The sequence below is a fragment of the Rhizobacter sp. P5_C2 genome (genome assembly GCF_054049715.1).
This window is the reverse complement of sequence record NZ_JBFULV010000014.1, coordinates 1-55,558: the sequence shown is the minus strand read 5'-3', so window position 1 is coordinate 55,558 and position 55,558 is coordinate 1. Positions and strand designations below refer to the sequence as shown.

Genomic DNA, 55,558 nt, shown 5'->3' with positions numbered 1-55,558 from the left:
GCCCCGACACGCTGCGCTTCGGCGCATCGAGCCTGCTGGCGGTGCTGCTGTCGGCGATCGACGGTGGCCCGGTGGCCGCGCCTGCCAGCGGGTACTGATGACGGCCGTGCTGCCCCAGGACATCATCCGCCGCAAGCGCGACGGCCTCGTGCTGGGCGATGCCGAACTGCGTGCCTTTGCGCAAGGCATCGCGGACGAGCGCATCGGCGAGGCGCAGATCGCCGCGTTCGCGATGGCGGTCTGCTGGCGCGGCATGGACACGGCCGAGGCGGTGTCGCTGACGCTCGCGATGCGCGACACCGGCAGCGTGCTCGACTGGCGCAGCGAATCGCTGCCCGGCCCGGTGCTCGACAAGCACTCCACCGGCGGCATCGGCGACACCGTGTCGCTGATGCTCGGCCCGATGCTCGCGGCCTGCGGCGGCTTCGTGCCGATGGTTTCGGGCCGCGGGCTCGGCCACACCGGCGGCACGCTCGACAAGCTGGAGGCGATTCCCGGCTACCGCGCGAGCGTGTCGGTGGAGCAGCTGCGCCGTGTCGTGCGCGAGGCCGGCGTCGCGATCGTCGGGGCGGGCGACGCGCTGGCGCCGGCCGACCGCCGCCTCTACGCGGTGCGCGACGTGACGGCCACCGTCGAATCGGTGCCGCTGATCACCGCATCGATCCTGTCGAAGAAGCTGGCCGCGGGTCTGGGCGCGCTGGTGCTGGACGTGAAGTTCGGCAACGGCGCCTTCATGCAGGACATCGAGCGCGCACGCGAACTGGCGCGCAGCCTCGTCGAGGTCGGCTGCGGCGCCGGGCTGCCGACGCAGGCGCTGCTGACCGACATGAACCAGGCGCTCGCGCCGGCCGCCGGCAATGCGCTGGAGGTTCGGGTGGCGCTGGACTACCTGCGCGGCCTGGCGCGGCCGGCGCGGCTGCACGAGGTGGTGATGGCGCTCGGTGCCGTGGTGCTGCAGCAGGCCGGGCTCGCAGCCGATGATGCCGAGGCGCGTGCGCGGCTGCAGCACGCGCTCGACAGCGGCTCGGCCGCCGAACGCTTCGCGCGCATGGTGGCGGGGCTGGGCGGGCCGGCCGACGTGTTCGCGAAAGCCGGGCTGCCGGCGGCCGCGGTCGTGCGCGACGCGATGGCGGGTGAAGCAGGCTTCGTCACGGCGGTCGACACGCGCGCACTCGGCATGGCCGTCGTCGCGCTCGGCGGTGGCCGTCGGCGCAGCGGCGACAGCATCGACCCGTCGGTCGGGCTGTCGGACCTGTTGCCGCTCGGCACGCGCGTGGAGGCCGGCGCGCCGCTCGCCCGTGTTCACGCGCGCACGGTGGCTGATGCCGACGAAGCGATGGCCGCCGTGCGCCGCGCCTGCGTGCTGTCCGACCACGCGCCGGCACCGACGCCGCTGATCGCCGAACACATCACGAGGACCAGCTCATGACCGACGACGACCTGATCGCCGAAGCCCGTGCAGCGCGCGAGGGCGCCTACGCGCCGTACTCGAAGTTCTTCGTCGGCGCCGCCGTGCTCGCCGCCGATGGCCGCGTGTTCCGCGGCTGCAATGTCGAGAACGCGTCCTACGGCCTGTGCAACTGCGCCGAGCGCACCGCGTTGTTCACCGCGATCGCGGCTGGTGTGCCGGTCGACGGCTTCGCGCGGCTGGCGGTGATCGGCGACACCGCCGGGCCGATCTCACCGTGCGGCGCATGCCGGCAGGTGATGTTCGAGCTGGGCGGGCCGGGGTTGCCGGTGCTGCTGGCGAACCTGGCCGGTGCACGCCGCACGACGACGGCCGGCGATTTGCTGCCTGATGGATTCCGCCTGTAGCCCGCGTGCACGCTTCTTGCGAGAATGCCCCGCACCAGTTTCTCTCCAGGGACACACGAATGAAGCGCATCGCCTTCACCATGGCACTCGCGGCCACCGCCGTCGCCCACGCCGAACCCGCCATCGTCTACGACGCCGGCGGCAAGTTCGACAAGTCCTTCAACGAAGCCGCCTACAACGGCATCGAGCGCTTCAAGAAGGAGACCGGCACCGCCTACCTCGACTTCGAGATCTCGAACGACACGCAGCGCGAGCAGGCGCTGCGCCGCATGGCGCAGAAGGGGGCGGATCCGATCATCGCGGTCGGCTTCGGCCACGCGTCGGCACTCGAGAAGGTGGCCAAGGAGTTCCCGAAGGCGCACTTCGCGATCATCGATTCCGAGGTCAAGCAGCCCAACGTGCAGTCGGTGCTGTTCAAGGACCAGGAAGGCTCGTTCCTCGCCGGCTGGCTGGCCGCGACGACCAGCAAGTCGGGCAAGGTCGGCTTCGTCGGCGGCATGGACGTGCCGCTGATCCGCCGCTTCCAGTGCGGCTACGAGCAGGGCGCGAAGGTCGCCAACCCGAAGGTCGAGGTCGTCAGCAACATGACCGGAACGACGCCTTCGGCATGGAGCGACCCGACGCGCGGCGGCGAACTCGCGAAGGCACAGTTCTCGCGCGGCGTCGACGTCGTCTTCGCGGCCGCCGGCGGCACCGGCATCGGCGTCTACCAGGCCGCGAAGGACCAGGGCAAGCTCGCGATCGGCGTCGACAGCAACCAGAACCACCTGCAGCCGGGCACGATGCTGTCGTCGATGCTGAAGCGCGTCGACAACGCGGTCTACGGCCTGGTGACCTCGGCAAAGAACGGCAGCTGGAAGCCGGGCCTGGTCGTGCTGGGCCTGAAGGAGCAGGGCGTCGGCCTCGCGATGGACCAGAACAACGCCAAGCTGGTCAGCGACGACACGAAGAAGAAACTCGCCGTCGTGGAGGCCGACATCGTGTCGGGCAAGCAATCGGTGGCGAACTACACGCCCGAGGCCGGCTGCAAGTACTGACCGCCTTGAGCGCCGACCTGGCCGTTGAACTGAACGGCATCCACAAGCGCTTCGGCGCGGTGCACGCCAACCGCGGCGTGAACCTCGCGGTGCAGCGCGGCAGCGTGCACGGCATCGTCGGCGAGAACGGCGCCGGCAAGTCGACGCTGATGAGCATCCTCTACGGCTTCTACCCGGCCGACGAGGGCCGCATCGCGATCGACGGCCAGGCGGTCGCGCTGCGCGGCACGCACGATGCCATCGCGCACGGCATCGGCATGGTGCACCAGCACTTCATGCTGGTCGACCGCTTCACCGTGCTCGAGAACGTGGTGCTCGGCGCCGAGCAGGGCTTCGCGCTGTCGAAGAGCCTGGCCGCGGCGCGCCGCGAGCTGCAGCGGCTCGAGCAGGAGTTCGGGCTGGTGGTCGATCCGGACGCCCGCGTGTCCGAGCTGCCGGTGGGCGTGCTGCAGCGCGTCGAGATCCTGAAGGCCTTGTTCCGCGGCGCGCGGATCCTGATCCTCGACGAGCCGACCGGCGTGCTGACGCCGCAGGAGACCGAAGCGCTGTTCCGCGTGCTCGCGACGCTGAAGGCGCGCGGCGTCACGGTGCTGCTGATCACGCACAAGCTGAAGGAGATCCTCGCGGTGACCGACCGCGTCACCGTGATGCGCGGTGGCAGCGTCGTTGCCGACCGCGAGACCGCGCAGACCACCGAGGCGGAGCTGGCCGAGCTGATGGTGGGCCGCCAGGTGCAGCGCTCCGGCGCCCGCACGGCGCGCGAGCGCGGCGAGCTGCGGCTGCAGGCCGAGGCCTTGAGCTGGCGCGATGCCGGCGGCGTGCTGCGCCTGCAGGACGTGGCGCTCGACCTGCACGCCGGCGAGATCGTCGGCGTGGCCGGTGTCTCGGGCAACGGGCAGAGCGAGCTGCTGGCGCTGCTGAGCACGCTGCAGCCGCTGCAGCAGGGGCGGCTGCGCATCGCCTGCGAGGATGGCAGCGAGGTCGACATCGATGCCGCACATCCGGGCAACCCACACCGGCTGCGCGAGCTCGGCATCGCCCACGTGCCGGAAGACCGCCACCGGCTCGGTCTCGTGCTCGGCTTCGAGGCCTGGGAGTCGTCGATGCTCGGCTACATCGACGATGCGGCGCTGCGCCGTGGCCCGTTCATCGCCGGCGACCTGGCGCGCGCGCAATGCCGGCAGATGATGGAGGAGTTCGACGTGCGGCCGCGCAACGAGCGGCTCGCGTCGTCGAAGTTCTCCGGCGGCAACCAGCAGAAGCTGATCCTCGCGCGCGAGTTCCGGCGCGCGCCGCGCCTGCTGCTGATCGGCCAGCCGACGCGCGGCGTCGACATCGGCGCGATCGAGTTCATCCACCGCCGCATCGTCGAGCTGCGCGATGCGGGGTGCGCGGTGCTGCTGGTGTCGACCGAGCTGGACGAGATCCTCGCGCTGTCGGACCGCATCGTCGTGATGAGCGGCGGGCGCATCACCGGTGCGCTGGCGCGCGACGAGGCCGACGAGACGCGGCTCGGTTGCCTGATGGGCGATGCAAGGAGTGCTGCGTGAAGCATGTTCCTGCCGTCCTGCCGCGCTGGATCGACGTGCTGCTGCTGCCGGTGCTCAATGTCGCGCTGGCGCTGCTCGCGGCCGGCCTGGTCGTGTGGGCGATCGGGCAGAACCCGCTCACGGCCGTGCAGCTGCTGGTGCAGGGCGCCTTCGGCAGCGAGCTCGCGTGGAGCTACACGCTGTACTACACGACCAACTTCATCTGCACCGGGCTCGCGGTGGCGGTGGCCTTCCACTGCGGGCATTTCAACATCGGGGCCGAAGGGCAGGGCACGGTCGGCGGGCTGGGTGTCGGGCTGGTGCTGCTGGCGGGCGACGCCTGGCTGGCGCCGATGCTGGTGGTGCCGCTGGCCGTCGCCGGCGGGCTGCTCGCCGGGGCCGCGTGGGCGTTCGTGCCGGCCTGGCTGCAGGCGCGGCGCGGCAGCCACATCGTCATCACGACGATCATGTTCAATTTCCTCGCGTCGACGCTGATGGTGTGGCTGCTGGTCAACGTCGTGAAGGTGCCGGGCAACCAGGCGGTGGAGTCGCGGCTGTTCGCGTCGGGCGCGGTGCTGCCGAGCGCGCAGGCGATGTTCGGTGCGCTCGGCATCGAGTGGCCCGACACGCCGCTGAACCTCGCGTTCGTGCTCGCGCTCGCGGCCTGCGTCACGGTGTGGGCGCTGCTGTGGCACACGCGGCTCGGCTACGCGCTGCGCGCGGTGGGCCTCGCGAGCGATGCGGCGCGCTACGCCGGCATCGACCCGCGGCGGCTCACGGTGATCGCGATGTGCCTGTCGGGCGCGCTCGCGGCGCTGGTCGGCGTCAACGAGATCGCCGGCGTGCACCACAAGCTGCTGCTCGATTTCGTCGCCGGTGCGGGCTTCACCGGCATCGCGGTGGCGCTGATGGGGCGCAACCACCCGGTGGGCATCGTGCTGTCGGCGCTGCTGTTCGGTGCGCTGGCGCAGGGCGGCTCGGAGCTGGTGTTCGAGATGCCGGCCTTCACGCGCGACATGTCGGTGGCGGTGCAGGGCTTCGTCGTGCTGTTCTGCGGGGCCTTGTCTCTGATGCTGCGGCCGCCGGTGGCGTGGGTGTACGGCCGGCTTGCCAGGAGCGGCTCGTGACCGATGACTGGCTGATCGTCGCATCGGTCATCGGCGCCACACTGCGCATCGCGGTGCCGCTGGTGCTGTGCGCGCTGGCCGGCGTGTTCAGCGAGCGCGCCGGCGTGATCGACATCGGGCTCGAAGGCAAGATGCTCGCGGCTGCCTTTGCCGCCGCCTGCCTGGGCGCGATCGGCTGGCCGGCGTGGCCGGCGATGGCGGGCGCGATCGCGGTCTCGACGCTGCTCGCGCTGGTGCACGCCTGGGCCTGCGTCACGCACCGTGGCGACCAGATCGTCTCCAGCGTCGCGCTGAACGTGATCGCCGCCGGCCTCACGGTGGTGCTCGGCCTCGTCTGGTTCCACCAGGGCGGGCGCACGCCGAACATCGGCGACGCCAGCCGCTTCATGGCGCTGTTCCCCACCGCCGCGAACGCGGTGCAGGGCTGGCCCGTCATCGGCCCGCTGTTGGCCGAGGGCGTGCTGCGCCACAACCTGCTGGTGTGGGTCACGGTGGCGCTGGTGCCGGCCTCGTGGTGGCTGCTGTACCGCACGCGCTTCGGGCTGCGGCTGCGCGCGGTCGGCGAGAACCCGGCGATGGTCGATGCGGCCGGCATCTCGGTCGGTGCATTGCGCTACGGCGCGGTGCTGCTGGCCGGCGTGCTGTGCGGCGCGGCCGGCGGCTACCTGGCGCTGGCGCAGAACGCGTCGTTCACGCCCGGCATGACGGCCGGCCGCGGCTTCATGGCGCTGGCCGCGATGGTGTTCGGCAAATGGCACCCGCTGCGCGCCGCCGTCGCCTGCCTGCTGTTCGGGTTTCTCGACGCGGTCGCGATCCGGCTGCAGGGCGTCGAGCTGCCGGGCCTCGGCAGCGTGCCGGTCGAGCTGATCCAGGCGCTGCCGTACCTGCTGACGGTGGTGCTGCTGGCCGGCTTCTTCGGCCGCGCCGAAGCGCCGCGCGCGCTCGGCCGGGCCTATGTGAAGGAGCGCTGAAGCGTCGCGTCAGAGCATCATGCCGCCCGACACCTCGATGCGCTGCCCGGTGATCCAGCGGCTGCCTTCCGACAGCAGCGCGGCCACCGCGCCGCCGATGTCGTCCGGCAGACCGACGCGGCCGAGCGCGGTGACGCCGGCAACGTGCGCGTTGACCTGCTTGTCGTCGCGCACCTGGCCGCCGCGGAAGTCGGTCTCGATCGCGCCGGGGGCGAGCGTGTTCACGCTGATGCCGCGCGGGCCGAGTTCCTTCGCCATGTAGCGGGTCAGCACCTCGACGCCACCCTTCATCGCGGCGTACGCGGCATAGCCCGGGAACGAGAAGCGCGCGAGGCCGGTCGAGATGTTGACGATGCGCCCGCCGTCGGCGATCAGCGGCAGCAGCTTCTGCGTCAGGAAGAAGGTGCCTTTCAGGTGGATGTCGCTGAGCTGGTCGAACTGTTCTTCGGTCGTCTCGGCGATCGACGCATGAATGCCGATGCCGGCGTTGTTGACCAGGTGGTCGAAGCGCTCGCGCTGCCAGGTGGCGGCCAGCACGCTCTTCACGGTGTCGGCGAAGGCGGCGAAGCTCTTGCTGTCGCCGACGTCGAGCTGCAGCGCCACGGCGCGGCGGCCCAGCGCTTCGATCTGGCGCACCACGGCGTGGGCCTCGGCCTCGCTGCCCTTGTAGGTGACGATCAGGTCGCTGCCTTGTTCGGCCAGCTTCAGCGCGGCGCTGCGGCCCAGCCCGCGGCTTGCGCCGGTGACGAGGGCGATGCGGGTGTTCGATGCGGTCATGTCGATCTCCTTCAGAGGAAATGGGTGGCGATGAAGGGACTTTAGGAGTTCTCTGTGGGAGGATAAAGTCGAGATTTATGGCAAAACTGTTCTCTGAAAAAGGACAATGGCGGGATGGAACTCGACGAACTCCGCATCTTTGCGCGCGTGGCGCAGCTGGGCAGCTTCACGCAGGCGGCCGAGCAACTGGGGCTGGTGAAAAGCCGTGTCTCGACGGCGGTGCTGCAGCTGGAGGCGCGGGTCGGCGCGCGGCTGCTCCAGCGCACCACGCGGCAGGTGCGGCTCACCCCCGACGGCGAGGTGTTCCTCGCGCGCTGCAAGGAGCTGCTGGCCGACGCCGAGCAACTGCAGGCGATGTTCCAGCCGGTGGCCAGCGGCCTGAAGGGGCGCCTGCGCATCGACCTGCCGAACAAGCTGGCGAGCGACCTGATCATTCCGCGGCTGCCGGAATTCCTGGCGGCGCATCCCTTGCTCGAGGTCGGCATCAGCACGACCGACCGGCTCGTCGACCTGGTGCAGGAGGGCTTCGACTGCGTGCTGCGCGTCGGCCCGTTGAATGACGCCGAGCTGGTCGCGCGGCCGCTCGGCGTGCTGGCGATGTGCAACGTCGCGAGCCCCGGCTACCTGCGCACGCACGGCACGCCGGCGACGCTGGCCGACCTGGCCGGGCACCGCATCGTCCACTACGCGGCCAAGCTCGGCACGCAGGGCGCCGGCTGGGAGTACCAGGAGGGTGGCGTGACGCGGCTGCACCCGATGCGCAGCACGGTGGTCGTCAACGGCACCGATGCCTACCAGGCGGCGTGCCTGGCCGGGCTCGGGCTGATCCAGGCGCCGCTGCTCGGCGCGCGGCGGTTGATCGAACAAGGACTGCTGGCCGAGGTGATGCCGGAGTTCGTCGCGCCGCCGATGCCGGTGTCGCTGCTGTATCCGAACCGGCGCCAGCTGGCACCACGCGTGCAGGCGGTGCTGAACTGGATCGCGCAGGTGGTCGAGCCGCAGCTGAAGCAGTGGACGGCGGCCTGAGCTCCCGCCCACAATGCCCACCATGGCCCGCACGAACCCACCGACGCCGACGCTGATCGATTGCGACCCCGGCATCGACGATGCCCTCGCGCTGCTGCTGGCGGCGGCTTCCGACGAGCTGCAGATCGTCGGCGTCACCACCGTCGCGGGCAACCGCACGGTCGAGATGACCGCCGACAACGCCTGCCGCGTGCTCGACCTGGCCGGTCGCCATGACGTGCCCGTGCACGCCGGTTGCAGCCACGCGCTGACCCTGCCGGGGGCGCGCACCAACACGGTCCACGGCGAAGACGGCCTCGGCGGCGTCGAGCTGCCACGCAGCCGCGGCGCCACCGCGCAGCATGCGGTCGACGTGATCGAACAGGCGCTGCTGCGCGAGCCGGCCGGCAGCCTCACGCTGGTGGCGATCGGCCCGCTGACCAACCTCGCGCTGGCCGAGATCAAGCGCCCCGGCCTGCTGAAGCGCGCGCAGCGCGTGCTGGTGATGGGTGGCGCCGCGTTCTGCGACGGCAACATCACGCCGAGCGCCGAGTTCAACTTTCATGCCGATGCGCTGGCCGCGCAGACGGTGCTGGCCAGTGGCGCGCAGGTGCTGCTGTTCGGCCTGGACGTGACCCGCCAGGCGGCGATGCCCGTCGACTGGGTCGATTCGCTCGGCACGCTCGGCAACCGCTGCGGGCCGATCGCGCGCGACCTGATCCGCGGCTTCCGCCGCGACAAGCCGCTGCTGCACGACACCTGCCCGGTGGCCTGGCTGCTGGCGCCGGAGCTCTTCAACAGCGAGCGCTGCCGGGCCGAGGTCGACTGGCGGCCCGGCCTCACCGAAGGGCACCTGGCGGCCAAGCGGATCGCGCTGGCCCGGGAGGATTTCGGCTCGCCGGTCGACGTGTTCACGTCAGTCGATGCCGACGCGCTGCGCGAGCTGCTCAGGCAGCGGCTGGCCCGCCTGCCGTGACCGGATCGGCGAGCAGGCGCGCCACCAGCGCGCCCAGTTCCTCGAAGGTGTTCTCCTTCTCGAGCAGCCCGCGCACGCCGACCTCGCGCGCCTCGGCCCGCAGCTCGTCGGTGATGTAGCCCGAGCTCAGCACCACCGGCAGGTCGGGCCGGATGCGCGACAGCTCGCGCGCGAGCTCGATCCCCGAGCTGCCGGGCATGTTGTAGTCGGTGACGAGCAGGTCGACATCCTGCGGGTGTTCGCGCACGTACGCGACCGCCAGCGCGGCCTCGTTGAAGGTGCGCACCTGGTAGCCCTCGCGGGCCAGCAGGCGCTCGACCATGATCACCATGGTCTCGTCGTCATCGACGTAGAACACCCGCTGGCCATGGCCGGCCGCCGCGACGCGCTGCACGCGCGGCGCGAGCGCCGCTGCCCCGGCCGTGTCGGCCACCGGCAGGTACAGGTGCAGCGTGGTGCCGACGCCCGGCGCGCTCTCGACCTCGATGGCGCCGTGGTGCGCGACGACGATGCCGTGCGCCACCGACAGTCCCAGGCCGGTGCCCTGGCCGACCGGCTTGGTCGTGAAGAAGGGCTCGAAGATGCGCTCGCGGGTCGCGTTGTCCATGCCGACGCCGTCGTCGCTGACCCACAGGTGCGCATGCCGCCCCGGGCGCAGGCCGCCGAGGCGCTGGCAGGTCGGCGAATCGAGCACCACGCCGTCGAGCCCGATGCAGATGCGGCCGACCCCGCCCTGCAGCGCATGCCACGCGTTGGTGCACAGGTTCATCAGCACCTGCTGCACCTGCGTGGCGTCGGCCTGCACCTGCGGTACGTCGTCGGCGATGCGCGTCTGCAGGTCGATGCCGGCCGGCAGCGTGGCGCGCAGCAGCTGGTGCGTCTCGTCGACGACCGGCTGCAGCGACTGCGTCTGCAGCTCTTGCGGCTCGCGCCGGCTGAAGGTCAGGATCTGGCGCACCAGCATGCGGGCGCGCATGCTGGCCTTGTGCACCTCGCGCAGCAGCGCGCCGGCCGGGTGGTCGGCGCCGACGGCCTCCAGCGCCAGGGCCGAGTTGCCGAGGATCGCGCCGACGATGTTGTTGAAGTCGTGCGCGATGCCGCCGGCCAGCGTGCCGATCGATTCCATCTTCTGCGAATGGCGCAGCTGGGTCTCGTAGCGGATCAGCTCCGATTCGGCCTCCTTGCGCTCGTGGATGTCGGTGATCGCGACGCGCACGCCGGCCTGCCCCTCGCCCGAACTCGTGGCCGCCTCGCGCATGCAGTCGAGCTGCACGTGCAGCGGCTCGGTGCCGGGGCGCTGCAGCGCGATCTCGAGGCGCTGGCGCGTGCCGTCGAGCAGCACGCGCTCGAAGTGGGCGGCCCAGCGCTCGCGCTCCACCGGGTTCAGGAAGGCGGTGAACTGCAGGCCGGTCGAGGCATCGCGCCGCACGCCGAGCATGTCGGCGCCGTTCAGGTTCAGCTGCTCGATGCGGCCGTCGGCCGCGAGCGTCAGGTAGCCCACCGGCGCGAGCTCGTAGAGGTCCATGTAGCGGTCGCGGCTGAGCTCGAGTTCGCGCTGCGCCTGGCGGTGCTCGGCGCGGATCACCGCCTGCGCCAGCTCGCGCTTGAGCACCGGTGCGAGCCGCGCGAGGTTCTGCTTCATCACGTAGTCGCTCGCGCCGGCCTTCATCGCCTCGACCGCGATCTCCTCGCCGATCGTCCCCGAGACGAAGATGAACGGGATGTCGAGGTCGCGCGCGCGAAAGGCATTCAGCGCGTCGATGCCGCTGAACTGCGGCATGCGGAAATCCGACAGCACCGCATCCCAGCGCTCCTGCTCGAAGGCCTCCTGCAGCGCGGCCAGGCTCTGCACGCGCCGGCAGGTGGGAGTGAAGCCGCCGCGGCTCAGCACGCGGGTCACCAGCCGGGCATCGTCCTCGGAATCCTCCACCACCAGGATGTTGACCGGCATGCTCATGGGTTGCGGCCTCAACCGTGCGGGCGTTCGGGGGGCAGCTGGTTGATCATCAGCCAGTAGAAGCCGAGCACCTTGGCCGCCTCGATGAACTCGGTGAAGTCGACCGGCTTGCGCACGTAGCTGTTGGCACCCAGCGCATAGCCGGAGATCAGGTCCTGCTCCTCCTTCGACGAGGTCAGGATCACCACCGGCAGGAAGCGCGTGCGCTCGTCGGCACGGATCGCCTTCAGCACGCCCAGGCCGTCGAGCCGCGGCAGTTTCAGGTCGAGGATCACCAGCGTGGGCAGTGGCAGCGACGCGCGGTGCTCGTGCGCGTTGCGCGCGAACAGGTAGTCGAGCGCGGCGACGCCGTCGCGCGCGACGTCGATCGGGTTCATCAGGTGGCTGCGCTTGAACGCCCGCAGCGTCAGCGCCACGTCGTCGTCGTTGTCCTCGACCAGCAGGATCGCCTTTTGTTCGTTCATGATGGGGTTCCGGGCAGGTGGAAATGGAAGGTGGCGCCGTGGCCGGGCCGGGCCTCGGCCCGGATGCTGCCGTCATGGCGCCGGATGATCCGGTGGACGATGGCCAGGCCGATGCCGGTGCCGGGAAAATCGCTCTCGTGGTGCAGGCGCTGGAAGGCGCCGAACAGCCGGTCGGCATACGTCATGTCGAAGCCTACGCCGTTGTCGGCCACGAAGCACTCGAGCCGGCCATCCGACAGGGTGCTGCCGACGCGGATCACCGCGTCGGGCGACTTCGACGTGAACTTCCAGGCGTTCTCGAGCAGGTTCTGCATCGCGATCTGCATCATCGATTTGTCGGCATGCACCTTCAGCGGCTCGTCGATCTCCCAGCGCACGTCGCGCTCCGGGTGCAGCTTCTGCAGCGAACTCGCGATGTCGCGGGCCATCGCGCCGAGGTCGATGTTGCGCAGCACCAGCTCGGTGCGCGTGACCCGCGACAACCCGAGCAGCTCGTCGATCAGCCGGCCCATGCGCTGGCTCGCGGCGCGGATGCGCGACAGGTGCCCGCGGCCTTCGTCGTCCAGGCGGTCGCCGTAGTCTTCGAGCAGCGCGAGCGAGAAGCCGTCCATGCTGCGCAGCGGCGCGCGCAGGTCGTGCGACACCGAGTAGCTGAAGGACTCGATCTCGCGGTTGAGTGCCTCCAGCTCCTGGTTGCTGCGCTCGATCTGCACGAACGAATTGCGCAGCGTCGTGGTCATCGCGTCGAAGTTGCGCGACATCTCGCCGATCTCGTCGCTGCCGGCGATGTCGAGCCGGAAGCCCCAGTTGCCGGACGCGACCTCGCGCGTGGCCTGCTGCAGGCGCTGGATCGGCGCCAGCACGCCGCGGTGGATCAGCCAGCCGGCCGCGACCGTCGCGAGCGAGATCAGCGCGAGCCCGGCCAGGATCACCCCGACCACGCGCTGCTGCGCGCTCGCGATGCGGGCGGTGGAATAGTCGGTCAGCCGGAACGCGTCGACCAGGCTCTCCTGGTGCAGCACCAGCAGCTTGCGCGAGATCAGTTCTTCGTAGAGCTTCTGCGCGCTCGCGTCGGCCGCGGAGCTGTCGGTGTTGGCCTGCAGTTCCTCGAACAGCTGGCGCGTCTCGGTGCTGCGGCGGCGCAGGTCGTTCAATATCTCGGACGGCTCGGGTTCGCTGAAGATCGGCTCCGCGAGCTGGCGCGCGAGCCGATCGGAGACCTGGCGTTCCTGCTCGGAGGCGCGCTGGTTGCGGTACAGCACGTACTCGAAGGTGACGAGGCGCAGGTCGTTGAGCACACGCGCGACGTCGGCCATGCTCCGGCGTTGCCGGTCTGCCGATTCGACTTCGCCGTTCGCCCACCAGATCGCCGCGGCAAGCAGGGCGATCGTGCCCAGGCCCGTGGTGGTGGCGAGCCAGCCCTTGGCACTGATCTTCATTCGGTGTCGGTCATCGTGTTGACAGGCCTTGTCCCTAGTGCGCCACGGTGACGCGGTCGGGTCGCTCGTCGAGCAGCGCGTCGAGGTAGAGGTGGGGAAGGAAATTGGGGGTCGGCGCCGAGGCGGCCGGGCGGCCCGCGACGGCCCAGTCGGCCTCGTCTTCCATCGTGACGAGCTGCGACTGCAGCAGGTTCACGCGGAAGGCGAGCGACTTCCAGCTCGGACGCAGGGCATCCGCATCGACCTTGAGCCGGCGCGCGACGATGCCCAGCGATTCGTCGGCATGCAGCCGGTTGAAGCGCTCGGCCTTCAGCAGCGCGCGCACGAAGCGGCGCGACATTTCGGCATGCCCGTGCAGGTAGTCGGTGCGGCCGACCACGACGTGGCTCACGGTGTAGGCGGCCGGTGCGGTGAACGAGATGCCCTGCGCGCCGAGCGCCGATTCGGCATCCTGGCGCACCGGCTGCCAGGTCGAGGCCGCGTCGATGCGGCCGCGCGCCAGTTCGTCGGCCAGCCGGCCGGGCGGCAGGTCGACCAGCGTCACGCCGTCGCGCGCGAGCCGGTGGCGGATCAGCAGGGCCCACAGGAAATACTCGGCGCTGGTGCCGCGCGGCACGCCGATGCGCTTGCCGAGCAGGTCGGCCGGCACCGCGATGCCGCGGTCGCGCCGCGCCACGATCGCCATCTCGTCCGAGACGCTGAGCATGCTCGCGAGGATGCTGAGCGGCTGGCGGTCGAGCACCGCGGTGACGAAGGGCACTTCGGCGGCCGTGGCCAGGTCGACCTCGCCACGCGCCAGCAGGTCGAGCGCGGTCTTGCCATGGCTGACCGGGACGATGGTGACGTCGAGGCCTTCGTCGCGCAGGAAGTCTTTCTCGGCGGCCAGCATCAGCAGCGCGGCATGCGGCGTGGTCGAGAGCGCCAGCCGCACCGCCATCGCGGCCGGGGGCTGCGGATGCGCTGTACGGTAACGCCATGTCATGGCCAGCGTCGCGACACCCACGGCGAGCGCCACCGCGGCGATCAGCAACGGCCAGCGACCAACTCCCGTCCATGGCGTCTTGGCCGGCGCTGCAACTTCTGACGAGTTCATCAGCCCCCCTCACACTGACTATTGCAGTGCGGTTCGAGCCAAGCGTACGATTGAAGAACAATACTTGCAATAGGGAGTCGATTGCGCGCATGGCGGCACTGCATTACGAACGTCGCCCACCGTTCCTCGTGATGGCGCACCACCGTTCAGGCTCGAACTTCCTGAACGATGTCCTTCAATCCTGTGCAGGCATCGAATGCCTGAACGAGCCGCTGTCGATGCACACGCGGTTCTTCCGCGAGCACGACCTGGTGCCGTGGGGGGCCGACGACCACGATCCGGAGCTGCTGCACCCGAGCCTGCGAGGCGACGAAACGGTGCGCACCTTCCTGCTGGAGCTGAAGGCCTACCTGGCGCAATCGCGGCGCGGCCGCGTGATCGGCTTCAAGGACACCTGCCTGTTCGGCAAGCTCGGCTGGCTGAAGGCTTTCCTGCCCGAGCTGCGGGTGATCTTCCTGCGGCGCGATCCGCGCGCCATCGTCTCGTCGGTGCTGCGCAGCAAGCTGACGACGCTGTGGAGCTACTCCGAGCTCGTCAGCGGCGCGTTCATGCGCGAGTTTCCGAACTATGAGAGCCGCGTGCCGCGCAGCGATGCGGCGCTGCGCACGACCGAGGTGGTGGCGATGAGCGTCGCGCTGCGCTACGAGCTGGCACGGCGCTGCCTGCACCACTTCACGCATGTGAGCCTCGAGCTGGCCGACATCTCGCGCGAGCCGGCGCGGGTGGTGGCCGGGCTGGTGGCGTTTCTCGGTGCCGAGGCGGCGGGCGATGCCACAGCGTTCATCCAGCTGCGGCAGGCCGAGACGCGCGGCGGGCTGTTCTCGTCGTACCGCTCGCTGGACGACGTGGAGAACGGCTGGCGCGATCACCTGAGCGAGGCGCAGCTGGCACTGATCGACGAGGTGCAATCCGCGGTTCGCATCACGCTGCCTGTGGCCTGAACCGATGATCGAGCAGTACCTCCATGACGCGATCGGCTTCAGGGTGGCGTCCGGTGCGCTTGCAGGCCGGCGCCTGCGCGTTGCGCGGACGCTGCTGACCTGCCGCGTGGCCGCCGAGATCCTCAACGAGATGCAGATGCCGCCCGAGACCGGCGGGGGCTACCGCTTCGTCAATGTCTGCAATCCGCGCAACCCGCTGGCGTTCGACCCGGCCGGCGGCGGCTGGCATTGCCGGGCCGCGCTGGCCGAGCATCCGGTCTGGGGGCTGAACTGGGCGGCGGCCGGTATGGTGTGCGCGCACCTGGGCGCCCGCCTGCCGTGGGCGCAGGAGTGGGAGGCGCTGGCGTCGAACAACGACCCGTCCCGGCTGTACCCGTGGGGCGATGCGCCGCCGACGCCGGTGCTTGCGAATTTCGACGAACATTTCGGCGGCACCAGCGTGGTCGGCAGTTTCCCGCCGTCGGAGCTCGGGCTGTTCGACCTGGCCGGCAACCTGGGCGAGTGGTGCCAGGACCTGCATGATCACGATGCCGAGCTGGCGATGGAGCGCACCGTGAAGGGTGGGGCCTGGAGCAAGGATGCGGGCCACCTGCGGATCCAGGCGAGCCGCGGCAAGTGGGGCCGGCTGGGCACGACCACGATCGGCCTGCGGCCGGTGTGGGACGACTGAGCAAGGAGCGTGATGACGAAGCTGGTGATCTTCGACCTGGACGACACGCTGATCGACTTCGCGTCGACGCGGCTGGTGGCGCACGACCTGATCGCCGAGGTGCTGGCTGATGAGGGCATTGCGGTGGCGCCGTTCCTGCAGGCCTGCGTCGAGGTCGACCGGCCGCTGTTCGTGCAATTCGAGCAGGGCCGGCTGACGCGCCAGGAGTACCGGATGCGGCGCTTCGCCGACCCGTTCGACCGGCTCGGGCTGATGCCGAGGGAGGGGCTGGTGGCGCAGCTGAACCGCGTGTTCATGGACTGCGTGAACGACAGCCCGAAGCTGTACGACGATGCGTGGCCGACGCTAGCGCGCCTGCGCGGCGAGGGCCTGCGGCTGGCGATCCTGACCAATGGTCCGGCCGACGGGCAGCGCCGCAAGCTGGTCGCGACCGGGCTCGGGGAGGCGGTGGACCATGTGGCGATCGGCGAGGAGGCGGGGGTCAGCAAGCCGCATCCGCAGGCGTACTTGCGCGTCTGCGCTCACCTCGGCATCGATCCCGGCGAGTGCCTGATGGTCGGCGATTCGCTGACGCTCGACTATGAAGGCGCGCTCGCGGCCGGGCTGCAGGCGGTGTTGCTGGACCGTGCCGGCCTGCACGTGGGCAGCAGCCACCGCAGCGTGCGCGATCTGCATGGGGTGCGGGTCGAGGCAAAAGGGCCCTCAGCGTGACGCCGGCGCGACGATGGCGCCGCGGATGCCGTGCCGCGTCAGCGACTGCGCGACATAGCCGCTGGCCTTGGCCTGCTCGACGAAGCCCGCGAGCAGCGCCGTAGCCGCGGTACCGCGCGTCAGCGGCAAGCCCATTGCCTGCTCGATCACCATGAAGCGCCCCGGCAGCAGGCGCAGGCCGGGCAGCCGCGCGGCATCGGCTTCGAGCTGCTGACGCACGCCGGCGGCCACGTCGGCGCCTTCGGCGAGGAAGCGCTCGACCACGGCCTGCGAGGTCGGCGTGCGCATCAGCTGCGCGGCCTTCAGCTCGCGCGACAGGTACAGGTCGTAGGCACTGCCGCGGCCGACCATCACGCGGGTGCCGGTGCGGTCGACCTGCGCGTTGTCGGTCAGCGGCGAATCGTTGCGCACGAGGTAGGCGCCTTCGATCAGCACATACGGTGCACTGAAGCCGATGCCGTCGCTGCGCCGCGGGTCGATCGCGAAGAAGCCGATGTCGGCCTGGTCGGCCTTCACGGTGTCGACCGATTGCAGCGCGGCCTCGACCACCACCAGTTCCAGCGGCACGCCCAGGCGCTGCGCCAGCAGCGTCGCCAAGTCGACCGACACGCCGCTGACGACGCCGGCGGCATCACGGTTGGCGAGGATCGGGTTGCCGAGGTTGATGCACGCGCGCAGCCGGCCACGCGGCGCCAGCGCCGCGGCCGCACCGGCCGGCAGCAAGGGCACCGGACCGGGCCCCGTGCTGCAGGCCGTGAAGGCTGCCAGAGCCATCACGGCAGCGACGGGTGCGAGTGCACAGGACAGGGCCGCGCTGCGGCGGGTGATGGAGGAATGCATGGCACGGGCTCCTGGGCTGGGGGCTGCAGTATCGCCAAGTCGATCATTCGGTCCCAGAAACGGAAACGCCCGCAGCGCGCATCACGCTGCGGACCCACATCCTGCGCGTCACCCGCGCTCGTAGGGCGCGTAGGGCGGGTACGGCCGGTACGTCTCGTCCGGGACGGTGGGCCTCGACCCACGCGGCACGCCTCCCCAGCCGTCCGCCTGCGGGCCGCGCGCGTGCGACGGCACGGGTTCGCCCATCGCGGCGCGCCGGCGGCGCCCTTGCGGCGGGATCGAGAATTCCGTCGGTGCGGGTCCCGCGCCGATGCCGGAGGGCTGGTGGGCCCGGCTGGACTGCATGTCGCGCCGGAACCGGTCGGTGTTGGCTTGGCGCGCCTCGTAGGCATCGCCGGCCTTCGCCATGTAGTTGAGTGCGTTCTGGCTCATCGCCGCGGCGGGTTTGTCGGCGTGGCCGCTCGAATAGGCCTCGGGATGCCATTGCATGCCCATGACCGGCGGGCCGGAGCGCGATTCGAAGGCTTCGGCCGCGTACAGCGGGGCACCGCGCGGCGCATCCATGAACGGACTCCGGTGCGTCGTGTCGCGCGCCGAGACCTGCAGCGTCCCCAGCCTCGCGGCGAGGGCCTCGTCCTGCGGATCGCGGGGCACCAGGCCTCCTTCGTCCTCGCGCGCGGCGGCCCAGTGCACGCTGTTCACGTCGTAGCGGATCTTGTCCTTCTTCCGGTTGTTCTCCCAGTGCGGGCGCGGCGGCGGGCCACCCTCGACGTCCATAGGATCCTGGCGCTGCCAGGCCGACTGGCTGTGCAGCATCGTGCCGGGTTCCAGGTCGACGCCGTGGGGTTCGAAGTTGTTGCTGATGTCGCCATTCTTCTTGATGAAGGGCATGGAGCGCGCCTGGTGCGTGTTGGATTTCACCTGCTGCGTGGTGCCGCCGTAACTCTCCAAGACACTCCAGGAGCCGCCGCACAGGCCGGCCACCGGCCGTCCGGTCAGCTGCGCCTGCTTCAGGAGTGCTTCCTCATGCTCGCGGCGTTGCTGATGGCGTTCTGCAGCGCTGCCCTTCGGGGTATGGCCCGCATGGCGCGGCATCTCGCTCTCCAGGCCGTAGTTGCCGCCGGCGATCACCAGCAGGCCCCTGCCTTCGCCGGTGGTGGTGGTGTGCTGCCTCGGCAGGCCCCCGCTGTAGTTGTTCTTCGGCTTCGTCGGATCGGTGGAGCTGATGGTCGGTTCCATGCCGTCCGGATGCGAGGCAATGCTCTCGCGTCCGGTGGTCTGCTGCATCGTGTAGTGGTCCCAGAACGCGCCGGTGCCGTGGCCCGAATCGCGGTAGGCGACGGTCACCGGCATACGCGGCGGGCGCCCGAGGGTGCTCAGGTCGGTGGTGGCGCGCTGCCGCGAGGTGCGCGGCGGCGATCCGCCTTCGCTGCCGCTGCTGTCGCGGCGTTCGTGTGCATGGCGCTTGGCGCCTCCGGTTCGGCTGGTGCTGCTCGGGTTGCGGATCATGATGGGTTCGCCAATCTGGATGGACAGGCGCCCAGTTTTTGCCACGTTCCCGCAGGACCGCGTCGCTGCATGCGAAGCCGTGTGTGCCGACCCGAAGCGCGGCAATGGCCGGTGGCTTTGCGGAGGGACGACTGGTCGGACTACTGGATAGTCGCTGGCGGTGAATTCGTGGCGAATATCCGGCCCAACGACAAAGGGCCCGCATCGCTGCGGGCCCCGTCAAATCTGGCTCCTCGACCTGGGCTCGAACCAGGGACCTACGGATTAACAGACGGGTCATCCAATCCTGCGCGCGCCCTTACCGGCATTGGGACACGGGCCCGCCGGTGTCTCATTGGCGTCTCTCCGTGACACCATCGACGACGGGTAGGTATGCAATGGCAACCACTGTATATGCGACGGCGCTCAGTGCTCCCCAGGGTCGGGTCTCGATCGGAAGCGTAGGTGCAGATGAGGATGCGGCCAGTGCGGCGCTCGGCTAGGCTTCACTGCATTTCAGCCGCCGAACAACGCAACGGAAGCCATGCACACACTCTTCCCACGAAACGGCCCGACATCTTCAAAGACGGTCAACCGTGCGCGGGCGCCCCGACCTTGACCGTGTATGCTGATGTGCACACCTCTCGACCAAGTCTCCCATCGAGATGAGCCGGACACGTCATTCGGTCGTGATGGCCCTCATCCGCAAGGGACACTCGTGCGCCTTCCCGTTCAGGGGAGTTCAGAAATCCTGTCCAGTGTCAGTGAATCTGCTTCTGCGGGTCATCCGCATTGATCGTCATGGACGATTTCATTGCGGCAATCTCATCTGTTTGTTCAAGGAGGTTTTGTGAAACTATTGAAGCTCGAAATCGACGGGCTCTACGGAACTCTCAATAAGCACGTCTCTTTCAAAGATGAGATAAATCTCTTGGTTGGAATAAATGGGAGTGGGAAGACCAGCGTTCTGAACGTTATAGATTGGTTGTTGTCTCTATCATTTGAGAACCTTGTCATCGCGCAGTACAAGCGACTTGCACTAACTGTTTTGCATCATCAAGAAGAGTTTACTATTGAGGCGCTAAAGAGCGAAGGCAATTTGAACCTATACGCAATTGGACTTTCGCCTGCGGCGGATCCTATCAATGTGCGTCTTCATCATATTGACGGAATGATGGAGGGCGATTACCTTGAAAGAGCCCGTGAACGCTATAGGCACTTAACTCCTGATCCGAATGAGAAGCGGACATGGACTTTTGTACGTCAACTTCCGCGCCCGGTGGTTATATCTCTTGATCGTACGTTACGGATCGAATCGGACGATGATGAGTATGTCGAGATTTCGCGTTCCCGTAGAACAGGTCGATCAGCACTCGATAAGGTGATGGAGCTGGTTGTGCAGAGTCACTTCGTCTATAGAGCAAAAGCAAAAGAACATGACGAGGAACTCAAAGCTAAAATAGTTATGGCGGCGCTTGTAAATCCATGGTCGCATGAGGCCAGAGCGAGCGCAAAGCATACTAGAAGAATGAATGCAGCAGAGGTTTCTCAATTAGAGAGAAAGGTTATAAATTATTTATCCTCTGCGATCAAGAATGAGAATGTAACTCCGCAAGTCCATAGGTTCTTTCGTGGAACAAAAGATTTGGTCGAGCTTGCAAGTCAGAGAAATAATGAATCGGAATATCTCTTTGATGTCGCCTTCACTCAATATACTCAAATCGACAAGCTTGCTAAAGCATTTAACGAGTATGAATTGAAGATCGCGGAGTCATACAACGCTCTTAAAGAGTTCCTCAGTGTGGTGAACGGATTTCTTGTAGATAGTGGCAAGGAGATTTTGATTGAACCGGGGAATGGCAAGCTGATGTTTCGCTTCATTGGTGGGCCCTCTGAAGTTGTGCCAAGCGGAAATCGAGACCTAAGTTATCTATCGTCAGGTGAGAAGCAGATATTGATATTATTTGCGCTGCTCGCGTTTGGGGTGCGAAAAGACAGCGTATTTATAGTTGACGAGCCCGAGCTATCGCTGCATCCGAAGTGGCAATACGAATTCATGGATGCCTTTGTGCGTCTTAGACCAAACGACACGCAGCTATTGCTTGCTACGCATTCTCCGGAGATCGTTGGTAAACATAAAGGAGCAACTATCTCGTTGACTTCTGGTGGGAGTGTACGATGAACATCGATGTACCCACCCGAAGCGTGGAGGGCCTCGCCGCCTTAGATGTGATGTATGCAGAGTTCAACGACGTCAACTTCTATGTTGAGGATGAGGACCAAGAGAATTTGTACTTGACGGTAATACGAAAAATGCTGCCTGATTCGAGAATATCGAAGATATTCCCGCTCGGCGGGAAAAAGCAAGTCCTCGACCACGCGGGTGATCCAGTAAACGCGCCGTCTGGAAAGAGGTCAATATACATCCTAGACAAGGACTTCGATGACTTGCTGGGCCAAATGGTATTTTTTGATAACGTCTTCTATCTCGATAGGTATTGCATAGAGAATTATCTGATTGAAGAGTCTGCGGTCATAGATATTGTTATTGAGAGCTATCCCAAGTTAAAGCCGGAGGAGGTGGAGGCCCAGCTTCAGTTCAAAAAATTTTTCTCGGATTCTTTGGGCAATCTAGCAAGGCTATTTTATCTTTTTTATTTAGTGCAACGACATGGTCTCGGGATAAGAAATTGCAAGTGCGCAGTAGAGGAGTTTGCCGGAGCGAATTGTCGTTGGAAGATACTGGAGGAGAAGATTTCAGACTATGAAGAAAAGGTCTGTCGCATTGCAATCGAAAGGAAGATGTTCGCTTCAACAGATGATATGAACGATTGGATAAAAGGTGGATTCGATCCGGGTGTCTTCGCGGACGAAAATATAAGCGGAAAGTTTCTCCTTGCACTAGTTCACAACTATATAGCACACCATTTCTCGGTAAAGGGATTGACTCACGAGTCATTTGCATATCGGCTCGCGCGCAATGGTACTCTTCGCTCTCTCGCGAAATTTGCGCAAGAGATTCGCACGTACTTAGTGAACGGCGCGAGAGAGAGGATTGGAGAGCCTGCAGTTGCGGGTCATGGTGGTCCGCAAATGAAGAGCGCATTATGAAATCTCACGAAGGTTTGGCTGCGCAGTTTGGCGCCACCGCTGTTTGATATACACCTCGGTCGTCGACTTGTCGGCGTGGCCGCAAAGCATCTGGATGCGCTCAATCTGCTGACCGGCCAAGTACATGTCCGTCGCACCCTTGCCCTTAAGGTCGCGCAGGCCAAAACTCGGCATGTCCGCCAGGGGCCCTTTGGCGGCCTTGTGGGCTGCTTTCACTCGCTCGATCGTGCGCCTAAGCATGGCGCCAAGCCCGGTATACGTGTAGGCCTTGCCGTCACGCGTGTGGACGATTGGTTGGTGTAGCACAGGCACTTGGCCCATTGCTTCGCTGACCAGCCTGTCGAGAACCCCAACGAGGGCGATATCAATCCTGCGGCCCGTCTTGCTTTGAACGAAGCTGAGAACTCGACCGCCATCCTTGTTACGGATGTTCGCTGGTGTCCAGGCCAGTACATCGACCTCTGGCCGCTGCAGAGTCCTGTAGACAAGTTCCATCGCAAGCCTGACGGCGCTTCCAGCATCGTCGTAGACAGCTCTGTACTCGGCATCGGTTACGTAGCGCTCGCGGCGCGACTCTGGGTTGCGACGAACGCCGCTGGCGCGCATGCATGGGTTGACAGTGAAGCCGTCGGCGGCGCGGCCGGTGCGGATTAGCCAGCTAAGCATGGACGACAGACACGCGCGCTCTCGATTGGCTGGTGTCGGCCGGCCCAGCGCAGCATTGTCCTCAAGGTAGCTCTGCACGTGCGACGGCTTGATTTGATCCGGGAACATGCGGCCGAAGTACGCGAGCAGCGGGCCGCCGTAGTCCGCATACCCTGCATAGTCGTCAAGCGTGCGCTGGCTCAGCGTGCCTGCCGACACGCGAAGCTTGCAGTCCGTGAGGAACTCACCGAACCACCATTGCACGGTGCCATACGCCTGTCCAGGATCGTTGTGCATTGCTGCGGCCTTCTTCGCGGCGGCCAGGTCGGTGCCCATGTTTTCCCATCGCCCGTTGCGATGCCGATACCAAAACTTGCCGCGGCGAACAGCCAATCGTGTGCCCGCCAGGCCGAGTGGGTCACCGTCCTTGCGCCTGCGCCCCATTGAGAGGTCTCCTTCGTTTTGCCGCCCAGTCTTGCAGCCCTGTGACGTTGGGTTCGGATGCAGCAGAACGAGCTTGGCCTGACGGAGCCAAGCGAGCAGCGCCAAATACGCGCTCAAGCTCGGAGCGCATGATGACCGGATGGCCGTTTGGCTTCGTGGCGACGTGCAGTCCGGCGCGCCTGAGGAAGCGGACCCGCGCGGCCGCCGTTTGAAGTGGTCTGCACAGCTGCGCAACCTCGTCGTCGTCAAGCCAGGGCGCCATTTACGCGACCACCTCGTCGTGGGAACGGATGGGCGCGGCCAGATCCGACTCAGAACGGGGCATCTCGCTCGAACTGGAACTAGTCAAATTTGATTGACTAGACTGCTCCTGCGCTGACGCTTTCACGGCATCTGCGACATGAGCTGTCGCCGCTCGTTGGCCAGGGCTTTTGGGCGTGGACTTCGGCCGACGGCGAAGAGCTGCGCCTGGCGCGCGCTCAGGGGTCAACGCGACACCGTAGTGCGTCGCGGCGGCAAGCAACTGCTCCGGTTTGCGATCGAGCGCATAGGCGGGGACGCGCACGTTCTGGATCAGCGCGCAGTCGAGGATGAACAGCGTCAGTTCGTCGAGAGGCAGGGTCGCAATGTGCGCCTGCATGGCGTTCCGCTCAACCCGGTGCAGGTCCGCCAGCATGCCTCTGTCCTCCCATGCCACGCCCGAGTACGCCACCTGAGCAACCATCTGCAGGTCGAAAGCGCTTCGCGGTGCGACGGCCGCAGCGGTGCGTACGCGCGTGAGCAATGACATGCGGGCGTCGAGTTCGGCCTGTACCTCGGCCATCCGCTTGGCGTGCGCCGCCTCGCGCTTGTTGCGATCCGCCTCGCTCTCGACATGCGAGCGCGAGGACGACGGCTCTTTGACCTTCACGCCAGCGGCCTTCACCTCATCGATCTTCACGACCTGGTGCGTCTTGCCGTTGCGCGGATCCTGGATCGTGACGACGGTCGGCTTCGCGTCCTTCGCCACCTTCTTCAAAGCGTCGCGTACGTCGGCGAGCTTGATGAAGCCGCCCTTGATGTTGCCGCACGCGTCGATCGCCTGGCGAGCTTTGGATCCCTGCACGACGACCTTGCCGGCTTCCTGCAGCTTCGCCGCCTCGCGCTTCAGGTGCGCCTTCTTCTTCTCGGCGAAGCAATCGGGATCCGTACAGACGTCTGGACCGTGCACCGGCGCGCGATCGAGGTAGCGTCCGTACTTGTCCTTCCGGTCGGCCGGCGCATTGATGTCGTCGAACTCCGGTGCATTGCCAGTGCGCTTCGGGCAGCGCACGCAGTGCCCGGCGGCGGGCACCAGCATTTCGTCCTCGATGTCGAAGATCGCGTCCTTCAGGTCGAGCGAGAACTTCTCGCTGAGCAGGTCACGGATGATGCGGTAGCTGCGCTTGCCGCCATCGTCCACCTTCGCGTGGTATTCCTTGCTGATGTAGTTGAGCGCCTTCTCCTGGAAAGCCGGCGTGCGCAGCCGCGCGATGAGCAGCGCGACCTCACTGCCGACCTCTCCGACCAGGCAGGCTTTGCGGACGGCAGGGCAGGCCTCCAGCAGCTTCAGCCGGCCATACACGTAGCTGCGGCTCTTCCCGAACTTCGCTGCCAGGTCGTCGGCCGTCAGGTTGTCGCCATCGATCATGGCCTGGAAGCCTTCGGCCTCCTCGATCGGGTGCACGTCTTCGCGCTGCAAGTTCTCGGCGATCTGCGCGCTGCGCGCTTCGGCATCGGTCATCGTGCGAACCATGCAGGGCACGTCATCCATGTAGGCGAGGCCCGCCGCGCGGAAGCGTCGATGACCGAAGACGATCTCGTAGTAGTCGATCTCATCACTCCCGTCGATCAGGACGGGGCGGACCAGCAGCGGCTCGTGGATGCGGCCTTCGGTCACGATGTTGGTGGCCAGCTCGTCGAGGCCAGAGAAGGTTCTGCGTGGGTTGAAGCGGCTCTCGCGGAGGCGGATGCGGGGAATGCTAGTGATGGTTTCCATGTTGTTCCTCGTCAGTGATCAGCGTCCGAGCTGGAGGGCGTGTTCTTGGCGTTGAAAGTCGAGGGCGTCGGCGCGCTCGCTGAAGGCGTTGCGCCAGTCGCTCMAGCGCGCCGTGCAGCGCTTGCGGGACATCAGGTCCACCCAGGGCGCCGTCGGTACGCCGTGCAGGACTTCCCAGGGCGTGCCGCCGCTGGGCAGCAGCTGGGCGCGCTCGGTTGCCAAGGCGATCAGGTCGGCGCGCTTGATGTCGGCGGCGTGCGCGGTTGAAGCGACGTGGATGGCGAAGGCGCTGCGGATCACGCGCTCGAAGCGGTGCTCGAAGGTTGCCCAGGGTGCGCCAATCTCGGCCTTGATCGGCGTGCTGAGATCGTTGGTGAAGGCCTCGTGAGCGTCGTGCATCAGCGCGGCGAGCAGACCGTGCGATGGCAGGCCGAACTCGCGCTCGGCGATCTCGCAGACCAGCAGCGAGTGCTCGGCGACGCTGTACGGGCGGTAGGTGGCACCGGTGAAGCGGTTGATCTGCGCAAGGTGGTGCGCGATGGTCGCGAGGGTGATGCTGGCAAGCCGTGGCTGCTGTAGCGATACCTCATCGCCGGTGGAGGTTGTGATCCAGGTCATTTGTCGTCCTGTGCAGGCGTGTTGAAGCTCGCCGCCTGCGATGGCGCAGGCGGGCGGGAGCAAAGGCGGGGAAGGGCGGGGAAGGGCGGCGGCGCGCCGTCAGGCGTGCAGGCTGTCGAAGTTGATGCGCATGAATCGGGCATCAGGGCCGCAGCCGCCAAGCGACGCTCGCATGACGGTGACGGGGCGCCAACGATCGGGCGCGACCGCGGCCGGGCAGCTGCACACCAAGTCGCCGTCGTCGTGCATGCGGTGATCGCACAGTTCGCATGCGCGGTAGTTCGCGGCGTCCCAGTGGCTCGGCGCTACAGTGAGCAAGGCGGCGGCGATCACAGGCACCTCGCGCTGCAGCTGCGAAGGGTGGAGAAGCTGCGCACCAGCATGTCGATGACATCGAAGCTATGCACGGAGACGACGTGCAGCGCACCGCGGGTGCCGTCGCTCAGCGTGTAGCGGGCGAGGTAGTGGCGGTTCATGCTGCGTCACCTGCGGAAGGATGAGGCGCGAACAGTTCGAGCCACGCACTCGCTGCAGATACCAACGCCGAGAGCTGCCCATGCGACAAGAGCAAGTAGTCTTGGTGCGGGGCGGAGATCTGGAAGCGGATCGGATTCCCTTGTTCGCGCTCGCCGATGTTGATCTGCGGCCAGTAGCCGGAGTTGACAACGAGCTTGATCGACACCCCTTGCAGGGCTGCGGTCGGGAACTCGTGAACGACGGCGCTCATGCGCACCTCGACGAAGGTTGCTCGAGGCGCTGCACTTCACTGATGGCACAGCCAGTGAGGTGGTGCGCCAAGCGCTGGGCTTCCTCGGCGTCCGGGGCGCGAAGCTGGACGAAGGGAAGGACGCCGGTCTCGCTGATGGTTGCGAAGCCGGCGCGGTCGGCGGGGTGGTAGCTGCAGCGGTAGCTGCGGGTGGGTTGGATCACATGGCCTCCGTTCTGCGCCGAATGGCGCGACGGAGTGCAATGTAAGCGTGCTAACAGATAAATGCAAGCATGCTAATCAATCAGTAAGCCAGCTAAGAGCGGCGCACCGCACCTTGCCGTCATCCGAGCCGGTGCGACGACCCGATGAATACGCCGATGAGTTCGAGGCCGTCGCGCTCCGAGTCGAGCAGGCGGTACGCATCGTTCGATGAGTACGCCTCCCACTGACCAGGACGTCCCGCGCGATAGCGGCGAAAGTAGTACCCACCGGATGCATCGCGCACCAGGACTCCGTCACCTGGTCGAGGTTCTGTGATGGATCGATCGAACGTGACGGTGGAGCCTGCTGGAACGAGCGGAGCGACGGCGTCGTCCGGTACTTCAACTTGAAAACACTGCGGCAAGTCCACCGACATCAACTCTCCCCATGAAATTCTTAGAGGAGGGAGCATGACATCTGACAAGCTCACTCGGTGAGCTACCCCAGTTGTAGGGCTACCTGAAAAGTGTGACGGAGTTGGCCCGCTGACATGTTTGGGTCCGAGCCCCTTCGCGACCCAAAGGGCGGAAAAACCAGAGGCTTGCTCGATGCGCTCCGCGGCCTCCATCTTCCCGATGGTCTTGATTTCCTTCGAGCCGTTGCCAAGCCACTGAGAGACCACGGAAGAGCTTTGCCCCGAGATCTTCACCAGATCAAGGTGCTGCCACTTCATTGCAGCCATCACTTCGGCAAGGCGGTTCTTCAGCGATTTCATGTATAGATTTAGCCAGCTAAACGAGTTAGCGTGCTTGCCGAATAACTGTTAGCGTGCTAACGTGTGCGCATGCTCAAGTCTCACGCGATTTTCATGCTCGGTGGAACACCGACGGCGGTTGCCCAGGCGGTTCGCGTTTCCACCTCAGCCGTAGCCCAGTGGCCCGACAAGCTTTCCGATCGCATCGCCGATCGTGTTCTCGCGGCACTGGCAAGGAAGCACCTTCCAGCCGAAATGCTCGCCGGCTGCCTTTCCGACTTGCCTGGTCAAACGCCAGGAGGCAGCGATGCCGTCTGACGTGATGCGGCCTGTTCCGCCAACCGCTCCCGTAGCGCGTCGTCCAGCGCTGCCCACAGATGCCGTGCCGCCGGTACGCCGAGGCACAACGTGGCAGGGGCCTGTCCTCCTGGCGCCTGAAGCGTCACCTCCAGCGCCCCCAGCGGCCCGATAGGCGAGGGGATGTCGACGAACTCGACGCTCACCTCCGCGAACACGCTGCCCCACCGCATTTCTCCCTCCATGCCTCTGCCTCCGATCGTCGCTGCTCCACAGCGCGATCGGGTTCCTTGTCCCACCTGCGCTCACTGGTGCGCAGTATCGGAAACAGGGCAGGGCACATCCATAGCAACCCCTACGGACCCATGCCATGAACGTCCAGACTGCCGCCTTCAACCTCGTACACGACTACCCCGGCGGCGCGACCGCGCTCGCACCTCTGCTCGGCAAGAGCGCCTCGACGCTCAGCCATGAGGTCGACCCCAACTACCCGACCGCCAAGATCGGCCTGGCCGACGCGCTCAAGCTCACGCTGCTGACGAAGGACCGAGGCATCCTGAATGCCTTCGCGCTCGCCAGTCACTGCATGGTGCTGCCGCTGCCGGCCTGCGCCGACGGCATCGACGACGACACCTTCAAGGGCGTGACCCGCATGGCGCGTGAGTTCGCCGAGGTCATCGGCCAGATCAGCGAGGTGACGGCGGACGGCGCCGTCACCGACAACGAGCTGCGCCGCGTTGAGGGCGAAGCCTCCGAGCTGATGTCTGCGGTGCAGGCCGTGCTCGTCGCGCTGCGCGTGCGCAACGAAGCGGCCAAGCCGCAATCGATGCGGGAGGCACGCTGATGCACACGCAGACCACCTCCACACCCGGCCTCGCTGTCGACGTGCTGGCCCGCGACACGCTCGAGCGCCTGAGCGAGGGCGACCTCGCGACGGTCCGCGAGTCCGAGTTCATCTTCGCGGCGCTGGCGAAACATCGTCAGCGCACGTCGCGCCTCACGTACCTGCCGCTGGGCATCTGCCGCAACTGCGAGGAGCGCTGCGCCCCGGGCGAGGCCTATTGCGACGACGACTGCCGTACCGACCACGCCCAGCGCGAGTGCCGGCAAGCCCGGCTGCGTTCCTGACCAGCATCCCGACATGACCGAACGACAAGATGTATTGCGACCCAGGTGGCCGCAAGGGAAGGGTGTTGCCGCATGAGCACCCTCGTGATGGCCGCATGCTGGCCGCTTCCGATGCCCCCGACGCCCAAGGCCGTCCTGATCAGCCTCGCTGACCAGGCGAACGACCAGGGCGTGTGCTGGCCGAGCATCGACACGATCACGGTGCGCACGTGCTTCGGTGAGCGCGCAGTGCGCAATGCCATTCGCTGGCTGGAGTCCGCGGGGTTGGTGAAGGTGGAGATCGGCGCCATGAAGGCGAACCGTTACACCGTGATCCCGCGTGGCTTCGGCGGCGAACGGCAGGGCGCTCGACACACCCCGGCACCAGATGCCCCCGGCCGCAAATGCCCCCCGGCTCACCTGACCACCCCGGCACCACGTGCCCCCCGGCACGAGATGCCCCCGGCATCAGATGCCGCCTACCCGGCACGACGTGCCGCCCAACCGGCACCAGATGCCGGTCACCCCGGCACGACGTGCCCCCTAACCGTAATAGAACCAATACAAGAAATACACCCCCAACCCCCAAAAGGGGCTGAGGACCTCTGGCACCACGATGTCGGAAACGCCCACGGCAACGACGAGGACGGTGACGACATCGCCGACGACGAGCACGCTTCGAAGCACAAGCCGCTGGTGAGCCTCGCCACCTTCCTCGCCGTCTGCAAGGCCGCCGGGGAGAAGCCCATCCCTGAGGACGATCCGGTGTTCGCCTACTGCGACACCGTCGCCATCGACCGCGACATCTTGCTGCTGCACTGGCGCGAATTCAAGGCACGCCGGACTGCCCAGGGCAAGCGGCAACGCGACTGGCGCCAGACCTTCCGCAACAGCGTCCGCGACAACTGGTACCGCCTGTGGTTCCTGACCCCGGGCGAGGCCGCCCGACTGACCACCCAAGGCCTGCAGGCGCAGGCCGTGATGCAACGAGAACTTGGAGCCGCCGCATGAGCCGCCGACCCGAAGCGATGAGCGCACCCCACAGCGAGGAGGCCGAGCACAGCGTGCTGGGCTCCCTGCTGATCGACAACCAGGCCTTCGAGGCCGTGGGCACGATCCTGAAGCCGGAGCACTTCTACCAGACCGACCACCGTGCGATCTACGAGACGATCAGCGAGCTTCTGACTGCCGGCAAGCTGGCCGACTTGGTGACCGTCCACGACAAGGGCCACCACAGCATGGTGTACCTGAACCAGCTGCAGCAGTGCGTCGCGAGCAGCAGGGCCGCGCAGCGCCATGCCGAGTTGATCGTCGAGCACTGGCGAGAGCGCGAAGTGATGCGCCTGGGCTCGACGATGGCCGACGACATCCTGCGCGGTGCGCACGATGCGAAGGGCAAGCCGCAGCCGGTCGACCAGCTCATCGACCAGATGATCACGAAGCTGATGGCACTGAACGCGGTGGCCGAGCGCAACGAACCGCGCGACATCAGCGAACTGGTCGTGAGCTTCGTCGACGACCTGACCGAACGCTACGAAGGCAAGCAGACCACCATCCTGACGGGGCTGAAGGATCTGGACCACTGCACCGCGGGCGGCGGCCGGCCTGGCGAGCTGTGGGTGATCGGCGCCAGACCGAGCATGGGGAAGACGGCCGCATGCCTGACGCTGAGCCGCAACGTGGGCCGCAAGCACCAGGTGCTCATGCTGACCCAGGAAGACAGCCTGAACTCGCTGACGGCGCGTCAGGTGGCCGCCGCTGGCCGCGTGAACCTCGCAGACCTGCGCAATCCGCAGCGGGCGCCGGAGAGCATGTGGGAAGGCGTCACCGAGGGCGTCGATGCGCTCGGGAAGCTGCACATCGCGATGGACGACCAGGCGGCGCTCAGCATCATGGACGTGCGTCGCAAGATCCAGCAAGTAAAGCGCCGGCACAAGCGGCTGAGCCTCGTGATCATCGACTACCTCCAGCTGATGGAGGGCGACGGCGACAACCGGAACCAGGAACTCGGGAAGATCGCCAACGGCCTGAAGCGCGCGGCGAAGGAACTCGGCGTGTGGATCGTGCTGCTGTCGCAGCTGAACCGTGAAGCGGAGAAGCAGAACCGGGCGCCCATCATGAGCGACCTGCGCGACAGCGGCGACATCGAGGGTGCGGCCGACCTGATCGGCTTGCTGCACCGCGAGCACCGGCGCAACCCGACCGAGGCCAACAAGTTCCACGCCGAGCTGCACGTGGTCAAGCACAAGAACGGCCCGACCGACACGCTGAACTTCACCTTCGACGGCGCCTACCAGCGCTTCACGGATTGGGAAGGTCCGCCGCCGATGAAGAGCATCAAGGCGCAGCGCGGCGGCGGGCTCGACTGATCCAGGGAGGAACGATGCTGACGATGAATATCCGCTTCGATGCGGCGCAGATCGCGAAGGCCTTCGGGGAGCTGCAGCAGGAGCACCCGAACGTGATGGCGCAGGCCATCAACGACACGGCGCGCGAGATCCGCGATGCCCAGGTGGCCGAGATCCGCGCGAGCTTCGACAACCCGACGGCCTTCACGCTGCGCGCGCTCTACACCCGCTTCGCCACCAAGACCAAGCTGCAGGCGATGGTGTGGCTGAAGGACGGCGCGTCGCGGGCGCACTACCTGATCCCGCAGATCGAGGGTGGCAACCGGCCGCTGAAGCGTTTCGAGGAGATCCTCGTGCGCGCCGGGATGATGCGCAGCAATGAGCGTGCGGTGCCGGGCGCAGCGGCCAAGCTCGATGCTTACGGCAACATGGGGCGCGGCCAGATCGTGCAGATCCTCAGCCAGCTGCAGGCCTTCAACCTCGCAGGCTCGGACGCCAACGCCACGAACAGCAAGCGCTCGAAGGCGAAGCGCAGCAAGGTCGAGTATTTCGTTGCGCATGGCGGCGAGTCGCGGCAAGGCCGTGGCTCGTGGAAACACGGCGACAAGGTCCAGCACCTGCCCCGTGGCGTGTGGGCTCGGTATCGCTTCAGCGCAGGCAGTGCGGTCAAGCCGGTGCTGCTGTTCGTCAATGGCACCCGATACGGCAAGCGCTTTGACTTCGTCGGCACGGCGCAGCGTGTGATCGATGCGCGCTTCAAGTCGCACTACGAACAGCGCATGCACAAGCAGCTCGCGAAGCTCGGGCTGGGCTCGAAGGGGCAGGGCGCATGACCACCTCGACCTCGATCGACACCACCCCCACCCCCCTAGACGGGTCCTCCCGGAGGACCTCGGTCAAGGGTAATTCGAACCCCGTTCGCTCGCTAGTTACCGGGCGCTCCTAAGGGGGTTATATCCATGGAAGCACTCGATCAACCCATCTCGCAGCCGATCACGCAAGAGCAGTTCGGCGACCTGGTCGGCGTCAGCCAGCCCGTCGTCAGCGAGCTGCTCAGCCGTGGTGTCTTGCTGGCCGGCCAGCCGGCGGCGACCTGGCTGCGCGCGTACACGAAGCACCTGCGTGAACAGGCTGCGGGCCGCGGCGCCGATGGCGAGCTGGCGCGCGAGCGGGCTCGCCTCGCTCGCGAGCAGGCCGACCGCATCGCGATGGACAACGCCGTGAACCGGCGCGAGCTCGCGCCGGTGTCGGTGCTCGAGCTGGTGCTCGCCAAGATGGCCGGCGACGTGGGCAGTCTGTTGCAGGGCCTCGTGCCGCGCCTGCGTCGCCGCGTCGAGCTGCCCGGCGAGGCGCTGCGCATCCTCGAAGAGGAGGTCTCCAAGGCCCGCAACCGTGCCGCCGCGATGACGCTTGCGGACGCCGATGAAGAACAGGACGAAGAGGAGGATGGCAATTGACGCAGCAGGCACCTATGCTCGACGGAGTCGAGCCGATGTTCATCGAACGGCCCATCACGCTGGCTGACCTCGGCACCGAGCAGCGCAACGAGATCAACGCGGCACTGCGTCGCGGCCTGCGACCGCTCGAAGCCCCGATGCCGATGCGGCTGTCCCAATGGATGGCCGAGCACTTCTACCTCTCCGAGGAGAGCAGCTACGAACAGGGCCGTTGGGAGGCCTTCCCGTACCAGGTCGCCATTGCCGACTGCATCGGTCATGACGAGATCAGCCATGTGACTTGGCGGAAGTCGGCGCGCACGGGGTACACCAAGATCTTCCTGGCGGCCCTCGGCTACTTCGCCGAGCACAAGCGGCGCAACCAGGTCGTGTTCCAGCCCACAGACGGTGACCGCGATGACTTCGTCGGCACCGAGCTGGAGCCGATGCTGCGCGACGTGAAGGTCATGCGTCGGATCTTCCCGAAGTTCAATCGCAAGTCGAAGAGCAACACGCTAAAGCGCAAGCAGTTCCTGGGCTGTCAGCTTCACCTTCGCGGGGGGAACTCGGCCGGCAACTATCGCCGGCTCACGGTGGACTGCGTCTACTACGACGAGACCGATGGCTTCGCACGAGACGTTGACAAGGAAGGCGATCCGTTCTTCCTCGGCGACAAGCGGATCGAGGGCGCGACGTTCCCGAAGTCGGTGGCCGGCAGCACGCCGAAGCTGAAGGGCTTCAGCCTGATCGAGGACCGCGAGCAGCAGGCCGACGCGCGCTTCCAGTACTTCATTCGCTGCCCGCATTGTGACGAGGAGCACACGCTCGACTGGGGTGGCAAGGAAGCGCGGCATGGCCTGAAGTGGGTCGACAACGATCCGGAGACGGTCGTGCACGTCTGTCCGCACTGCGGTGTGCGCCTCACCCAGGCCGAGTACCTGGCGGCGTGGAAAGGCCGCTGGAAGGCGATCGACGGTGCGCGTGCCGGCCTGTGGATCGACGAGAGCGACCCGATCCAACTGCGCTTCCGCAACTCGGCGGATGAAGAGGTCCAACCGCCCAAGCACGTGGCGTTCTTCTGCTGGACCGCCTACAGCCCGCAGGCGAGTTGGGTGGGCATCGTCCGAGACTGGCTCGCAGCCGCAAAGAAGGCCGAGGCGGGTGAGCTGAGTGCCGTGAAGACCTTCGTCAACACCACGCGCGGCGAGACCTACGAAGAGGAAGTGGAGAAGACCGACGCCAGCCAGCTCGCGCAGCGCGGCAAGCACGGCCATCCGCTGCGCACCGTCCCGCGCGGCGCCGTGAAGCTTGCGATCGGCGTAGACGTGCAGGGCGACCGCTGGGAGTTGGTGGTGTGGGGCTTCGGCCGTGGCGAAGAGATGTGGGTAGTGGATGACCTGGTCATCTACGGCAACCCGGCCGACCAACGCGAGTGGGATCTGAAGCTGGACCCGGCGATCAAGGCAACCTACCGGCACGCGTGTGGCGTCGAGATGTCGGCAGACGCAGTCGCGATCGACACCGGCGGCCATTTCACGCACCAGTGCTACGTCTTCGTGCGCAACCGGCCGAACCAGAACCTGTACGCAGTGAGGGGCGAGACACGCATGGGCCGGCCGATCAAGAGCGCCAGCGTGCTGGTCGACGTGAACGAGCGCGGCAAGACGATCCGCAAGGGCGTGCGGTTGTGGCACGTCGGCACCGACACCGCGAAGGACTTGCTCTACGGCCGTCTGCAGGTCAGCCAGCCCGGGCCTGGCTACGTGCACTTCGCGCGCGAGCTGACGACTGAGTTCTACGACCAGCTCACCGCCGAGAGCCGGATGCTGGTGAAGACCGGTCGCGGCGAGGAGCACCGCTGGCTGAAGCCGGCGGGCAAGCGCAACGAGAAGCTCGACTGCACGGTGTACGCGCTGTTCTGCGCGCAGATGCTCGGGCTGCACACGCTCAGCGACAAGCTGTGGGCACGACTGGAAGCCGGGCTGGAGCCTGACCTCTTCGCCGCGCCGCAGCCCGCCGAACGTGTCGATGAACCGACCGTGCAGGCGTCTGCACAGCAAGCGCTGCCGGCGCCGCGACCGCCGCCGCCGATCGCTCCCGCATTCACCACTTCCCACTCAATCGCCACTGACGCATGGAGTTCCCGCCTATGAATAGAAGCCACGCAGAATCGAACCAGGCCCACCACAACGCCAGCCACCACAGCAGTGCACCGTCCCAGTGGGTGCTCGACATGACCGACATCCTGCGCGACCGACTGGCGGTGCAGGATCCATGGGCGACAGCGATGGCGCAGGAGATCGTCGCGGGCATGCGCGACCGATTCGGAGGGGACGATGTGTATGTGCCCATCCCGGATCGCAACGCGCGCAATGAACGCATCCGCGCGATGTTCAACGGACGCAACGTTGCCGAGCTCTGCGAGCAGTTCGGCCTGAAGCGAGCGATGGTCTATCGCATCTGCGGCGCCAGGGATCCACAGCGCACGGCCGCGCGCCGCGATCGACGTTGAGTGGGCTCACGCAAATTGTCTACCGCAGCCCCTACAAAGTAGACGAGGAAACTTCGACGATGACGGCATGCAAAACGCAATCGTCATCGCATGAGTTCCACGCCGTGGTACAGCATCCATCGGAAGCCGGTCGCAAGCGCGTCGGCGGCCACCGAGACACAGCACGCCGAGATTTGGATCTACGGCGACATCGGCGAATCCTGGTACGGCGAGTCCATCGCCGCGAAGGACTTCGTTAAGACCGTTGCGGCGCTCGACGCCGTGACCATGTCGGTCCGCCTGAACAGCTTCGGCGGTTCGGTCGCCGATGGCATCGCGATCTACAACGCGCTGAAGCGCCACCCGGCCACCGTCACTGTTTCCGTTGACGGCATCGCCGCATCGATCGCCAGCCTGATCGCGATGGCCGGCGACCGCGTCGAGATCGCGGACAACGCGATGCTGATGATCCACGCTCCGTGGGCTGGCACCTCGGGCAACGCCATCGAGCTGCGCCAGGCGGCCGACATGCTCGACAAGTGGGCGCAGGCGATGGCCGCGAGCTACGCCGCCAAGACCGGCCGGCCCCTCGACGAAGTGATGGCTTGGCTCAGCGACGGCGAGGACCACTGGTTTACCGCGTCCGAAGCCGTCGCCGAGAAGCTCGCAGACGCGACCTCGACCGCACTGCCGATCAGCGCTAGCGCCACGCGTTTCGCCTGGACCCGATCTGGTGCTCGTTCTGCTGCCGCTGCAGTGGTGCCCGCCGCCGCGGCTCAGGCGCGTCCCTCTCAACCCACGATCCCTTCGACTCAGGAGACCCCGATGACCGTTCCCGCCACCGACCCGACCGCGCAAGCAGCACAAGCCGCGCAGCAAGAGGTCATCAAAGCCGCCGCGCGAGCCGAAGCCCAGCGCCAGACCGAGATTCGCGCCGTGTTCCACCGCCACATGCATCGCGATGGTGTTTCCGCTGCGCTCGATGCGGTGCTGACCGATGTCGACTGCAACCTGGTGCAGGCCAAGGCCCGACTGCTCGATGCGCTGGCGCGTGGCACCGAGCCGGCCGCGGGCGGCTGGGTCGTCACCGTCGAGGACGAGACCGACAAGCGCAGGGCTGCGATGGCTGCTGCGCTGGAGATCCGCGCCGGTCTCGCCAAGGACGACACCAGCAACCCGTGGCGCGGCCATACCCTGACCGAGATGGCGCGCGCCTCGCTGCAGGCGCAAGGTGTGCGGCACGCAGGCATGGACAAGATGGGCCTCATCGCGCTGGCTTTCACGCACAGCTCGGGCGACTTCCCGCTGCTGCTTGCGAACATCGCGCAGAAGGCGATGCTGAAGGGCTACGACGAGGCCGAGGAGACCTTCCAGTTGTGGACCTCGAAGGGCACGCTGCCAGATTTCAAGCCGATGCAGATGGTGGACATCGGCAGCTTCCCGGCGCTGCGTCAGGTCGCCGAGGGTGGCGAGTACAAGTACATCACCATCGGTGAGCGAGCTGAAACGCGGGTGCTTGCTACGTACGGCGACATCTTCAAGATCACGCGCCAGGCGGTGATCAATGACGACCTGGACGCCTTCACGCGGATCCCTCGCAAGATGGGTCGCGCTGCGGTCCGCACGGTGGGCAACCTGGCGTATGCAGTGCTGACCGGCAACGCGCCGATGGCCGACGGCAAGGCGCTGTTCCACGCCGACCACGGCAACGTGCTGGATGCGGCGGCGCTGTCGACGGTCGCGGTCGATGCCATGCGCGTCGCGATGGCGCGGCAGAAGGACATCGGCCAGTCCAGCGGCTCGCTGAACATCCGTATGGCCAAGCTGCTGGTGCCGATCTCTCTGCAGGGTACTGCCAACGTGGTGCGCGACAGCGAATTCGAGGTCGGCGCGGGCACGAAGAACAACACCGTCCCGAACAGTGTGCGCGGCACCTTCGATGTGATCGCCGATGCCCGTCTCGACGACAGCTCGACCAGCAAGTGGTACGGCGTCGCCGACAAGGGCATGCACGACGTGGTCACCGTCGACTACCTGGACGGCAACGAGGCCCCGACGATGGAACAGCAGCAAGGCTGGAACGTCGACGGCGTCGAGTTCAAGGTCCGGCTCGACGCCAGCGCGAAGGCGCTCGACTGGAAAACCATGCAGCGCAACGGCTGATCACTCGCACGGGCAAAGGCTCCGAAGAGAGCCACCTACCTCCTGCCGATCCAGGCTCCTGCCAACCATCCTGAGTCACTCATCACGCACCCATGAAGAACTTCATCCAGCACGGTCAGTCCCTCACCCACACGCCCGCCGCTGCGGTGGCCGCTGGTGGCGCCGCCAAGATCGGCAGCCGAATCGGCATTGCGGTCTCCAACGTTGCCGCGGGCGCGCCCGGCACCTTCACCGCGGAGGGCGTCTATCGCCTGCCGAAGCTCGCCGCTGATGCTGTCGGCCAGGGCGACAGCGTGCGTTGGGATCATCTGCAAGGCGTCATCACCGTGGCGACCACCGGCGCAGGAAATGTCGCGCTCGCATCTGCCGGCTACGCTTTCAACGCGGCCGCAGCCGGCGAGGCCTTCGTCGATGTCAAGGTCAACGCCTGATCGCGGTCGGCAAGGAACTCGACCGATGCTCGACGACATCTTCTCGCGCAAGCTGGCAGTGCTGTACGCCCGTCTCGGCCGCGATGCGCAGTTCACGCCGGCTGGCGGCGACGCGCAGCCCGTCCGCGTGGTGCTGGACGAGTCGGGCAGCATGGGCCTCGACGGCATGCAGATGCGCAGCGAGCCGACGATCCGCATGCAGAGCGTGGATGCACCGAATGGCGTGCGGCGCGGTGACCGCTTCGTCGTCGCCGGCAAGACCTGGGAGGCACGCGAGGCCGGCGTGCCGGTGCTCGACGGCACCGAGCTGCAGGTCGAGCTGAAGGCGGTGCTGATGGGAGCTACAGCATGAGCACCGAAGCCAACAGCACCCACGAGCGCATCCTGCAGCGCGTCGACCTGGCGCTGAAGGGCGCCGCCACCGATGCTGCTGCGCGCGTGTACCGCGGCCGGGTCGATGCTTTCGGCGTCGACGAGATCCCAGCCATCAACATCCGTCGCTCCTCCGGCCAGGCCGACGCATTCGCCCAGGCCGTGACTCGCGGCCTGATGGAGTTCGAGCTCGACTTCCACGTGCGCGGCGACGACTGGGAGACCGCGGTCGACCGGCTGCACCTGCAAGCGCACCGCGTGATCGCCATCGACGCCGGCCTGAACACGCTCGGTCGCGGTCTGCGCTGCGTGCGCACCGAGCCGCGCGCCGAGGGTGGCGACGAAACCATCGGCCGCCTGACCGCGACCTACCAGGTGCAGGCGCTGACCCGTGCCGGTGACCTCGCCCTAGTCACCTGACCCTCACAACCCTCATTCACAGAATCCCATGATCAACTTCGGAACCGGCAAGATCATCGCGACCCCCACGTACGACTCGCTGGGCAAGTTGCTCCTGAATCCGACGCCCGTGCGCCTCGGGACGATGCAAGACATCTCCGTCGACATCGATGTCGACCTCAAGACGCTGTACGGCTCGAAGCGCTTCCCGATCTCGGTCGGGCAGGGCAAGGGCAAGATCGAGATCAAGGCCAAGTACGCCGAGATCAACGGCGCGATCCTCGGCAGCCTGCAGTTCGGCAAGACGGCATCGGCCGGTGTGCGCGCCGCCGTCTTCGACTTCGTGGTCAAGGTGCCGGCGGCGGAGGCCGCCAGCCAGGCTGCCGTGCAGGTCACCGTCGAGCCACCGCAGGACGCCACCTTCGCGACCGACCTGGGCGTGCTCGACGCTGCCACGACGGAATCGCTGGAGCGCGCGGCGGTGATTGACGGCCAAGCACCGGCCGTCGGCCACTACACCGTCTCCAACGGCGTCTACCGCTTCGCGCCGTCGACGCAGGACCGCATGCTGTTGATCAGTTACGAGTACCGCGCCGAGTCCGGCAAGGGTCAGATCTTCCAGCTGACCAACGACGTGATGGGACCGACGCCGGCCTTCTCGCTGCTGCTGCAGAACAGCTTCGACGGTAAGAACCTGGTGATGAAGTTCAACCGTGCGGTGAGCAGCAAGGTCAGCTTGCCCCTGAAGAATGACGACTACGCGGTCTACGACCTGAGCGCGCAGGCCTTCGCCGATGCCGCCGACGAGATCGGCTACCTCTGCCTGTTCTGACCCCACCCGAAGGATCCCGAACCATGAACGACACCATCCTGTTGGGCGAACAGACCATCGAGGTCGCCCCGATCCCATTGGGCCGGCTGAAGAAGCTGCTGCCCGCTTTCAACCGAGCCGGCCTCGCCTTCAAGAACGGTCGCCTCGATGAGGTCGTGTTCGACGACATCGTGCTGGTGCTGTCAGCCGGCACCGGCATGTCGGTCGAGGAAGTCGAGCTGCTGCCAGCCACGATGGAGCAGCTGAGCGCCGCGCTCGAAGTCGTCGCCAAGGTCGCGGGCCTGGAGACGAAGGTGGCCGGTCTGGGAGCTGGCATGGGGGAAGCGGGGGCGTCCTTGGCGGCACTGCCGGGGACGCCTGGAGCAGCCTCTACGCCTGGCTGATCACGGCGACGGGCTGGACCTGGGCCTACATCGACGACCAGGTCACGCTGCCGCAGGTCTCTGCACTGGCCGACTTCTGGCGCCACACACCACCCGCGGCACTGCAGCTCCGGCGCATTGCGCTCGCGATCGGCATCAAGCCCGAGCGGTCTGCCGCGCCGGCCTCCTCGAATCCGGAACAAGCGATGGAACAGGCACGCAGCGTCGGCATGGCCGTCGCTCACGGCCGGCCCGACGACCCGATGTTGTCCTTTCTTGACCTCTGACCTAAGCGACCTCACTCTGCATGACCGATCCCCGCGCCCGCGTCGTAGTTGACGGCGATGTCACCCCTCTGCGCCAGGCGCTTCGCTCTGGCCTGGACAGCGTCCAGCAGTTCGGCACGCAGGCCGCCGGCCACTTCGGCACGCTGAGCGGTCCGCTCGAAGCCATCCGCGGCAAGTTCCTCGCCATCACTGCGGTGATTGGCGGCGGGGCGCTCTTCGGCAAAGCGATCGAGCAGACCGCCAAGTTCCAGGAGGAGAGCATCCAGCTCGGCAAGTCGTTGGGCGTGTCGGCAACCAGCGCGAGCACCTGGATTGCAGCGCTCGAGGATGTCGGTGCAACCACCGACGAGATGTCCGCCGCTGGCCGTGGCCTGCTGAAGCACCTCAACGAGGACGAGGGCGCTCTGAACCGCCTGGGGCTCGCCACGCGCGACAGCACCGGTGCACTGCGTCCGATGAACGAGCTGATGCTGGATGCAATCAAGCTGACCGGCGAGTACAAGGAAGGCACGGACCGCAACGTCGCCGCCTCGCAGCTCTTCGGCAAGGGCATCGACGCCAGCTCCGCGCTTCTCAAACTCAACAGCGACACCGTGCGCGAAAACGCCGAGCTGATGGCAGAACTGGGCCTGCTGGTCGGTCAGGAACAGGTCGACGCCTACAACGCCTTCGACAGCGCGGGCGACAAGGCGGCGCTCGTCATGAAGGGCTTCGCCAACACGATCGGCAACGTGCTGATGCCCGTCGTCACGAAGCTGGCCGAGTGGTTCGTCGCGATCGGACCGACCGCCATCACGGTGACCCGCGGCGCCATTGGCGGGCTGACGGCCGTCTTCTGGGGCCTCAAGAACGCGGTGGTCATCGTGTGGGAGGTGCTCAACGGCCTGGTCGTCACCGTCGCGGAGCCGCTGCGGGCGCTCGGCGCCGGGCTGTACAAGCTGATGACCGGCGACCTGAAGGGCGCGCAGGACGAACTGATGGGCTGGCCGGCGCGGATCGGCGAGGCCTGGGGTAAGGCTTGGGACAACATCGTCGCGTCCAGCGCCGAATCGCGTGACCGGCTGTCGGCGATCTTCAGCCCGGACCAGACCGAGGCCGCACCGTCCGGCGGCGGCACGCGCACGGCCTCGCTGAAGGGCAAGGGCGACAAAGACAAGGACGGCGCCAGCTCATACATGAGCTACTACGAGGCGATGCTCGCCGAGGAGAAGCGCGTGCAGGCCGTGCTGACCCAGGGCCGCGAGTACAGCAAGGAAGAGGAACTCGCGTACTGGCGCTGGCTCACCGACAACCTGACGATGACGACGGCCGACCAGGTCGCGATCCAGCGCAAGGCGGCGCAGCTTGAAGTCGGAATCGCGCGCGAGACGCGCCAGCAGCGCGACGCGATCGAGCAGGACGGCATGCGCACGGCCGAGCAGCTCGCGCTCGGCAAGATCGAGCTGGAGCGCGTGGCCGCCAAGGCGGCGCTCGATGCCGAGGAGATCACCAAGGCCCAGCTCGCGCAGCTGGAGGTCGGCTGGGAGGATCAGCGCTATGCCGTGCAGGCGTCTGCACTGCAGCAGCGGTTGACCTTGCTGAGCGCCGATCCGACCCTGAATCCGGTCGAGCTGGCGCGCATCAAGAACGAGTTGCTGCTGATCGAGCAGCAGCACGAGACGCAGCGCCTGACGCTGGCGTCCAGCGCGAACACGGCGCTCCGTGAACAGAGCGCGAACGCGTTCGGCGGCTCGGGCCTCTTCAGCGGCATCGGCGACAGCTTCGGCACGGCGCTGGACGGGCTGCTGGAGAAGACCAGCACCTGGGGCCAGGCGCTGGGCACGATCTTCGGCGGCGTGAAGGAAGCGTTCCTGCGCAACGTCGTGACCGAGCCGATGTCGCAGTGGATCGCCAGCCAGGCACGCATGCTCGCGATGAAGCTCGGCTTCCTGACGCAGGAGAAGGGCATGCAGGCGGCGGCGTCCGCCACGAACGTCGCGGTGAAGTCGGCCGAGGCAACGGCGGTGGTCGGCGCGAACGCAGCGGAAGCTGGCTCGGGCGCCGCGGCGTCGCAGGCCTCCATCCCTGTTGTCGGGCCTGTGCTCGCCATTGCGGCGATGGCCGCGATCTTCGCGGCGGTGTCGGGGATGGGCAAGGGAATCAAGAGCGCCTCGGGCGGCTTCGACATCCCGAGCGGCCTGAACCCGATCACGCAGCTCCACGAGGAAGAGATGGTGCTGCCGAAGCAGTACGGGAACGTGATCCGACAGCTTGCGGGCCAGGACCAGGGCGGTGGCAGCACCGAGCCTGCAGCACCGGTGGAGCTGCGCGGCGTGTCGGCCGGCGAGTTCTTCATGGCGAGCAAGCGCGACCTGGTTGCGGTGCTCAAGAGCCTGAAGCGGGACTTCGCCTTCAACTGAATCTGACGACATGAGCCTCGACATCTTTCCCTCGTTGCCCGGTTTGAAGTGGGGCAGCACCCGCGTGCCGATGCACCGCACCGGCGTGCGCGAGACGCCGAGCGGCCGCGAGTTCCGCACCCGCTACTACAGCTTCCCGCGCTGGCGCTACAAGCTCGCCTACGAAGTTCTGCGCGAGACCGAGGGCCTGGCCGAGCTGCGGACGCTGGTGGGGTTCTTCAACGCCCGCGGCGGCGCGGCGCAGCGCTTCCTCTACCTCGACCCGGACGATTGCACGGTCGTTGACCAACGCGTGGGTACGGGCGACGGCGCCGCTCGCAAGTTCCAGCTCGTGCGCACCTGGGGCGGCGTCGTCGAGCCGGTCTACGCGGCGGCCGATGACGCGCAGGTATTCCTCGGCGGGGCGCTCGCCGACCCGAGCACCTACGACATCGGCTCGAGCGGCGTGCTGACCTTCGCCGTGCCGGTGGCGACGGGTCTGCCGGTGACCTGGACCGGGCACTTCTACTGGCGCGTGCGCTTCAAGCAAGACGAGACCGAGGTGTCGCAGTTCCTGCGGCAGCTGTGGGAAGCGCGCAGCGTCGAGCTGATCACGGTCAAACCTTGAAGGACGCGTAATGAGAGTGGCATCGTGGGAGAAGTCACCTGGTGCGCTGGCCGAGCTGCTGAACAGCGAAACCGAGCTGGGCTGCATCGACCTGTACACCTTCACGCTGCCGGGCGGGCTGGTGCTGCGTTGGACGGGCGGCGATCAGCCGATCGCCCTCAACGGCACGACCTGGTCGCTCGGACCAGGTCTGCGCCGCAGTCGCACGCGGATGAGCGTCGGCATCGAGGTCGACAGCCTGGACGTGACCGTCTACGAGCTACCGGCCGACCTCGACGATGAAGAGCGGGCGATGCAGCTCAGCGGCACGCCGCTGCTGGCCTACATCGCGCGCGGTGGCTTCGAGCACGCGCGCCTGGAACTGCAGCGCGCATTCCTGCCCGCGGCGGAGATGGCGAGCCTCACGCCGCCGATCGTCGGCACGCTGGTGTGGTTCACCGGGCGCGTGGCGACGACGAAGGGCGACCGCACGCAGCAGGTGCTCGGAATCAAGAGCGACACCGAGCAGCTCGACGTGATGGTGCCGGCTGAGGTCTATCAGCCCGGGTGCCCGAACACGCTGTACGACGCGGCCTGCGGCGTGAACCGCGATGCCAAGACCGTCACCAGCGCCGCCAGCAGCGCGAGCGATGCAACCCGCACGCGCTTCAGCCATGGGCTCGCCGCGAACCTGTACCCGTCCGGCTACTTCGATCTCGGCGTCGTGCGTTTCCTGACCGGACCGAACACCGGCATCGGCCGCACCGTGAAGCGCCATACGACCGGCGGCGCAGGCGGTGCCGGCAGCGAGATCACCGTGCTGCAGCCGTTCCCGTTCCCGGTCGCGCCGGGCGACAGCTTCGCGATCTATCCCGGCTGCGACAAGACCCAGAGCACCTGCAAAGCCAAGTTCAACAACGTGATCCGTTTCCGCGGCAAGCCCTACGTGCCAGCCGCCGAGACCGTTATGTGAGCGCCATGACCCTGAACGAATCGATCGAAGCTCAACAACGCCAGGCGGTGATCGCCGAGGCCCTGACCTGGCTGGACACGCCGTACCACCATCACGGCCGCCTCAAGGGCGTTGGCGTCGACTGCGGACAGAGCCTGTGCGCGATCTACGAGGCCGCCGGCGTGGTGGCGCCGATCGACCCGGGCATCTACAGCACCGCCTGGCACTTGCATCGCAGCGACGAGCTGTACATCGACTGGCTGCAGCGCGCAGGCGCGGTGCGGACCGACCACCCGAAGGCGGGTGACGTGGCGCTGTTCCGCTTCGGCCGCACCTTCAGCCACGGCGGCGTGCTGGTCGACCGGCGCACGGTGCTGCACGCATACGTCAACCAGGCGGTGATCCTGACCAGGCTCGACGAAGCTCCGCTCGCCGGCCGGCCGGTGCAGTTCTGGACGCTGTGGAAGTCGGAAGAAGGCGCTGTGCAGGCGCCTGCACAAGCCCTCGACAGCCAACCCATGGAGGCTTGACATGGGAGGCCGCACTACCATCTCCAGCAGCGAAACCCGCATCGAAGCCCTGAAGCTGCAGAGCAGTGCGCAGGGCGTGACGATCCCTGTCGTCTACGGCGTGAACCAGATCAGCGGCAACCTGATCTGGTACGGCGATTTCAGGGCGATCCCCCACACGACCAGCCAGCAAGCCGGCAAGGGCGGCGGCGGCGTCACCTCCGAGAGCACCACCTACACCTACAGCGCGTCCGTGATGATGGGCCTGTGCCACGGCCAGATGAACGGCGTGCCGCGGATCTGGCGCGGCAAGAAGCTCTACAACGGCGGGATTCGTGGCGACCAGTTCGCCTCGGTGCGCAAGACCTACGCCGTGCCGGCGGCCGGTCCGATGTCGACGACGCTGGATGCCGCGTTCGCGTCCATTCAGGCGGTGTACATCGCGATCTTCTTCCTGAAGTCCCAACTCGCCAACGGTGTGGACTACTCGGTCGACGCCGATGGCGAGCTCGCCGTCGTCAAGATCCTGAACGACAAGCTGCGCGGCTCGACGGTGACGATCGACTACCTGGTCGTCACCGCGGGCACGAAGCAGACCGCGCTGGAGGAACTGGGCTTGAGCTTCAAGACCGGCGCGCTCGGCCAGGTGCCGTGGTCGTACCTGCAGGGCGCCAACCCGGCACAGTCGCTCGGCTACAGCGGCCTGGCCTATGTCTGCGCAAAGGACTACGACCTGGGCGCCTCGGCGCAGGTCGAGAACCACAATTTCGAGATCCAGGGCAATCTCGCGTACAGCCTGGGCAGCAACGTGCCGGACGTGGATCCGAGCCGCGTGCTGCTGGACCTGCTGATGAACGGCCGATATGGCGCCAACATTCAGAGCAACCGGCTCGACGGCATGCAGGAGTGGTCTGACTACTGCGTCGCCACCGGCCTGCTGGCATCGCCCGCTCTGACCGAGCAGATGAGCGCGGCCGAGCTGGTCAAGGTGTTCGGGCAGCTCACGAACACCGCGCCAGTGTGGAGCGCCGGCAAGCTCAAGATGATCCCCTACGGCGACAGCCCGGAGGCTGGGCTCGGGCGCACCTACACCCCCAACGTCACGCCGATCTACGACCTGAACGACGACCTCTTCATCCCGTCGCCCGGCGAGCCGCCGGTGCAGCAAGAGCGCAAGAGTCCGGCCGACGCCAAGAACCATTTCCGGGTGCAGTACCGCAACCGGTCCAACGGCTACAACGTCGACGTGGCCGAGGCGAAGGACCAGGCGGACATTGACGCGCATGGCCTGCGCTCGGAGGCCATCGTCAAAGCCGACTGGATCACCGACGGCGCCGTCGCGCGCCTGGTCGCCCAGCTGATGCTGCAGCGCTCGCTGTACATCCGTGCGACCTACACCTTCAAGCTGCCAGCGAACTTCAGTTTGCTGGAGCCGATGGACCTGGTCACCCTGACGGATGTCGGGCTCGGGCTGGACCGGCACCCGGTGCGCATCACCGCGACCGACGAGGAGAACGACGACGGCGACCTGACGGTGACGGCCGAGGACTTCCCCGCAGGCGTCGCGAGCGCGACGATGTACCCGAGCGAGGTCAACGCCGGCTACTTGCACGACTACAACGCGGCACCGGGCAACGTGGACGCGCCGGTGCTGTTCGAAGCACCGGTCGGCCTGACGCAAACCGGGCTCGAGGTCTACGCGGCCGTGAAGGGCAGCAGCGCGGCCTGGGGCGGCTGCAACGTGTGGGTCAGCGTCGACGGGCTGAACTACCAGAAGGCCAGCACGCTGCACGGGCCGGCGCGGTACGGGCGGCTCGGCACCTTCATCAGCGGCGACAGCGTCACGGTGAACACCAGCGGCCAGCTGATCAGCACCAGCGCGGCCGACGCCGCGGCACTGGGCACGCTCTGCTACGTCGGCGGCACTGTGCCCGAGTACCTCGCCTTCCAGAACGCGGCGCTGCTGGCGCCGGGCACCTACACGCTGTCCGGCCTGGTACGCGGTGCGCACGGCACGCCCAGCACCGGCCACCAGGTCGGCGATGCCTTCGTGCGCGTCGACAGCGCGATCGGCAAAAGCGGGCCACTGGAACTGTCGTTCATCGGCAAGACGATCCACTTCAAGTTCACCAGCTTCAACATCTTCGGCGCGGCCGAGCAGAGCCTGGCCGAGGTGCAGGCCTACGACTACCGCGTGACCGGCGCGATGGCGGCGCTGCCGCCGTCGGCACCGACGGACGTGTCCGCATCCTTCGAGCCATTCGGCGTGCGGCTGAAGTGCGCGAAGAACGCCGAGCCGGATGTCGTGGGCTACGAGTGGCGCGTGAGTGTTGGAGCGGGATTGGGGCAGGGCGCGACCTGGTCGACCGCCCAGGTGCTCGAGCAGCTCGGCGGCACCTCGCACCTATGGGCGGTGCAGGCGAGCGGAGGCTTCACGGCCTGGGTCTCCGCGGTCGACGCGCTGGGCAATCGCAGCACGCCGACGAGCGTGGCGGGCACGGTGACGGCGCCTGCGATCTCGGCGCTGAACGCGACGATCACCGGCACCGACCTGCAGCTCGACTATGCCGGTGTGCCGGGCGCCTTTGCGATCAGCGGCTACGAGCTGCGCTTCGGCGACAGCTTTGCGACGGCCACCGTCGTCGGGGTGTTCCAGATCACGCGGCACCTGCGCCGCATCGACTGGGGCGGCGCCAGGCGCTGGTGGGTCGCGGCGATCGACGTGAAGGGCAACCGCGGCGCGGCCTCGTCCGTTGACACCGTGGTCACCGCGCCAGGCGCGATCGTCGCGTCGCGCGCGGAGGTCGTCGACAACAACGCGCTGCTGTACTGGAGCGCCCCGACCAGCGGTAGCCTGTCCATCGATCGTTACGAGGTCCGCAAGGGCGCGAGCTGGGCGGCGGGCACGATCGTCGGCTCGAACGGCAACAGCACCTTCACGGCGATCTTCGAGCAGCAGGCGGGTGTCTTCACGTACTGGGTGGCCGCCTTCGACAGCGCTGGCAACACCGGCACGCCAGTCGGCATCGCGGCCACCATCAATCAGCCGCCCGACTACGTACTGCGCACGCAGATCCGCTCGACCTTCAGCGGCACCGCGACGAACCTGTTCCTGGAGGACGGTGCGTTGCTCGGGCCGGTGGCGCCGGAGACCTGGGCGCAGCACTTCGAATCGCACGGCTGGACCACGCCGCAGGCGCAGGTCGACGCCGGCTTCCCGCTGTACGCCGAGCCCAGCACGACGAACGCGACCTACGACGAGACCTTCGACTACGGCACCGCGCTGCCGCCGACCATCGTCACCGTGACGCTGGGCGCCAGCGTGATCGCCGGCCAGGTCAGCAGCTCGTGCCAGATCTACACCAAGCTGAACAGTGCAGACGCCTGGACGGCCGCGGCGGCGGGCGCCACCAGCGTGCTGGCGGCCAGCTTCCGGTATGTGCGCGTAGTGTGGACCTTCAGCTGCAGCGCGGGCGCGAACCTGATCCGCATCGCGAGCCTGGACGTGAAGCTCTCGAACAAGCTGAAGACTGACTCGGGTCGCTTTGTGATCACCAACGCCGCGGCGGGCGTGGTCGTGCCGTTCGCTGTGGCCTTTATCGACGCCGACACGCCGCTGTGCCAGGCCAACGGCACCACCGCGCTGCTGCCCATCGTGGACTTCCTCGACGTGCCGAACCCGACCGGCTTCACCGTCTACCTGCTCAACCCGCAGACCGGCCAGAAGGTCACGGGCTCGGGCGGCTGGACCGCGCGCGGGTACTGACCACGGGACCACGGACCCCTTCCGCACTTCTTCCTTCATCCACGACAACAGCCATTCGACGAACCGACCACCATGCCGATCGACTTCAGCAAACCCGTCACCACCGACCGCTATGACACCGGCGTCCTGCCGCAAATCAAAGCCTCCTTCAGCGCGCTGGCGCAATGGATGGACCCGGCCTATGCCGGCGCGGTCACCAGCCCGCCGACGGGCGCGAAACGCTTCACCGGCGGCCTGATCCAGGAGTTCAACGGCACCAGTTGGGTGGAGAAGGCCACCGGCTACCTGAAGAACATCTCGCCGGTCACCTATACCTCGGTGTCGATCCCGGGGGCGGCGAACGGCTGGGCGGGCRTGCAGTTCAGCGACACGGCACGGCTTTACTCGCTGATGGTCGGTGCGGGAGATGGCACCTCGGGCATCTTCTCGGTGACAGACGGCCAATGGAAATGGAACTTCGATGCGAACGGGCAGCTTGGTGCCGGATCGGTACCGTGGGGGCGGATCACTGGTGCGCCGGCAATCACAGCGTGGGTGCCGGACTATGCGGGCACCGGCAACACGGTGGCCGTGCGCAACTCAAGCGGCCACCTGTTCGCGACCTACCTGAACCAGAGCTCGCCGAACAGCGAGAACGGACCGATCAGCCAAGTATTCATCAGCAACGGCGGCGACAGCTATCTGCGCAAGGTCGACCTGAGCTACTTCGGCACCAGCCTTGTCGTGCCGTGGACCAACATCTCCAACCGGCCGGGCTCGATGTCGCAGTTCTTCAACGACGTGGGCTTCGTGTCGTGGAACAGCGCGCCCGTCTTCTCCGGGCTTGTCTACGGGCGAGGCGGTGGTGATGGTCTCGGGCGCATCACGATGACGAACGTGGCTGGCCAGCCATCGGGTGGGGCTCCTGGTGACATCGTGTTCGTGTACTGAAAGGCGGCACGCACATGGCAGAGATGTGGCGGTATGACGGTGGTGGCGTGGCGCGCAAGATCCGTGAGGCTTGGCGGTACGACGCGGGAGGCACAGCGCGCAAGGCACGCGAGATCTGGCGGTATGGCACCGACGGCGTCGCGCGCAAGGTCTTCAGCGGGTCGTTCACGCTGACGGCCTCGACGGCCAGCGTCTTCGGCTCAGGCTTCACGTCGACGCGTGGTGCAACCGTGCCGGTGACCACCTCCCCAGTGACGGTGACGGTGCAGGGCGGGGCGGGGGTCTTCACCATCGCCTGGTCGACATTGTCAGGATCGTCCGCGACCGCGATGTCACCCAACTCGGCGACGACGCAGTTCCGGCGCAATGCAGCTGCCCCAACGACCGTTGGCAAGGCCAACACGCTGAGCGGCGTGCAACGCTGCACGGTGACGGAAGTGAACACGGGCGAGGTGAAGACGATCGACGTGACGGTGGTCACCGAGCACTGGTACGACTTTTGATGTGCGTCGGCTGTGTTGGGGTGGCGGTCCGACGGGTCGAATCTGCGGCTGCCTGCCTTCGTCTGGCTGCGGTCGGCCGGGTTTGGCTATCGATCGACGGCTCTTGCCGATTGGCGACCTTAAAGCGGCGCGCGCTGTTCGGTCGGAAGGGTGGGGCGGTCGTTTGGTGCCTGAGATGGCCTTACCGTCAGAAATTCGCTCCGCACTTTCTGCGGTAGCGAGGGTCGGACATGATCGAGCTTCGCATGTGAATCATGCCGCGCTAGCCGCCGGCACCGCCCGGCCGATCGACAGGCCGTAGATGCGCCGGTCGGCCAAGTAGCAGCTGCAGGCTGCTGCCTCCAAACCGGCGCGGTCGACCACACGCAACTCGCCGCGGTGGTATTCGATCAGGCCGCTTGCCTGCAGCGTGCCGGCTGCGGCCGTCACGCCGACGCGCCGCACGCCCAGCATGTAGGCCAGGAACTCGTGCGTCATGTGGAAGTGATCGGACTGTGCGCGGTCCTGGCTCATCAGCAGCCAGCGCGCCAGGCGCGGGCCGATCAGGTGGAAGCGGAGGCAGGCAGCCGAGCCTGCGAGTTGCGCCATCAACACGTGGATGTAGCGGCTCAGGCTGCGTTGCAGCGCGGCACTGCGTGCCAGCTCGCGCCGGAATGGCGCGACGGCAATGCGCAACGCCGTGCCCGGCCCTTGCACCACCGCATGCAGCGGCGCGACCGGCACGCCCAGTGCCACGTGCACGCCCAGCATGCCCTCGCGCCCCACCATGCCGACCTCCAGGCCGGGATGGGTATCGACTCGCGAGATCAACGACACGAAGCCCTCCATCGGGAAGTACACGTGCCGTGTTGGCTGGTCAGCGTCGCTGAGCACCTGGGCGAGCGTCATCTCGACCGCACCTCCCGCAGCAAGCAGACGTTGGCGGTCCGCCCGCGGAAGCAGTTCGATCAAGCCGTTCTCGAGGTTTTTCATGGCGCAGGCAGTCTGGGGCCTGCGTGGCCACACCACCGTCTGCCAGCGCACACAGACCTGCTCAGGTCACCAGCGGCGCGGGCAATAATCGGTCGTATTCCTTCTTCACCACCGCATAGCACTCGCAGGTGCGCTGCTCCAACTCAGGCCGGTCGAGCACCGTGATGCGGCCGCGCGCATAGCGGATCAGCCCGGCCTTTTGCAGCTTCAGCGCGGCCTCCGTGACACCTTCGCGGCGCACGCCCAGCATGTTGGCGATCAACTCCTGAGTCATTACGAGTTCGCTGCCCGTCAGTCGGTCGAGGCTCAGCAGCAGCCAGCGGCACAGCTGCTGATCGAGCGAGTGATGGCGGTTGCAGACTGCCGTCTGTGCCATCTGGGTGATCAGCGCCTGTGTATAGCGCAGAAGCAAGTGCAGCACCGGCGCGCGATTGAACTCGTCCTTGATCGTCGATGCCTTCAACCGGAAGCCCTCACCGGCACTTTGCACCACCGCGCGACTGGGTGTCGATTCGCCCCCCATGAACAGCGAGATGCCGACGATGCCCTCGTTGCCCACCACGGCAATCTCGGCCGACGAGCCGTTCTCCATCACGTACAACAGCGAAACGATGGCAGAGGTGGGGAAATAGACGTGACTGAGCGTGCGCCCGGGTTCGTACAGCACTTGGCCGAGCGGTAACTCGACCCATTCGAGCTGGGGCATCCAGCGTTGCCACTCCGAGTCGGGCAGGGCCGCCAGCAGCTGGTTCTGCTTCGGATCGGGGGAAAAGACCATTTCGCGAAGCTCCGCACAGTGTCGGAGCCGGCGTGGAACGCCTACCGCGCCATGCCGCCGATGGTGACGAATATAGGCGCTGACGGAGTCTCGGTATGTTCGATATCGAACATATCGCGAGAAAAGGAGCGGCCTATCGCTGGTTCTTGTCCCGTCCTGCACCGGCCAAGCGCGCGAAGTTGGCCGCATCGTGCAGGTTGTCATATGGGATGCAGGCAAAGCGATAGGCCCCTTCCTCGAATCGGATGCCCAGCGTGGCCATCAACGGCAGATCGCTCTCTGCGGGCGGTGCCGCGACCATCGGTGCTTCGGGCATGTCGGAACTCAACATGTGCGTCCTGATCATGGCTCGCCTTTCCTAGGAGATCAGCAGCTACGCTACATGTGCGTCGTTGGAGTGTCTGTGCGGCATACAACGCTCGCTCGGAGAACGATGACCCTGCGTTCGCCACCGTACAGACCGGAGCGGGCCACCTCGGCAGACTCGCCGACGGAGCGCTCCCCCATCCCAAAAGGAAGCCTGCACGCCGGGTGTTGCGATTCGCGGCACCCGGCCAGGACTTCCCGTCTGACTCACACGCGCTCCCTTTCGGAGGAKGCCGCAATGTCTGTCACTCTTCACCCGTTCGACGCCTTTACCGGGCAGCCGCCCAAGAAGACGCTCTCGGTGCTTCGCTACGGCAAGGCAGCCGCTCTAAGGCGCACGTCTTCGCGCGCCCCACTTTTTTGCCAACAAGCCGACGCTGGATCGCAAGCCACTGGCCGGCGGGCCCGTGCGACTCTCGCACGACTGCGCAAGGTCAACGAGCAATTGCTGCAGACCACATTGCTAGCACAACGTGGGCAACGCCAGGCAGAACTGGCACTGAGCCGCCAGACCCAGTTGATGGGCGTCGTAGCCCACGAACTGCGCAACCCGTTGATGACCCTGTGCACCACGGCGACGCTGCTGCCGCGCGTTGCCTCCGACAAGGTTGCGCGCCTGCTGGAAATCATCGAACGGCAAACCGGCCGCATGTCGCGCGTGATCGGCGATCTGCTGGATGTATCGCGCATGAATACCGGCAAGCTGCGGCTCGAGTTTGACGATGTCGACATCGCCGACGTGGTCGAGGATTCGCTCATCAGCTGCCGTCACTCGATGGCCCAGCACACGCAGACGCTTCATCTCGAACTGCCGTCCCCGCCGGGCAGCATGCGCGCCGACGCCGTCCGCTTGACTCAGATCTTGAGCAACCTCCTTGGCAACGCGTCCAAGTACACGCCGGCCGGCGGCCAGATTACCCTTGTCGTGAAACGCACGGCGGATGCCGTGGTGTTCTCCGTCAAAGACAACGGCATCGGCATCTCGCCGCGGGCCTTGCTGGAAGTCTTCGATCCGTTCGTGCAGGAACAGCATGCGGTGAAGTTCAATGGCGTCGGCCTGGGACTGGGCCTGGCGGTGGTGCGCGAGCTAGCCGAAGCCCATGGCGGTAGCGCTGAGGCGAGCAGCGCGGGGGTCGGACTGGGCAGCTGCTTCGTCGTCACGATTCCGATTCTCGATGGACGACGCTGAACCGAGGCTGACATGACAGGCTCCGCTGGGCGGCCTGCCTAGTCAGTTTTGAAACTGCGGAAGAATCTTCCCCCCAACGGATGCTCGGCGGTGGCCGCTAGTAATCGTTCGACTGTCGGAATCTAGGGACACGAAACGCTCCATTGCCGCAGTTCACAACCGATCGCTGGTCGTGTGCGCTCCCCAGGTCATTTAGTCGGCCGCATGAGTGCGGGTTTCAACTGTCCTCGACTGTCACCCGTGATCGTCGTGACGTGCTGACATTGTCTACTGGCGCACCTACAAAGTAGACGCCGATTCCACGAGCATGGGCGCATGAGCACCCCTGCCTCCACGATGCTGGCCGCCTACCTGCAGGCCGAAACCGATGTTCTTCTCGGCAAGGAAGCGCGCCTCGGCGACCGCGTCTTCCGCAGCGAAGACTTGTCCGAGATCCGCGCCGGCCGTAGAGAGTGGGAGGGGCGCGTCGCGGGCGAGCGCGGACAGGCGGCCGGTGTGCAGACCATCGGCGGCTTGCGTTTCGCCGTCGCGCGCCTCGACCAATGACGGGGCGTCTCAACGCGATCGACCGCCTGGTCGCATGGATGGACCCACAGCGCGGCTTGACCCGGTTGCGAAGCCGCACGTTGCTGGCCCATTACGAAGCCGCCCAGCCTAACCCACAGCGCAAGTTCCGCCGCGATGGCGGCTCGCCCAATCAACTGGTGGAGAAGGGCGCCGTGCCGCTTCGAAATCAGATGCGCTACCTCGATCGCAATCACGACTTGGTCGTCGGTTCGCTCGATGTGCTGGTCAACAACACAGTCGGCGCGCAGGGCATCGGCGTTGAGTTCCAGCCGCGCACACTGACCGGCGAGATCCACACCGACTACGCGAAGGCATTGTCGTCCGCCTGGCGTGACTGGCAGCGCCGCCCCGAGGTCCGTTGGCAGCACAGCTACGCGCGCTGCCAGCGCTTGCTCGCCCGCACCTTGTACCGCGATGGAGAGGCCTTCGCTCAACGCGTGACGGGGCGAGTGCCGGGCCTGGATCACGGGACAGCAGTACCGTACTCACTGGAGCTGTTCGAGGCGGACATGGTGCCGATGGACTACACCGACGAGTCCCGCGGAATCAAGCAGGGTATCCAGCGGAACACATGGGGGCGCCCGACCGGGTACTGGCTGTTCAAGGGCCATCCGAGCGAGACGATCTCTCTGCGGCCGGATCTGAAAGTGATTCCGGCGGCTCGCATGCTGCACCTGGCTCACCTGCAGCGCATCGGGCAGCTGCGCGGCGTGACCCGCTACGCCAGCGTCATCGGACGGATCGAAGACATCAAGGACTACGAGGAGTCCGAGCGCATCGCTGCCAAGGTGGCCGCCATGCTGACGGGCTACGTGAAGCGTCAGGCGCCTGATGGCGGCGGCTATGAAGGCCCACTGAAGGACGACAACGGAAACGACATCCATCGGCAGATTGCGCTGTCCCCCGGCACGATCATCGACACGCTGGCCGTCGGAGAAGAGATCGGCCTGATCGACAGCAAGCGCCCGAACCCGAACCTGATCACCTTCCGCAACGGGCAGCTGCGTGCGTTCGCCGCTGGCATCAGTGCGAGCTACTCCAGCGTCAGCCGCAACTACGACGGCACGTACAGCAGCCAGCGGCAGGAACTAGTCGAGCAGTGGGTGCACTACGCGTGCCTGACCGACGACTTCGTCGGCATGGCGGTGCAGCCGGTCGTCGAGGATTTCATCCAGGCGGCCGATTATTCCAATGTCGTGCCGTGTCCACAGGACGTGATGCCGGGTACTGCCAATGACGTTCTCTATGTCGCGCCGTCGATGCCGTGGATCGACATGGCCAAGGAAGCCACCGCCTGGCTGACGCTGAGCCAAGCCGGTTTCATCAGCGAGGTCGAGGTGATCCGCAAGGCCGGCCGCAACCCCGACACCGTGCTGGAGCAGGTCGCTGAGTGGCGCCGCAAGGTCAAAGAGAAAGACCTGCGCTTCAGCAGCGACGTGACGAACCAGAACGCGAGCGGCTTGCCCAGCCGGTCGAAGCCGGTTGCCGCACCCAACCAATCCAACAATGACGATCAGGAGGACAACACCGATGAGTGACCCCCGCAACTTGACCGATGCCGACATGCAGCGTATCGCCGAGAAGCTCGCAGCGCAGCTGGTGACCCAGTTGGGTGACGAGCGCACCGCGCAGCGCTTGGTCGACGTCTGGGGCGGCTACGTCGACCGCCAGCTCGGCAAAGGCCTGCGGCGCTTTGCGATGTACGCAGTGATGGCGCTACTCGGACTGGGGGCTATCAAGTTCGACTGGTTCAGCCGCCTGCTCAGCAAGTGAGCGACAGCGCGGAACGACGCCAGAACATCAAGACCACCTCGAAGAGGCCCGAGGCAGAACAGGGACGACAGCGAATGGACTTCAACATAGCCTACGAGACCGTGCTCGGCAAAGAAGCCGGCTACAGCGACGACCCACGCGACAGCGGCGGCCAGACGAAGTACGGCATCACCGAAGCGGTGGCGCGTGCGTTCGGCTACGCCGGCCCGATGAACCTGCTTGGCCTCGATCAGGCCAAGGATATCTACCGCAGCCGGTACTGGGACGCGCTGCAGCTCGACCAGGTCGCAAGCCTGGCGCCGGCCGTGGCAGGCGAGCTGTTCGACACCGCGGTGAACCAGGGCACCGACCAGGCGGCTACCTTCCTGCAGCGAACGCTGAACGTGCTGAACAAGGAAGGCACC

General features: G+C 66.6%; 58 protein-coding genes (1 of these 58 cut by a window edge). 41 read left to right on the top strand and 17 right to left on the bottom strand.

The genetic code is table 11. The features are described 5' to 3' along the window. The 7 genes in view from deoC to ACXJLU_RS07225 are tightly spaced (at most 59 nt apart) and all read left to right on the top strand, a layout consistent with a single transcriptional unit that may run on beyond the window. On the top strand, nt 1–98 hold the 3' portion of the coding sequence (deoC, locus tag ACXJLU_RS07255; protein WP_457329772.1) for a deoxyribose-phosphate aldolase. 685 nt of this gene lie to the left of the window's left edge; the window shows 98 of its 783 coding nt (coding positions 686–783); the start codon falls outside the window, past its left edge; it ends in the stop codon at nt 96–98. Continuing rightward, nucleotides 98–1,429 (top strand): thymidine phosphorylase, encoded by a 1,332-nt coding sequence (gene deoA / locus ACXJLU_RS07250; RefSeq protein ID WP_457329771.1) that lies wholly within the window; start codon nt 98–100, stop codon nt 1,427–1,429. Before deoC ends, deoA begins: the two co-directional genes overlap by 1 nt. Further along, nucleotides 1,426–1,815 (top strand): cytidine deaminase, encoded by a 390-nt coding sequence (locus ACXJLU_RS07245; protein ID WP_457329770.1) that lies wholly within the window; start codon nt 1,426–1,428, stop codon nt 1,813–1,815. The genes deoA and ACXJLU_RS07245 overlap by 4 nt, the downstream gene beginning before the upstream one ends. A 59-nt stretch (nt 1,816–1,874) precedes the next feature. Next, nucleotides 1,875–2,852 (top strand): BMP family lipoprotein, encoded by a 978-nt coding sequence (locus ACXJLU_RS07240; protein WP_457329769.1) that lies wholly within the window; start codon nt 1,875–1,877, stop codon nt 2,850–2,852. A gap of 5 nt (nt 2,853–2,857) precedes the next feature. After that, nucleotides 2,858–4,402: an ABC transporter ATP-binding protein gene (locus tag ACXJLU_RS07235; RefSeq protein WP_457329768.1), complete on the top strand. Its 1,545-nt coding sequence runs from the start codon at nt 2,858–2,860 to the stop codon at nt 4,400–4,402. Further along, entirely contained in the window at nt 4,399–5,508 is a 1,110-nt protein-coding gene (locus tag ACXJLU_RS07230) for an ABC transporter permease (RefSeq protein ID WP_457329767.1), read from the top strand. Before ACXJLU_RS07235 ends, ACXJLU_RS07230 begins: the two co-directional genes overlap by 4 nt. Next, nucleotides 5,505–6,479: an ABC transporter permease gene (locus ACXJLU_RS07225; RefSeq protein ID WP_457329766.1), complete on the top strand. Its 975-nt coding sequence runs from the start codon at nt 5,505–5,507 to the stop codon at nt 6,477–6,479. The genes ACXJLU_RS07230 and ACXJLU_RS07225 overlap by 4 nt, the downstream gene beginning before the upstream one ends. Before the next feature lie 9 nt (nt 6,480–6,488). Here the strand turns inward: ACXJLU_RS07225 and ACXJLU_RS07220 are convergent, their stop codons facing one another. Then, entirely contained in the window at nt 6,489–7,256 is a 768-nt protein-coding gene (locus ACXJLU_RS07220) for an SDR family NAD(P)-dependent oxidoreductase (RefSeq protein ID WP_457329765.1), read from the bottom strand. 114 nt (nt 7,257–7,370) lie between these two features. Between ACXJLU_RS07220 and ACXJLU_RS07215 the strand changes: the two genes are divergently transcribed. Both ACXJLU_RS07215 and ACXJLU_RS07210 read left to right on the top strand, forming a co-directional pair. Then, nucleotides 7,371–8,282, top strand: a complete 912-nt coding sequence (locus ACXJLU_RS07215; RefSeq protein WP_457329764.1) for a LysR substrate-binding domain-containing protein — start codon at nt 7,371–7,373, stop codon at nt 8,280–8,282. 22 nt (nt 8,283–8,304) lie between these two features. Then, nucleotides 8,305–9,237, top strand: a complete 933-nt coding sequence (locus ACXJLU_RS07210) for a nucleoside hydrolase (RefSeq protein WP_457329763.1) — start codon at nt 8,305–8,307, stop codon at nt 9,235–9,237. On the opposite strand, the gene ACXJLU_RS07205 is transcribed toward ACXJLU_RS07210, so the two are convergent. The 4 genes from ACXJLU_RS07205 to ACXJLU_RS07190 are packed head-to-tail and all read right to left on the bottom strand — an operon-like array spanning nt 9,209 to nt 14,190. Then, the gene (locus ACXJLU_RS07205; protein WP_457329762.1) at nt 9,209–11,194 is read right to left on the bottom strand and encodes a hybrid sensor histidine kinase/response regulator; all 1,986 of its coding nucleotides are present in this window, start codon (nt 11,192–11,194) and stop codon (nt 9,209–9,211) included. The two genes, ACXJLU_RS07210 and ACXJLU_RS07205, sit on opposite strands and share 29 nt — an antisense overlap. Nucleotides 11,195–11,205: 11 nt before the next feature. Next, on the bottom strand, nt 11,206–11,658 hold the full coding sequence (locus ACXJLU_RS07200; RefSeq protein WP_457329761.1) for a response regulator: 453 nt from the start codon (nt 11,656–11,658) through the stop codon (nt 11,206–11,208). Next, on the bottom strand, nt 11,655–13,097 hold the full coding sequence (locus ACXJLU_RS07195; RefSeq protein WP_457329760.1) for a sensor histidine kinase: 1,443 nt from the start codon (nt 13,095–13,097) through the stop codon (nt 11,655–11,657). Before ACXJLU_RS07195 ends, ACXJLU_RS07200 begins: the two co-directional genes overlap by 4 nt. 34 nt (nt 13,098–13,131) lie before the next feature. After that, complete coding sequence (locus ACXJLU_RS07190; protein ID WP_457329759.1) at nt 13,132–14,190, bottom strand: ABC transporter substrate-binding protein; 1,059 nt, start codon at nt 14,188–14,190, stop codon at nt 13,132–13,134. A gap of 89 nt (nt 14,191–14,279) precedes the next feature. Between ACXJLU_RS07190 and ACXJLU_RS07185 the strand changes: the two genes are divergently transcribed. The 3 genes from ACXJLU_RS07185 to ACXJLU_RS07175 are packed head-to-tail and all read left to right on the top strand — an operon-like array spanning nt 14,280 to nt 16,512. Next, nucleotides 14,280–15,131: a sulfotransferase gene (locus ACXJLU_RS07185; protein WP_457329758.1), complete on the top strand. Its 852-nt coding sequence runs from the start codon at nt 14,280–14,282 to the stop codon at nt 15,129–15,131. Between the two features lie 4 nt (nt 15,132–15,135). Continuing rightward, a complete protein-coding gene (locus tag ACXJLU_RS07180) occupies nt 15,136–15,801 on the top strand; it encodes a formylglycine-generating enzyme family protein (protein ID WP_457329757.1) in 666 nt (221 codons plus the stop codon). A gap of 12 nt (nt 15,802–15,813) precedes the next feature. Continuing rightward, nucleotides 15,814–16,512, top strand: a complete 699-nt coding sequence (locus ACXJLU_RS07175; protein ID WP_457329756.1) for an HAD family hydrolase — start codon at nt 15,814–15,816, stop codon at nt 16,510–16,512. On the opposite strand, the gene ACXJLU_RS07170 is transcribed toward ACXJLU_RS07175, so the two are convergent. Both ACXJLU_RS07170 and ACXJLU_RS07165 read right to left on the bottom strand, forming a co-directional pair. Beyond that, nucleotides 16,504–17,352 (bottom strand): transporter substrate-binding domain-containing protein, encoded by an 849-nt coding sequence (locus tag ACXJLU_RS07170; RefSeq protein ID WP_457329755.1) that lies wholly within the window; start codon nt 17,350–17,352, stop codon nt 16,504–16,506. The genes ACXJLU_RS07175 and ACXJLU_RS07170 overlap by 9 nt on opposite strands. A 108-nt stretch (nt 17,353–17,460) precedes the next feature. Further along, nucleotides 17,461–18,861 (bottom strand): gamma-glutamyl-gamma-aminobutyrate hydrolase family protein, encoded by a 1,401-nt coding sequence (locus tag ACXJLU_RS07165; protein WP_457329754.1) that lies wholly within the window; start codon nt 18,859–18,861, stop codon nt 17,461–17,463. An 829-nt stretch (nt 18,862–19,690) separates the two neighbouring features. Here ACXJLU_RS07165 and ACXJLU_RS07160 point away from each other — a divergent pair. Further along, complete coding sequence (locus ACXJLU_RS07160; RefSeq protein ID WP_457329753.1) at nt 19,691–21,022, top strand: AAA family ATPase; 1,332 nt, start codon at nt 19,691–19,693, stop codon at nt 21,020–21,022. Next, on the top strand, nt 21,019–21,951 hold the full coding sequence (locus ACXJLU_RS07155; RefSeq protein ID WP_457329752.1) for a DUF4435 domain-containing protein: 933 nt from the start codon (nt 21,019–21,021) through the stop codon (nt 21,949–21,951). Before ACXJLU_RS07160 ends, ACXJLU_RS07155 begins: the two co-directional genes overlap by 4 nt. Here ACXJLU_RS07155 and ACXJLU_RS07150 read toward each other — a convergent pair. The 7 genes from ACXJLU_RS07150 to ACXJLU_RS07120 form a co-directional block, all read right to left on the bottom strand. After that, on the bottom strand, nt 21,946–23,157 hold the full coding sequence (locus ACXJLU_RS07150; protein ID WP_457329751.1) for an integrase: 1,212 nt from the start codon (nt 23,155–23,157) through the stop codon (nt 21,946–21,948). The genes ACXJLU_RS07155 and ACXJLU_RS07150 overlap by 6 nt on opposite strands. Nucleotides 23,158–23,302: 145 nt before the next feature. Next, nucleotides 23,303–25,057 (bottom strand): ParB/RepB/Spo0J family partition protein, encoded by a 1,755-nt coding sequence (locus tag ACXJLU_RS07145; protein ID WP_457329750.1) that lies wholly within the window; start codon nt 25,055–25,057, stop codon nt 23,303–23,305. 18 nt (nt 25,058–25,075) lie between these two features. Further along, the gene (locus ACXJLU_RS07140) at nt 25,076–25,675 is read right to left on the bottom strand and encodes an HD domain-containing protein (RefSeq protein ID WP_457329749.1); all 600 of its coding nucleotides are present in this window, start codon (nt 25,673–25,675) and stop codon (nt 25,076–25,078) included. 99 nt (nt 25,676–25,774) lie between these two features. Continuing rightward, nucleotides 25,775–26,014, bottom strand: coding sequence for a hypothetical protein (locus ACXJLU_RS07135; RefSeq protein ID WP_457329748.1), 240 nt, complete (start codon nt 26,012–26,014; stop codon nt 25,775–25,777). Then, on the bottom strand, nt 26,005–26,151 hold the full coding sequence (locus ACXJLU_RS07130) for a hypothetical protein (protein WP_457329747.1): 147 nt from the start codon (nt 26,149–26,151) through the stop codon (nt 26,005–26,007). Before ACXJLU_RS07130 ends, ACXJLU_RS07135 begins: the two co-directional genes overlap by 10 nt. After that, on the bottom strand, nt 26,148–26,402 hold the full coding sequence (locus ACXJLU_RS07125) for a hypothetical protein (RefSeq protein WP_457329746.1): 255 nt from the start codon (nt 26,400–26,402) through the stop codon (nt 26,148–26,150). Before ACXJLU_RS07125 ends, ACXJLU_RS07130 begins: the two co-directional genes overlap by 4 nt. A 322-nt stretch (nt 26,403–26,724) precedes the next feature. Continuing rightward, nucleotides 26,725–27,360, bottom strand: a complete 636-nt coding sequence (locus ACXJLU_RS07120; RefSeq protein WP_169667119.1) for a S24 family peptidase — start codon at nt 27,358–27,360, stop codon at nt 26,725–26,727. A 69-nt stretch (nt 27,361–27,429) separates the two neighbouring features. Here ACXJLU_RS07120 and ACXJLU_RS07115 point away from each other — a divergent pair, with 69 nt between their 5' ends. From ACXJLU_RS07115 to ACXJLU_RS07010, 22 genes are all read left to right on the top strand, one after another. Beyond that, nucleotides 27,430–27,657, top strand: a complete 228-nt coding sequence (locus ACXJLU_RS07115) for a hypothetical protein (RefSeq protein WP_457329745.1) — start codon at nt 27,430–27,432, stop codon at nt 27,655–27,657. Between the two features lie 349 nt (nt 27,658–28,006). Further along, nucleotides 28,007–28,480, top strand: a complete 474-nt coding sequence (locus ACXJLU_RS07110; protein WP_457329744.1) for a phage regulatory CII family protein — start codon at nt 28,007–28,009, stop codon at nt 28,478–28,480. Next, nucleotides 28,480–28,764: a hypothetical protein gene (locus ACXJLU_RS07105; RefSeq protein ID WP_457329743.1), complete on the top strand. Its 285-nt coding sequence runs from the start codon at nt 28,480–28,482 to the stop codon at nt 28,762–28,764. Before ACXJLU_RS07110 ends, ACXJLU_RS07105 begins: the two co-directional genes overlap by 1 nt. A 72-nt stretch (nt 28,765–28,836) precedes the next feature. After that, entirely contained in the window at nt 28,837–29,754 is a 918-nt protein-coding gene (locus ACXJLU_RS07100) for a helix-turn-helix domain-containing protein (RefSeq protein ID WP_457329742.1), read from the top strand. Then, the gene (locus ACXJLU_RS07095) at nt 29,751–31,112 is read left to right on the top strand and encodes a replicative DNA helicase (protein WP_457329741.1); all 1,362 of its coding nucleotides are present in this window, start codon (nt 29,751–29,753) and stop codon (nt 31,110–31,112) included. Before ACXJLU_RS07100 ends, ACXJLU_RS07095 begins: the two co-directional genes overlap by 4 nt. A 14-nt stretch (nt 31,113–31,126) precedes the next feature. Next, complete coding sequence (locus ACXJLU_RS07090) at nt 31,127–31,924, top strand: hypothetical protein (RefSeq protein ID WP_457329740.1); 798 nt, start codon at nt 31,127–31,129, stop codon at nt 31,922–31,924. Between the two features lie 126 nt (nt 31,925–32,050). Beyond that, nucleotides 32,051–32,548 (top strand): terminase small subunit, encoded by a 498-nt coding sequence (locus ACXJLU_RS07085; protein ID WP_457329739.1) that lies wholly within the window; start codon nt 32,051–32,053, stop codon nt 32,546–32,548. 14 nt (nt 32,549–32,562) lie between these two features. After that, nucleotides 32,563–34,680 (top strand): phage terminase large subunit family protein, encoded by a 2,118-nt coding sequence (locus ACXJLU_RS07080; protein ID WP_457329738.1) that lies wholly within the window; start codon nt 32,563–32,565, stop codon nt 34,678–34,680. Nucleotides 34,681–34,760: 80 nt separating this feature from the next. After that, a complete protein-coding gene (locus tag ACXJLU_RS07075) occupies nt 34,761–35,039 on the top strand; it encodes a Mor transcription activator family protein (RefSeq protein WP_457329737.1) in 279 nt (92 codons plus the stop codon). 90 nt (nt 35,040–35,129) lie between these two features. Continuing rightward, entirely contained in the window at nt 35,130–37,181 is a 2,052-nt protein-coding gene (locus ACXJLU_RS07070; RefSeq protein ID WP_457329736.1) for a ClpP-like prohead protease/major capsid protein fusion protein, read from the top strand. Nucleotides 37,182–37,273: 92 nt separating this feature from the next. After that, entirely contained in the window at nt 37,274–37,612 is a 339-nt protein-coding gene (locus ACXJLU_RS07065) for a capsid cement protein (RefSeq protein WP_457329735.1), read from the top strand. Between the two features lie 25 nt (nt 37,613–37,637). Continuing rightward, nucleotides 37,638–37,964 carry a head-tail joining protein gene (locus ACXJLU_RS07060; protein WP_457329734.1) on the top strand — a complete coding sequence of 109 codons (327 nt, stop codon included), beginning with the start codon at nt 37,638–37,640 and terminating at the stop codon, nt 37,962–37,964. Next, nucleotides 37,961–38,404, top strand: coding sequence for a hypothetical protein (locus tag ACXJLU_RS07055; RefSeq protein WP_457329733.1), 444 nt, complete (start codon nt 37,961–37,963; stop codon nt 38,402–38,404). The genes ACXJLU_RS07060 and ACXJLU_RS07055 overlap by 4 nt, the downstream gene beginning before the upstream one ends. Before the next feature lie 28 nt (nt 38,405–38,432). Further along, a complete protein-coding gene (locus ACXJLU_RS07050) occupies nt 38,433–39,215 on the top strand; it encodes a major tail protein (RefSeq protein WP_457329732.1) in 783 nt (260 codons plus the stop codon). A 23-nt stretch (nt 39,216–39,238) separates the two neighbouring features. Then, the gene (locus ACXJLU_RS07045) at nt 39,239–39,598 is read left to right on the top strand and encodes a hypothetical protein (protein ID WP_457329731.1); all 360 of its coding nucleotides are present in this window, start codon (nt 39,239–39,241) and stop codon (nt 39,596–39,598) included. A gap of 286 nt (nt 39,599–39,884) precedes the next feature. Beyond that, nucleotides 39,885–42,263 (top strand): phage tail tape measure protein, encoded by a 2,379-nt coding sequence (locus ACXJLU_RS07040; protein ID WP_457329730.1) that lies wholly within the window; start codon nt 39,885–39,887, stop codon nt 42,261–42,263. A 10-nt stretch (nt 42,264–42,273) separates the two neighbouring features. Then, nucleotides 42,274–42,870 (top strand): DUF2460 domain-containing protein, encoded by a 597-nt coding sequence (locus ACXJLU_RS07035; RefSeq protein ID WP_457329729.1) that lies wholly within the window; start codon nt 42,274–42,276, stop codon nt 42,868–42,870. Between the two features lie 10 nt (nt 42,871–42,880). After that, a complete protein-coding gene (locus ACXJLU_RS07030) occupies nt 42,881–43,822 on the top strand; it encodes a DUF2163 domain-containing protein (RefSeq protein WP_457329728.1) in 942 nt (313 codons plus the stop codon). A 5-nt stretch (nt 43,823–43,827) separates the two neighbouring features. Continuing rightward, the gene (locus ACXJLU_RS07025) at nt 43,828–44,331 is read left to right on the top strand and encodes an NlpC/P60 family protein (RefSeq protein WP_457329727.1); all 504 of its coding nucleotides are present in this window, start codon (nt 43,828–43,830) and stop codon (nt 44,329–44,331) included. 1 nt (nt 44,332) lies between these two features. Beyond that, nucleotides 44,333–48,076: a phage tail protein gene (locus ACXJLU_RS07020; RefSeq protein ID WP_457329726.1), complete on the top strand. Its 3,744-nt coding sequence runs from the start codon at nt 44,333–44,335 to the stop codon at nt 48,074–48,076. Nucleotides 48,077–48,148: 72 nt separating this feature from the next. Further along, nucleotides 48,149–49,006 (top strand): hypothetical protein, encoded by an 858-nt coding sequence (locus ACXJLU_RS07015; RefSeq protein ID WP_457329725.1) that lies wholly within the window; start codon nt 48,149–48,151, stop codon nt 49,004–49,006. A gap of 14 nt (nt 49,007–49,020) precedes the next feature. Further along, nucleotides 49,021–49,509, top strand: a complete 489-nt coding sequence (locus ACXJLU_RS07010) for a hypothetical protein (RefSeq protein WP_457329724.1) — start codon at nt 49,021–49,023, stop codon at nt 49,507–49,509. 252 nt (nt 49,510–49,761) lie between these two features. Here ACXJLU_RS07010 and ACXJLU_RS07005 read toward each other — a convergent pair whose 3' ends face one another. The 3 genes from ACXJLU_RS07005 to ACXJLU_RS06995 all read right to left on the bottom strand — a co-directional run bounded on the left by ACXJLU_RS07005 (nt 49,762) and on the right by ACXJLU_RS06995 (nt 51,575). Continuing rightward, nucleotides 49,762–50,481, bottom strand: a complete 720-nt coding sequence (locus ACXJLU_RS07005) for a Crp/Fnr family transcriptional regulator (RefSeq protein WP_457329723.1) — start codon at nt 50,479–50,481, stop codon at nt 49,762–49,764. Between the two features lie 61 nt (nt 50,482–50,542). Then, nucleotides 50,543–51,259: a Crp/Fnr family transcriptional regulator gene (locus ACXJLU_RS07000; protein WP_457329722.1), complete on the bottom strand. Its 717-nt coding sequence runs from the start codon at nt 51,257–51,259 to the stop codon at nt 50,543–50,545. Between the two features lie 133 nt (nt 51,260–51,392). Continuing rightward, nucleotides 51,393–51,575, bottom strand: a complete 183-nt coding sequence (locus ACXJLU_RS06995; RefSeq protein ID WP_457329721.1) for a hypothetical protein — start codon at nt 51,573–51,575, stop codon at nt 51,393–51,395. Nucleotides 51,576–51,863: 288 nt separating this feature from the next. On the opposite strand from ACXJLU_RS06995, the gene ACXJLU_RS06990 reads away from it, so the two are divergent. From ACXJLU_RS06990 to ACXJLU_RS06970, 5 genes are all read left to right on the top strand, one after another. Further along, nucleotides 51,864–52,814 (top strand): sensor histidine kinase, encoded by a 951-nt coding sequence (locus ACXJLU_RS06990; protein ID WP_457329720.1) that lies wholly within the window; start codon nt 51,864–51,866, stop codon nt 52,812–52,814. Between the two features lie 336 nt (nt 52,815–53,150). Continuing rightward, nucleotides 53,151–53,360 (top strand): DUF6148 family protein, encoded by a 210-nt coding sequence (locus ACXJLU_RS06985; protein ID WP_457329719.1) that lies wholly within the window; start codon nt 53,151–53,153, stop codon nt 53,358–53,360. Next, entirely contained in the window at nt 53,357–54,919 is a 1,563-nt protein-coding gene (locus ACXJLU_RS06980) for a phage portal protein (protein WP_457329718.1), read from the top strand. Before ACXJLU_RS06985 ends, ACXJLU_RS06980 begins: the two co-directional genes overlap by 4 nt. Continuing rightward, nucleotides 54,912–55,154 (top strand): hypothetical protein, encoded by a 243-nt coding sequence (locus ACXJLU_RS06975; RefSeq protein WP_457329717.1) that lies wholly within the window; start codon nt 54,912–54,914, stop codon nt 55,152–55,154. Before ACXJLU_RS06980 ends, ACXJLU_RS06975 begins: the two co-directional genes overlap by 8 nt. A gap of 74 nt (nt 55,155–55,228) precedes the next feature. Then, the coding region (locus ACXJLU_RS06970; protein WP_457329716.1) for a glycosyl hydrolase 108 family protein at nt 55,229–55,558 on the top strand (330 nt) is incomplete at its 3' end.

Bases quoted from the DNA above. Each gene is read 5' to 3' on its own strand.
- deoA (WP_457329771.1), top strand. From the start codon at position 98: ATGACGGCCGTGCTGCCCCAGGACATCATCCGCCGCAAGCGCGACGGC.
- ACXJLU_RS07245 (WP_457329770.1), top strand. From the start codon at position 1,426: ATGACCGACGACGACCTGATCGCCGAAGCCCGTGCAGCGCGCGAGGGC.
- ACXJLU_RS07240 (WP_457329769.1), top strand. From the start codon at position 1,875: ATGAAGCGCATCGCCTTCACCATGGCACTCGCGGCCACCGCCGTCGCC.
- ACXJLU_RS07220 (WP_457329765.1), bottom strand. From the start codon at position 7,256: ATGACCGCATCGAACACCCGCATCGCCCTCGTCACCGGCGCAAGCCGC.
- ACXJLU_RS07215 (WP_457329764.1), top strand. From the start codon at position 7,371: ATGGAACTCGACGAACTCCGCATCTTTGCGCGCGTGGCGCAGCTGGGC.
- ACXJLU_RS07210 (WP_457329763.1), top strand. From the start codon at position 8,305: ATGGCCCGCACGAACCCACCGACGCCGACGCTGATCGATTGCGACCCC.
- ACXJLU_RS07205 (WP_457329762.1), bottom strand. From the start codon at position 11,194: ATGAGCATGCCGGTCAACATCCTGGTGGTGGAGGATTCCGAGGACGAT.
- ACXJLU_RS07200 (WP_457329761.1), bottom strand. From the start codon at position 11,658: ATGAACGAACAAAAGGCGATCCTGCTGGTCGAGGACAACGACGACGAC.
- ACXJLU_RS07195 (WP_457329760.1), bottom strand. From the start codon at position 13,097: ATGAAGATCAGTGCCAAGGGCTGGCTCGCCACCACCACGGGCCTGGGC.
- ACXJLU_RS07190 (WP_457329759.1), bottom strand. From the start codon at position 14,190: ATGAACTCGTCAGAAGTTGCAGCGCCGGCCAAGACGCCATGGACGGGA.
- ACXJLU_RS07185 (WP_457329758.1), top strand. From the start codon at position 14,280: ATGGCGGCACTGCATTACGAACGTCGCCCACCGTTCCTCGTGATGGCG.
- ACXJLU_RS07180 (WP_457329757.1), top strand. From the start codon at position 15,136: ATGATCGAGCAGTACCTCCATGACGCGATCGGCTTCAGGGTGGCGTCC.
- ACXJLU_RS07175 (WP_457329756.1), top strand. From the start codon at position 15,814: ATGACGAAGCTGGTGATCTTCGACCTGGACGACACGCTGATCGACTTC.
- ACXJLU_RS07170 (WP_457329755.1), bottom strand. From the start codon at position 17,352: ATGCATTCCTCCATCACCCGCCGCAGCGCGGCCCTGTCCTGTGCACTC.
- ACXJLU_RS07165 (WP_457329754.1), bottom strand. From the start codon at position 18,861: ATGATCCGCAACCCGAGCAGCACCAGCCGAACCGGAGGCGCCAAGCGC.
- ACXJLU_RS07155 (WP_457329752.1), top strand. From the start codon at position 21,019: ATGAACATCGATGTACCCACCCGAAGCGTGGAGGGCCTCGCCGCCTTA.
- ACXJLU_RS07145 (WP_457329750.1), bottom strand. From the start codon at position 25,057: ATGGAAACCATCACTAGCATTCCCCGCATCCGCCTCCGCGAGAGCCGC.
- ACXJLU_RS07130 (WP_457329747.1), bottom strand. From the start codon at position 26,151: ATGAACCGCCACTACCTCGCCCGCTACACGCTGAGCGACGGCACCCGC.
- ACXJLU_RS07125 (WP_457329746.1), bottom strand. From the start codon at position 26,402: ATGAGCGCCGTCGTTCACGAGTTCCCGACCGCAGCCCTGCAAGGGGTG.
- ACXJLU_RS07120 (WP_169667119.1), bottom strand. From the start codon at position 27,360: ATGAAATCGCTGAAGAACCGCCTTGCCGAAGTGATGGCTGCAATGAAG.
- ACXJLU_RS07115 (WP_457329745.1), top strand. From the start codon at position 27,430: ATGCTCAAGTCTCACGCGATTTTCATGCTCGGTGGAACACCGACGGCG.
- ACXJLU_RS07110 (WP_457329744.1), top strand. From the start codon at position 28,007: ATGAACGTCCAGACTGCCGCCTTCAACCTCGTACACGACTACCCCGGC.
- ACXJLU_RS07105 (WP_457329743.1), top strand. From the start codon at position 28,480: ATGCACACGCAGACCACCTCCACACCCGGCCTCGCTGTCGACGTGCTG.
- ACXJLU_RS07100 (WP_457329742.1), top strand. From the start codon at position 28,837: ATGAGCACCCTCGTGATGGCCGCATGCTGGCCGCTTCCGATGCCCCCG.
- ACXJLU_RS07095 (WP_457329741.1), top strand. From the start codon at position 29,751: ATGAGCCGCCGACCCGAAGCGATGAGCGCACCCCACAGCGAGGAGGCC.
- ACXJLU_RS07090 (WP_457329740.1), top strand. From the start codon at position 31,127: ATGCTGACGATGAATATCCGCTTCGATGCGGCGCAGATCGCGAAGGCC.
- ACXJLU_RS07085 (WP_457329739.1), top strand. From the start codon at position 32,051: ATGGAAGCACTCGATCAACCCATCTCGCAGCCGATCACGCAAGAGCAG.
- ACXJLU_RS07080 (WP_457329738.1), top strand. From the start codon at position 32,563: ATGCTCGACGGAGTCGAGCCGATGTTCATCGAACGGCCCATCACGCTG.
- ACXJLU_RS07075 (WP_457329737.1), top strand. From the start codon at position 34,761: ATGACCGACATCCTGCGCGACCGACTGGCGGTGCAGGATCCATGGGCG.
- ACXJLU_RS07070 (WP_457329736.1), top strand. From the start codon at position 35,130: ATGAGTTCCACGCCGTGGTACAGCATCCATCGGAAGCCGGTCGCAAGC.
- ACXJLU_RS07065 (WP_457329735.1), top strand. From the start codon at position 37,274: ATGAAGAACTTCATCCAGCACGGTCAGTCCCTCACCCACACGCCCGCC.
- ACXJLU_RS07060 (WP_457329734.1), top strand. From the start codon at position 37,638: ATGCTCGACGACATCTTCTCGCGCAAGCTGGCAGTGCTGTACGCCCGT.
- ACXJLU_RS07055 (WP_457329733.1), top strand. From the start codon at position 37,961: ATGAGCACCGAAGCCAACAGCACCCACGAGCGCATCCTGCAGCGCGTC.
- ACXJLU_RS07050 (WP_457329732.1), top strand. From the start codon at position 38,433: ATGATCAACTTCGGAACCGGCAAGATCATCGCGACCCCCACGTACGAC.
- ACXJLU_RS07045 (WP_457329731.1), top strand. From the start codon at position 39,239: ATGAACGACACCATCCTGTTGGGCGAACAGACCATCGAGGTCGCCCCG.
- ACXJLU_RS07040 (WP_457329730.1), top strand. From the start codon at position 39,885: ATGACCGATCCCCGCGCCCGCGTCGTAGTTGACGGCGATGTCACCCCT.
- ACXJLU_RS07035 (WP_457329729.1), top strand. From the start codon at position 42,274: ATGAGCCTCGACATCTTTCCCTCGTTGCCCGGTTTGAAGTGGGGCAGC.
- ACXJLU_RS07030 (WP_457329728.1), top strand. From the start codon at position 42,881: ATGAGAGTGGCATCGTGGGAGAAGTCACCTGGTGCGCTGGCCGAGCTG.
- ACXJLU_RS07025 (WP_457329727.1), top strand. From the start codon at position 43,828: ATGACCCTGAACGAATCGATCGAAGCTCAACAACGCCAGGCGGTGATC.
- ACXJLU_RS07020 (WP_457329726.1), top strand. From the start codon at position 44,333: ATGGGAGGCCGCACTACCATCTCCAGCAGCGAAACCCGCATCGAAGCC.
- ACXJLU_RS07010 (WP_457329724.1), top strand. From the start codon at position 49,021: ATGGCAGAGATGTGGCGGTATGACGGTGGTGGCGTGGCGCGCAAGATC.
- ACXJLU_RS07005 (WP_457329723.1), bottom strand. From the start codon at position 50,481: ATGAAAAACCTCGAGAACGGCTTGATCGAACTGCTTCCGCGGGCGGAC.
- ACXJLU_RS07000 (WP_457329722.1), bottom strand. From the start codon at position 51,259: ATGGTCTTTTCCCCCGATCCGAAGCAGAACCAGCTGCTGGCGGCCCTG.
- ACXJLU_RS06995 (WP_457329721.1), bottom strand. From the start codon at position 51,575: ATGCCCGAAGCACCGATGGTCGCGGCACCGCCCGCAGAGAGCGATCTG.
- ACXJLU_RS06990 (WP_457329720.1), top strand. From the start codon at position 51,864: ATGTCTGTCACTCTTCACCCGTTCGACGCCTTTACCGGGCAGCCGCCC.
- ACXJLU_RS06985 (WP_457329719.1), top strand. From the start codon at position 53,151: ATGCTGGCCGCCTACCTGCAGGCCGAAACCGATGTTCTTCTCGGCAAG.
- ACXJLU_RS06980 (WP_457329718.1), top strand. From the start codon at position 53,357: ATGACGGGGCGTCTCAACGCGATCGACCGCCTGGTCGCATGGATGGAC.
- ACXJLU_RS06975 (WP_457329717.1), top strand. From the start codon at position 54,912: ATGAGTGACCCCCGCAACTTGACCGATGCCGACATGCAGCGTATCGCC.